Source organism: Arthrobacter sp. CAN_A1 (assembly GCF_015751665.1).
Lineage (GTDB): Bacteria > Actinomycetota > Actinomycetes > Actinomycetales > Micrococcaceae > Arthrobacter_D.
Window position 1 is genome coordinate 1 of record NZ_JADOUR010000017.1, and the last position, 55940, is coordinate 55940.

Consider the following 55940-nt stretch of genomic DNA (forward strand, 5'->3'; position numbering starts at 1 on the left):
TGGGCAGATCCGATGGCCATGACCGGGCAGTTTTCATGGCCACCAGCGGGCAGTAATGCTGGCCACCCGTGGGCACCTTTAACTGGCCCTTGACAGGATGAGGAAGACGGGTTAGAAGTCATTTTCGAGGTCGCCGCCTAGAAATTAGAAGTTCGCACAAACGATTCGTGAACCTTTTAGCGGCAACGGGTAATACATAGTGTGAGCACCGATAAAGACATCATCCTGCGGTCCCGTGGATACCCTGCGGTCTTCAGCGATCTCTACACGCGACATGCGACCGCTATCTATCGGTACGCCCAGCGTCGTGCCGGTGACTCGGTCGCGGACGACGTTCTGTCTGAAACCTTCCTGGTGGCATTCAAGCAGCGAGATTCCTTCAACACCGCGTGGGACGACGCCCGGCCCTGGCTATTCGGAATCGCGACGAACCTCCTCAAGAAACACCATCGGACCGAAGCGCGCGTTACCAAGGCATATATCCGGTCCGTGGAACGACCCGACAGCCAGAAACCGATGGAAGACGTTGACGCGGCGATCGATGCACAAGTTTCTAGTCGCCTCATTGTTGCTGCCCTCGCCGCGATGCCGGCCAAAGACCGGGACACCATCCTTCTGTTCGCGTGGGCGGAACTGTCGTACGAGGGCATAGCAACAGCAATGGACGTTCCTATAGGCACCGTCCGCTCACGCCTTCATCGAGCACGCACTTCGCTTCGCTCGACACTCGGATCTTCACCCCATTTTGTAGAGGAAGGTAGCCATGAACGAGCTACAGCTGCTCAAAGAAACGCGTAAAATCGACAGCCCTGTTCCTGCCGCATCACTGGATCGTGGACTGGCTCAGCTCATGTCGACCATTGAAAAAGACACACGGCGCCCATCGAAGACCAAACGGTGGAGCCGGCCGAGGCGATCTTTGATCGCTGTCGCTGCGGCAGCTGCCCTGGTTGTCGGACCAATGGCAGTTGGCATCATCTTGCCTGACTCGCCTCAAGGTGCCACCGCTGAAGCCGCGGAAATTCTGGACGAAGCAGCCCTGGCCACAATCGAAACGGCAGACCCAATCGTGGGGGCCGGCCAATATTTGATGATCGACACCAACGCCGTGTACGGATCCTCAATAGTCCACGACGGCACCCAGCACACATGGCTGGCCACCCAGGACTCGCAGCTTTACATACCCACAGACCGATCAGAGGAATGGGTATGGGTCAGAGAGCCTGAAGTCCCCGTCACCTTCTTCAGCGACGAATCGCGTGAAGCCGCAGAGGAGATTTCCAAATCGACTGAACCCTTCGGGCAAACAGTGCGGGCTCCGGGGGGTGGGTTTTACGGAAGCCCCCAGCAATTCCTCGGTAAACCGTTGGATGACGCTATACAAGATTCTCCTCGCGACCCGCAAGAACTCCTGGACCTCATCTATGCCACAACCGAGGGGGAAGGCTGGTCGCCAGAACAACAGGCTTTGACGACAATCGCTGATTTCCTTCGAACTGGAGCGGTACCGGCGAACCTTCGGTCTGCCCTCTACGGGGCGGCAGCCCTTATTGATGGTGTGGAAGTAGTCGATGAAAGTGCAACGATCGACGGTCGAAGCGGCACAGCGATCGGTATCGAAACACCAGATCACGCCTGGCGACAGGACATCATCATCGACGTGGAAACAGGCTTGATGATCGGTGAGCGAGTCACTTCACTGAAAACGACTCCGCAATACCCTGCGGGCACCGTCATCTCTTGGACCACAAGCGAAACCTCCGTCGTAGATTTCGCGCCATAGGCCATCACCAACTCGACCACACAAGCTTAAAAGTTGATTCCAGATGCTGCTTCACACCGTTGGTCGAACAAGGACCACCCACGCTTCAATAAAAGAAACGAAGCGGCGAAGGGTTCAGCTATGGCCTCAAGAGAACCTGTTGCTGTGCCGGCTGTGAGGGGTTCACCCTTCTGAGGAGGTCCAAGCGTTGCCCTAAGTGTCAGAGCCCAGGTCAGCGCATGAGCATCCCCGCTCATCTGCCTCCACAACAACATGACACTGTTCTGCTTCCCCGGATCATCCCGGAATACGTAACCGGCCGCAAAAGGAATGACGTCATCGGAAATGTTGAGGCCACGAGGTTGGCCGCCTACCTCTATCGCCGTTGCTCTCCGACCATCAAGCCAGCCCAGCTGCTCATGAATCTTTTTGCAGTCCTCTTCGGATAGATCAGGCATGTTCAAGCATTCAAGGTGAAACTGTCGAAGCCTCTTGTACGCCTCAACAATCACTGTCAGCCCGCGCTCTCGGCGGACAGTAGGGTCATCAGGGCCCAATACATAGACCGCCTGGGCTGACGCCAGTAGCGCCCCTCGAAGCGTAGTGAAATGCGCGGATGGATACAGCTCGCCAGCCTTTACGGCTGTCCACGCTAAGCGCAGGTGTTCCCCGGCGGATACAAGAGACAGTCGCGCCTCATCACTAATCGGGTGGACAAATACCTTGTTATCCTCGTGCAACTCGCTGCCTCGCTGCGGACGCTCAATCTGCTGCGCGCGGAGCCGCCAATCGTCAAGCTGAGGAGCGTAGGACTCCAGATGCTTGAGATACGCATCGTGTCTATTTCTCGCCCGCGACTCGTTATCCACCACGGACCTCAACAATCAGCTGCGGGCCGTTGTTGCGTACTGATCCAACTTCTTTGCCGACAACTCGGGGCACCAGGTGAGGTTCAGGCATGGCATTCACTAGCTCGCGGACCTGGTTCTTGTCCGTCGTAGCTGAATCCAGCCAATCGACCTGGAGGTCTTTGGGAATGATGAGCGGTGATCGTTCGTGGATATGCCCTAGCGCGTCGGTGGCCGACGTCGTGATGACAGTCGCGGTGACCAGCCACTTTTCCGGGTGGTCCTCGGCCAGCTCAGGATTGGGCCAGAACTCATAAAGGCCGGCTACGGCCAACAGCTCATCCTCATTCTCGGGGTGTAGGTAGGTCGGGGTTTTCGTGCCGTCCTGGTTCTTCTGCCACTCGTAGTACCCGTTCATCGGGATCAGCGCCCGGCGCTTCGCCGCGGCGGTACGAAATGACGGCTTCTCCGTGATCGTCTCTGACCTGGCGTTGATCATCCTGGCCCCGGCTTTGGGGTCTTTGGACCATACCGGGACTAACCCCCAACGGGCCGTCTCTAGGCGGCGCTCTAGCACCCCGTCAGCGTCCGGGCGTTCGGTGATGAACCGAATGTCCTGCATGGGTGCGACGTTCCACGACGGCTGAATATCTGGGCTCTGATCGGTGATGACCTCAAAGGTGTCCACCAGGGCCTGTTTGTTTCCCGCAATCACGAAGCGTCCGCACATACGGCTCATTCTGCCGCACCGCTGAGGGTTCCCATAAATCGAACATGTGTTCTAATTTTGACCCTGACGGCATGACGGATCACAGGGTGAAGGGCGGCGCGCACATGACAACACAAACGACGGAGACTAGGCCACGGACGGTCAACGAACCGGTAGACGTGAGGTTCAGTAGCAGCGGCGCTCCCCTGGCGATGCGGTGGCGTGGCCGGATCTGGCAGGCAGTCAGGGAACCGGTGAGCTGGTCCAGCACCCGGAGCTGGTGGGAGCCAGGAAACACCCCCGTAAACGGGCAGGGCAGTCTCATCACCAAGCGTGTGTGGCGGTTCCAAGCTCAAACCGGGCCGGTCTCCCCCACCCTGGAGGTCGATATCAGCTCGGATCCACATACTGACGGGTGGCAGCTACGGCGGATCGCTGGGGCTGAGTGAATGTCGGTGCTGGGCTCTAACGTGATGGTGCCGGTGCCCTAGAGCGGGGGGGCTTCTAAGACACCGGCCCGGTGAGCCGAGGACTCAATCAAACTCGGCTCACTTCACAGTCTATTTTTCGTTTCTGAGAGTTAGCAGAGTGGCGGCAAACGCCGTGGGCCAGAACAAGCGGTACAGAAACTACTATGACCGGTTATTGGATGGGTGGATTGAGGAACTGGTGATGCGGGAGGAACCGGTGATGCTCACGGAGGCGGAACTGGATTTACCGTCGAATCCTGTTCATGAGTTCCCTGCTCCGCGGCGGGTGCATATCTGGATTCGTTACCCGTCGAGCGCGTACCGGGTGAAGGGACACGCAACGGCGTGGACAAAGGCAGCGGTCAAGGTCTCGTTCTTCGAGCCGGGCATCAAGACCCAGCGCCAGGGCTGGGTATGGGTCGGCGCGGTAACTCCCGCTGCGCCGGATGAGTTGTAGTCGCTGCGGTTAGTGGCCGGTGTTGGCGGGTAGGTCACCACGGCGGATTGCCTCGTTTGTTCGCTGGTAGGCGTCGTTGATGTAGTCCTCGAGTGTGGTCCGCTCGATACGCCATTGCCCTCGGCCACCAATTTGGATTGCCGGCAGATCCCCTACTCTGATCAGTGCCCGGATCTGGCTTGTGCTGGTGTTTAGTTCCTCGGCCACGTCGGGGATGGTCATAAAGCGGGCGGGTTCGGCTGTGTTCACTGGTTCATCCTCCGTAGGTGTTGAACCCAGGCGGGGTCACTAAATGTTGGTGGGGCCGGTTCCTGCACCACACAGTTACCGGCCCCGCTTGTTTCTTCTGGTTTTCCCTGCGAAAGGAAATCTGGTTTTAGCCTAGCGGTTTCTCTTCGTGAGGCATCTGCCTCGCCGTTTTACTTTTTGCTCGCTGTCTCGTCGGCTTGGGGTGTGATGCGCTGGAGGAGTGCGTCGTGGCTTTGTTGCAGCGTGTCGGCCCGGGCGCGGGCGGCTGCCAAGTCAGTAGCGAGCGTGCCAGCGTCGGAGCGGGAACGCTCGGCGGCGGTTTCTGCTTGGCGGGCACGTTCCTCCGCGTCCTGCGCCCGGCTCACGGCGGCTACGAGTTCCGCGTTCAACGCCGCAGCATCAGCCGTGTTTTTGTTGGTGATGCGATCGAGGTCTGCGACGAGCTCGGCCAGTTCAGTGTCTTTGTCTTGGCCCTCTTTCACCCAGCGGGCTTCGAGGGCTGCATGCTGCTCGGCGGCCAACGCCACGGCATCAGCCCACACCGATCCGGCCAACCGTGCCGCTTGGTCAAGCAGCGGTTGCGGTGTTGCGACGATCCGTGAGCCGGCGACAGCGCTCTCTTCCCGCCACGCCTTCAAATACCTGGTGGCGTCGGCGTTGGAGACGCCTGCGGCTTCCCGGACACTGGACACCGTGGGGTTACGCTCGGCACTGATTTTCTCGGCGGCGGCGAACACCCTGTCCCGGGCCGACCCCGTCGGGCTAATTTGCTCACTCATCACAGCGGACCACTCTCGAAGTAGTAGGAATAGTAGTAATCCTACTACTATTCCTCCATGTTTGCTACTTCCGCGGTTTGGGTGTGCCATAAGGGATCCGGATTCACCGGGCCGGTTCGGTGCGGCACAGCGGATCCCCCTCTTGGCGGGGGATAACTTAGCCCTCAAGGCGGCCCATAGGGCCCACTGGTTGAGAGGTTAGTTGTTGGGCTGGTGTTTAGCGTCGGTCCAGGTGAGATCTGGACGTGAAACGTTCAGCTGCAGGGGCATGTTCTCTGCCAGGGCTCGCTCTGCGGTGGTCTCTGGTGCGTAGGTCAGGGTGTGTGCTGGCTGGATAAGATCGGTGCCGGGCATGGCGGGTTCCCTGTTCTCTCGCGGTCGGTGCTGGTTTCACTGTATCGACCTGCCCTGTAGTGACTTGGTCTGCGTTGGCTTGTTCTGGGGCGGGGTGGCCTGTTGGCACGGCTGCGTACTTGGTGGGAGCTGGTGGCGTGTAGGTGCGGCGACCGGAGGAGCGAAGCGGGGGAGGTCGCCGCCGCGCATCCTGGCCGGTGAGCGTGGAAGTGCGTAGAGCAGGGCCGGGAACCTGCCGCGGTGGACTGGTCCCCGGCCCTGCTGTCGGTGTTAGTGCTGGTAGGCCGTTTTTGCGCTCTTGGTGCATTCAGCGATAACGCCGGTGCCGGTGAATTTCAGCAGCAGCGCCGCGAGTCGGCTCTCGGGGTCGGCTTCCTTCGCTTTGGTCAGGTACAGGTGCGCGATTGATCCCTTGCCCTTGTACCAATTGATCCAGCCGAGCAGGGTAAATAGTGGTGCTCGGGCTTCGTTCGGGGTGAACGGGAGCAGGTCGGTGGCGAGCTGTTGCACGGCATCGACTCGGCTCCAATCGGGTCGGCCAACGAAACGGCCGATCAGGGTCAAGGTCATTTCGTGGGGGTCGTTGCTGGTGTTGATGGTGTCGGCCATGATCCGATCACGGACGTTCGGGGCGTGGAGTGCGGCGACGAGCTGCACCGCGGTTTCCTCGGTCGGGGTGGTTCCGGTGGTGTCCTGCCAGAGGGCCCGGTTTTCGGTCATCACGGGAGTTGTCCAGTCGGTGGGGTCGATCTCTGCCCAGCCGGTCACGGTTTCCGCGATCTGGTTGAGAACGGTTTCCGCGTGTCCGCCGGTGAATACTGGGTCCGCCACGCTATCGCGCTGCGCGTTGGAGCCGTCAAAGATCAGTCGGGCGTTCAGGGCGCTGTCGGCGATTTCGGCCAGCGGGTGCGTGGTGCAGCAGTCCTCATCGTCGCAAAAGTAGGTCATCCAGTGCTCATCGGTGACAATCCAGCTATCGCGGATATTCATGCCAGCGGCGTGCAGCGCCGTATCGAGGGCTTCGGCGTGCGCGGTGAAGGGCTTTACACCGTCAATGGTGGGCTGGTTGGTGTAGAGGATGAACAGGGAGCCGTCGGCGTCTTGATCGTTGGCGAGGTAGCCAACGACTGACGCGGCGAACTCTTCCGGGTTGCCTTCTTGGTGCGCGTCGATGCGCAGCGTCACGCCGAGCCGCTTGCCGTGCATGGTCATCAGCACGAAGGATTCACGCGGGGCAAATCCGAGGCCGTGCGGGACGTAGGCCAGAATGTCAGCCGGGGACGTGACGGCAATGGGCGAGTTGTTCATGGTGGTGCTCCTTTTCGCAGTGGCGGGGGTTCGGTGGTGGGGCTTCTAAAAGTGGTGGTCCAGCAGTTGGCCTCTCCCCCGTTGTTTTTGCCTGCTGGCAAAGCTTGCGTAGCTGTGCCTGTCGGAACCTGGTCAACCCGTAGGGCAAGAGATCGGGCCAAGAGGGGAAGGAAATAAGCGACCTTGGGAGCGCCGGACACCTTGGCTCGATCGCGCAGCGGCGTAGCCGTTGAGCTGGTGGAGCAGGCACGTATGATCCGAAGGACAGCAGCAAAAAAGAGAAAGATCCCGCCGGTGGCGACGTAGGAGCCGGCGGCAGCACAGCCCGCAGCGCAGCGAAGGACCGCTTGTTCCTGGTGCGAGCTAGCGAGTACCTGGGGCTCATGTTCGCCTGGGCCGGCTCCGTCCGGGCCGGGCAGCACCCCCGCGCCCGTGCTGTTGATAGGCAGGGTGGGGGCGGGGCACTGTGGCCGGGTGGTTAGCTCGCTGCCTCGGCTGGTGTTTCCGCTGCGGTGGTTGCTTCTTCTTTGGTGCGGTGGTCCCTGATCTGGGCGTAGTCGGCCTTTTGGGTCCAGCTGTACTCGGTGATGAGTGAAACGGTTTTCTGGTTGGCTCGGGCTACTTCGTGCCAGCTCCCACCAATGCGGACGTAATCGCCTTTGTTGATCTGCTCGCGGGTGTAGTTGGTGGCCTGGCCTTCGGCTATCTGGGTTTCCCTGATGCCCTGCCAGTAGGTGAGCTGGTCCAGCTCATCGGCCAACATGCCTTGAAGGTGCGCCCGGTAATCCCCCGTGGCCGGTGCCGTCGTCTCGACGTATCCCCCGGCGAACGTGTGGGAACTGCCGTTGATTTTCCGCTCGGTGGCGCGGATTGCTGTTTCTAGGGTTTTGATCCGTGATGCCACGGCGGCGGGGCTGTAGCGGCGGTCAGTGGTTCGGGCTGCTGTCGCTGCGCGTTCGGCGGTTGCCTTGGCTTCCTCGGTGGCTTGGACTGATTTGCCCATGGCCCGGTCTGCGGTGGCAATGGCGCGGCGGTGCCGGTTCTCTGAGTGGTGGCCTATCTTGATGGGTTCCCCACCTTCGGGCAGTCGGCGCAGCGCTGCCCGCGCTGAGTCGTAGGCCGCTGTTTCGGCGTCTTGTTTTCGCTCGGCCTTCGCGGCCAGGGCGTCGGCGCGGTCTTGCTGGCGTTCAATCTTTCCCACTTCTACTTCGGCGGTGCTGCGGCTGGTGCGGTCAATGTCGGTTTCGACGCTGAAACCTGCCTCGGTGAGTGCCGCCGTGGTGCGGTTGATGACGTGCATTTTGGGCTGACGGTCCCGGGACATGGGCACGAACCACGCGGCGATGCTGCGGCCCCAGCGCCAACCGTTGACCTTCAAGAGGGGCGCGGTTCCATCACCTTTAGCCGTTCCCTCGATCAGGGTTCCGGCCTCGTGGGTGTGGGTGATGATCAGCGTTGCCGTGCTGGTCTCAACGTTCATGGTGGTGCTCCTTTTCGCAGTAGTGGGGTCGGTGGTGGGGCTTCTATGTGGTGGTCCAGCAGTTGGCCCTTCCCCCGTTGTTTTTGCCTGCTGGCGAAGCTTGCGGAGCTGTGCCTGTCGGAACCTGGTCAACCCGTAGGGCAAGAGATTGGGGCAAGGTGGGAGGAAATAAGGGACGTAGGAGCGCCGGACACCTTGGGTCGATCGCGCAGCGGCGTAGCCGTTGAGCTGGTGGAGCAGGTACGTATGATCCGAAGGACAGCAGCAAAAAGAGAAAGAGATCCTGCCGGTGGCGACGTAGGAGCCGGCGGCAGGACAGCCCGCAGCGCAGCGAAGGACCGCTTGTTTACCGGGTGGTTAGTGCCAGGGTCACGATGACAGGATGGGGCGCATGCGACCTATGAGCCAGTACCTGATCGTCCTCGTGAGCGTCCTGAGTACCTTTGCCGCCAATATCGTCCTGGACGTTTTCACCGAACTTCCCATGCTGGGGCGTTGGACCGTCGCGATCCTGTTCGGTCTACTCGTTACTACTGTCATCATCAAATGGTCAGAGCGCCGACGAAGGCAGAAAGACGCTGCCCCGGAGCGCACCTAATTGATAGCTGTCCCCGAACGCTAATGAGGTCCGTTTCTGCGGTGCGAGCTAGCGAGCACCGCTGCTTTGTTCGCCTGGGCCGGCTCCGTCCGGCCCGGGCAGCGCCCCCGCCGGTTTCCGGCGGGGGCACTACTCCCCCGGTTTAGGCTTCGTCGGCGGTGAGTTCTTCCTCGTCGGCTTGCACCTGTGCGAACGTCTCCCCCAGCTCCTGTACTCCACTGGTTTCTGCCTTCACGGATTCCTGTGTTTCTGTGTTTCCGTGGTTGGTGATGATGGTTTCAACGTCGCTGAGAGTGTAGCCCCATGTGGTGAGCTGGGTCAGGTAGTGCTTGGCGGTGCTGGTGGGGTTGCGCCATGACTGGCGGGTGAGGCTCTTTTCGAATCCTGCGAGGATGACGGCGAGGGTGTTGGTTTCGTGGCGTCCGGTGGGCTTGGCGGTGATCTTCGCCAGCTCGCCGTAACCGTCTTTGCCTCCGAGCAGTTCGGCGGCGAATCCGGTGTGCTTGTTGAGTCCGTCAGCGACGGTGTAGGAATGGTTTCCCATTGACTGGGCGATAAACCGTAGGGCGTTCTTCGGGGCCGTCTTGGACTTGAGCAGGGTTTTGAGGAAGTCCACGCGGACCGTTTCGGCGGCGTCCCATGCTTTATTGTTTTCGATCACGCGGCGGCGTTCTGCTTTTTCGTCCTCGGTCATTGGCCCTGTCCGGGTGGCGCCGGGTTTGGTGAATCCTGCTGCTTTCCAGTCGGTATTGACCAAAGTGATCCGTACCTCCCCGTTGTAGGTGAATCCGATGTGCGCGGCGTCGGCGTCGTCGTCGGTGAGTGGTTCACCCTCGATGGTGCGCAGGTCGCGGATATTCGCCATGGGGCCTTTGTAGTCGTAGTAGTTCAGATCCTCGTCAACGATCTTCAAGCCCTGGGTGGTGGCGGTGGCTGCTGCTTCGGCCAGGAGGGCGGCGCGGGTGCGGTCGTCGCGGAGCCGTTGGGCGGTGTGGTCAAAGCTCTGCGGGTTCTGTGCGGCGGTGGTTTCGAGTTTGGTGATTGCTTCTGCGTCGCCGCTGAATTCTTCGATAACTGCGGCCATGTCCAGTGTCATGCCTTGGGCGAGTGCTGCGCTGGCGGTGTCGTCGGCCCGGACTTTCAGTGCCGCGTCCACGGTGGTCTTTTTCGCGCCGGTCTTTTTCGCGATCTGGGTAGCTGAGACTCCGAGTAGGGAAAGCTGGTGGAACGCTTCGGCGCGGTCGTTGTCGGTGAGTCCTTGGCGCTGGTCGTTTTCCACGACCTGCTTAGCTAATCTGTCGGCTTCTGTGAGGCTTTCCACCACGTACACGGGCATCAGGTCCAGCTTCGCTTCCACGGCGGCGAGGGTGCGCCTCTGCCCGTACAGGACGTGCACTCCCCCACTTTCGGTGCGGTGTGCGACGACTGGCTGGATCACTCCGTGTTCTTTGATGGAGGCCAGGAATGCTTTGTCGAGCTGCACGTCGGCGCGGACGTTGGCGTCGATGGTCAAGGTGGTGGGGTCGATCATTTCGAGAACAGACATAGTAGTGGTGCTCCTAGTTCGCAGGGTGGGTGGGGAACCGGTGGTGACCAGCAGTGTGGGTTCCTCTCCCCCGTTGTTTGTGCCTGCTGGCGGAGCTTGCGTAGCTGTGCCTGACGGAGCAGTGCTCAACGCCGTAGGGGCAAGGGTGGATCAATTCTGGGAGGAAATAAGCGACGTAGGAGCGCCGGACAGGATTGGTGTGCCCGTAGCCGGCGGAGCCGGTTGACGCTGTGGAGCAGGTACGTATTATCCGAAGGACAGCAGCAAAAAGATGGTTGTTTAGGTCTTTACAGTCCGAACGTAGAGAGGTCGGCCTGGTTGACCTGGTGAAACGTGTGAGGCTCCAAACCGTTGCGGTCCGGAGCTTCACAGATATACAGAAGAACAGATTTACGGATACACAGATAACTGTGTATCCGTGTTTCTGTGCTATTCGGGCAGGGTGTCGATGAAATCGCGGAGGATCTGGTTCATAGCTGATCCTTCGTCCATGGCGCGGAGTTTGAGCTTGCGGTGCTGGGCCACGGTCAAGTCCAGGGTGAGGCGTTTGGGGTATTCCTCGCCTGGCGTCTTGAAGTGGCTCGACACTGATCCGGTGGTGCGGCCAGCGGTTTTCCCGGTGGTCGCTGGGGGAGTCACCTTTGGTTTCATTTTGTCGGCAAGGGACGGTTTTTCAGCGGCCATTGTGGACCTCCAATAGGTCGGCGGCTACGGTTTCGTAGCCGTGGAATGTGGTGGGGATGGTGCCGTAGGAGGTTTTGATTTCCTCGCGCAGCGGGATATGAGTGTCAAGGACGGCTACGCCGGCTTGTTCGAAGGTTTCTATTGCAGCCGCCAGGTTGCGGGTGTTGGATCTGGTGCGGACGAGTAGCACCGCGACGGGTTTGCCGGCTTTGGTGGCCGCTTCGATGGAGGGCCAGACGCGTTGAATGTCGATCGCTGAGGCATCAGTGGGTACCAGGACAAGGTCAGCTGCGGCCATGGCCGCGTCGATGATCCGGGGATCGCCTGGGGGCGTGTCGATAATGACGAACTCATAGCCGTTGGCGGCCCGGTCCATGGTTCGCTGGTTCACCACTTTCACGTCGAAGGGCAGCTCTAGTCCGTCGTCCTCAATGGATGCTGTCCAGTCGGATGCTGAGCCTTGCGGGTCGGCGTCGAGTAGGGCGGTCTTTCCTTGTTGTGCGTAGACCGCTGCGAGGTAGAGGGAGCTGGTGGTTTTCGCCACTCCGCCTTTGAGGTTTGTCAGCGCAAGTATCATGCTTCAATCCTATACTGAAACACAGAAACACGTATAGGCAGAAAAGCGTATACACGGAAATACTGGAAAACAGAAACACGGATCAACGTGGTGCTCATTTTCGGAGCGCCCTGATCTCCGCGAGAGCGACAATCTTGGCGCGGGAGTCCTGACGTCCAACCAGCTTGGCCCGCTGGGCTTGTTCCTCCAGCGTCCGGCGACGGGCGATAGCTTGTCGGGCTGCCGCTTCTCGGGCTGCTGCGGCCTTCCGCTGGTCGGGGGAGCGCAGTAGCTCTCCCTGAGCGGTGCGCCAGCCGTCCAGGCGGTTTCTGATCCATCCACGCAACCGTGCACATGCTTGACGGGTGTACTCCTGCGATACGTCAGGTGCCCCGCTGTCGGGCCAGCGAGTGCCGTCAGGCTTGCGATCGAAAGCATTCTCAATGTCGGCAATGGTCCAGCCAGCTAGAAAAGCTTCCCGCAGACTCGATGCCAGGTCTTTGTGGCTCATTCGCCGGAAAACAGGGGAGCGGTGCCAAATTTCTGTTGCCGCCGCCAGACGCTGTATTTGGCGGGTTGTCGTTGCGTGAGTGTTCCACCGGATTTCCGGACGATACGGCCTGAGTGGACCGGATGCGCCGCTTGCGGCGCCAAGGTCTGACTGTCGCGGCGAAGCCGCGTCCTTCTGTGCTTTTTTGCGCGCTCGTGTAGGAGTTAACTCTTTCTTAAGAAGGAGGGACCGCCCAAGGGCGGGAGGACTGACATTTATATCCACAACATCAACTGCCAGGTCGGGGACTACGCCGAGATCGTGGGGGACGCAGAGCACGTACACGGCCGCGTCACCGTGGCGTTCACCATTCTCGTCCGGTGGGCTGAACTCGGCGCTTCTGCCGCCGGCCACGCGGCCTAGCAGTCCCCAGTTGATCAAATGGTCGATGTAGCGGGCGACGGAGCGCTCTACGCGGCCTGTGCCTTCCTGCAGGGCTTCCCAGCCTGGGCGGGTGGTCATGGTGGTGTAGTCGATGTGCGCGATCAGGACAGCTAGTGCGTTGATGTGGTTACGTTGTCCGTCAGCTCGCGTCCCTAGTTCGGAGAGGATCAGGCGTAGCCGGGCCATGACCTGGTCGCCGTGCGCGGCACGGGCGCTACCGGCGGGGATAGCGCGGTTGATGACGCTGGGAGCTGTCTCAAACTCGCGGGGAATCCGCCTGTGCAGGCTCCGGGGGATCGGTCCAAGGATGCCACCGTCAAGGGGCTGTTCTGTGCGTTTGTGGCCGTCGGGAACGACGGTAAGCTCCGCGCCATTGGCGCGGAATCGGCCACGAATTTTGCGGCGCGGCGTAACTGAATCTGTTTCAGTATCAGTTATTGCGTGTAGAGTGGGCAGCATAAATGGACCCCTTCGAGGGTGTGTTTATGGAGGCCTTTCACCTGTGAGCTTGGCGGCAGTGGGTGAAGAGCCTGGACACTTATAGAAGGCCCGCTATAGCGGGCCTTCTTTTTTTAACTAGCTTTGTAGAGGGGCAGAGTCTCCTGGCCGGTTAGTTGTTCGAGGTCTATGGTTGCCAGTTTCTCCGCCATGACTTCGGCGATAAAAGAACTGGCCGAGATCCCCTGTGCATCGGCAACGGCAAACAATTTTTCTGCTTGAGCCGTGGGGATTCGGGTTGTCAGAACGTGGCGGTCCCCCTTAGATGGGCGTCCACCAGATGCGCGTTTCTGAATTGCCATACGTCGAACTCTAGGTTTCTGAAACGCTTTAGTGATGGACGCGGCGGGCGTGTCGCGGATTATTTGGTGTACCAAGTTCACAATCCCTCGGCTACGGCAGCTGCTGCCGCCAGCCAGGCGCGCTGCGTGGCTGGCTTCAGGGCGGTGTGTCGGATGCGTCCGGCCTTCAGTGCCTGGTCATAAGGAACGGTGACGACGCGGCGGACCAGTGGTGCGAAGCCGTCAGCGATCCTACGGGCTTCGTCGCCGTCCTCGGCTTTCCATTGGGAAATGATGACTACGGCGTTTTCGGCCAGCTGGGCTGAGTGTTCATCTCGTGCGGCTAGGGTTTGCAGGGTGAGTTTCGCGGCCTCTGCGCGGTCTTCCATGGTCGTTGTGGGGATCACGAGCTGATTGGTGTGGCCGATCATGGCCCGCCAGTTCGCGGCCCTTGCGGTGTTCCCGCTGTCCATCACGATCATGCGGTAGTACTTGGCGGCCACGGTGTGAACGGCATCCACTTCGTCGGCGGAGATCTCGTGATCTCCTTCGTCGTTCTCGTCCGAGCGCAGGACGTCGTACTTGTCCTCGGTCTGGTGGTGCACATAGTGGGCCAGTAGAGCGTTGTGGGCGGTGGGGGAGAGCAGTTGGTCTTTATCGCGCAGCAGATCCAGCACGCTTGACGTGTGGGGGCCTTGCTCGGTGCGCCACCCGAGAGTGCCTTGGTTCTCATTGTTGTCCCACGCGAGAACACCGCCGCCGCCGTAGCGGGCGAACACTGCTGCCAGGGCTGCCACGGTCGGGGTCTTGTTCGCCCCGCCTTTACGGTTCACGACGGCGATAGTGCGCGGTCCCGGCCAGTGCTGGGAGACAGCGTGAATGTCGGCGCGTTCGGCCATCTCCGATTCGGAAGGGCTCATACGCAGACCCATCCTGCTCATGGCACCGCGGAATCCCCGGGCAGCTGGCTGAACCACCGGATCACTGACCAGGAACGACGTGTCTTTCAGGCTCCGCCGGGTGGGCGGCTCAGGGGTCGGAGCCGATGCCTGTGGCTCCGACGCTACTTGTGCGGGCGTTGAGCGCGGTACTGAGGTTATCGGCGGTACAGAGGCAGTGGGGGAGTCCTGGGCTGGTGCAGCGGGCGCAGCTGCTGCTGGTTCCGTTGGTTCGGGGAGAGCTGAATCGATGGGCAGTGGCCTTTCGGTGGTGTCCTCGCTAGCCGTGTCATCTACATGGATCACTGGCGGTGTGGTGGTGGTGACCGGCGTTTGCGCCCGTCGCCTGCGGCCCTTGGTTTCAGAAGCGATTTCCTCAATGTTCCCTTCGGGGTGGACCACGAGTTCACCGTCTCCCTCGGGGCCTTCGGTGTAGACGCGCACTGGGCGGCTGAGGACTTCGGCTAGATCGGTGACGATTTTCATGGCTTCGCGGCGCAGCGTGGTTTCGTCGGGGGCGTCGATGGGCCGAGAGTTCCCGGAGATCACGACTTCTCCGGTGCCGTTGGCCCGGACAATGGCCCGTACATGGGGGAAGGTCGAGACTTCGACCTGGCTGGTAGTCATGGTGCTGGTTTCCTTACGTCAGAGGCGGATCGGTAAGAGCTTGTTTCGTTCGATAAAGCAGGTAGGGCAGTGAAAACTAGTTGGGCTATTTGGTGCCCTCGGGCGGGTAAAGCCGGTTGACTTTCCACGGCTCATCCTGACTTTGGCGTAGGAGCTGCACCCCGTAGTCGCCTATGTCGGTAGGCAAAGTGGCAATCACGCCGAACCCGTTGGTTTCGTCAATGTCGAGGGTCGCGGGTCCGGTTACTTCGGACACGGGTACGTTCGCCGGGTCCACCGTTGAATAAGAGGTCGTGGCCTCGGGGGTCAGCCACCGGGCGAAGTCGTTGGCCCACTGGGTTTCCTCCACATCGGGGCGGGCAAAGTCCGCTAAAGCGTCCTCAGCAACCTGCTTGGCCGCTTCCTCAGCCTCAGGGGTCCACTCGGGATTCTCGGGTACCTCGTCAGCGTTGGGGGCCTGGGGGCCGTCTCCTACGCTCTGTGAGGGCGTGTAGGTACTCGTCGGTGTCGGTTCCGCTTCTGAGTACCGCGCTGGCTCGCCATCCTGGTTGCCGCTGAAACACGCAGTGCAGAGCAGAACCGCTGCAGTTGTCAGACCTAGACTGCTCGCACGGAAATACATCTTTCTGTGTTTCCGTGTGGTTGGGATTGGGGTGGTCATGTGGTGTTCTCCTTAGTCGTCGCCGGGGAAGTAGAGGTAGGCGCTCACTTCGTCGGGCTGAATGTTGCGGGTGCTGTATTGATGATCGTCAGGTGGTGCCATGCCGTTGTATTCCTCGATCGCTACGGTGCCGTCGTCGTTGATTCCGGCGACGATAGCGACGTGACCGACTGAACCGGCCCCGCCGACGTTGGCCGCGTAGTAGGCCACGGCTCCGACTTCTGGTTCCTGACCGCTGTCCCAGCCTTGCCGGTTCCACGCGTTTAGCCACTGCTCGGCGTTGCCAAGGGTGAGGTCTGAGTTGTGGAACTTCCATGGATCGCCGGTAACGCCGGCCATGGCGTTAAGACGCCACAGAGCGAAGTCTGTGCACTCCCGGTTATACATACCCAGCGGGGACACTGCTCCTGGTGGGCACGTACCGCCGATAGCGCAGAACGGGGAGCTAGGCCACGGCAGATCGTCGCCAACGCCTGCGAGCTGCGGGCCACCGATGAGGCAGGTATCAAGTCCCTCAATGTCAGCGACGGCAGCAACGACGTCGATAGCATCGACCCAGTATTGGGTGTAGTGGAACGGGTCAGCGTTGCGCTGCACCCGGTGGGCGGCTTCGCTAGGTGAGAGTGATTCCCAGCCGTCAATGTCCTGGAGGGCGTTGAAAAAGTTAGTCGAGCTGATCAACGGGTCCATGCGGTCCTCATAGGACCCCCATGTTCCGTTATCGCGCTGCTGGAACAAGCCCCGGCTGTCGGGGCCGGGTCCGTCGCCCCGGTCGAGTACCTGGAGACTGGACTCACCCATAGCCGTCATCACGCCGATGGCTTGGCCTTTCACGCTCAGATCCATTGCTTCCCCTGCGCTCACAATCAAGGCAGCATTGACCAACTGTTCGCCGGAGTATCCAGCGACGGCTTCTGTCGGAATATTTTCAGGGTCTATCTCTGAACTGTTCGCAGGGGTGCATTCACCCGCGGAAGCCTCTTCGGTGTCACCGAAGAGCACCACGAAAAAAATCAGACTGAAAAACAACGTCAGCACTAAAACTGCCGCCGTATACAACAGGCCTTTAGACTGCATACATACCTATCGCCACCATGAATGATTCACAAGATTCCAGTTTTAACTATAACGTGAATTCCGTGAATCACTAGATGGTGGGCGGCTAGGGTGAAACTGTCAGATCTCCGTCCGGAAGGCCCGTGGCATGCCCCTCACCGCGCATGAGTTTCAGCGGTGGTCTGATGCCCGGATACCGGGGCAGAACGTGCGGGAAATCTCCCAGGCCACGGGCATCAAGTGGACCACCTTGCATCAACAGATAGTGCGAGGGAAAGTCTCAGAGACAACGGTTGTGGCAATAGCCCGGGCCTACGAGCTGTCGCCGCTGGATACCCTCTCGGAGTTCGAGCGGTATGCCGATCTCGCGGCGGGCACTAAACCGCCGACGGAGGCTGAGCTGATCAGCCAGATTCATTACTTAGATGTCTTGCGTGAGGTTCTCGCTCGAGCTGACGAGTTGTTGCCGTTTATGCCTGGCGATCTTCGGCCCTTCCCTTACCCGGACTCGACGCGGGCATGGATAGATGCCGTCGATTCGGGGGATCTACGCACTGCCATAGCCGCGCGGTTAGGTATCACTACGTCGACTTTTTCCTCGAAATTGAAGAGGACCTTGCCAGCCGACGTTGCGGTCGAAGTGGCCCGGCACGCGGGCGTTTCTCTAGCCAGTGGGCTAGTGGTCACGGGGCTGCTTACTGAAGCTGAGGGCTGGTGGCCACAAGATGCCCGCCTTTATGCATTGCAAGCGTTGAGCGATAGCGATCTCATGGCCGTTGCTGCACAAAAACTCTCCGTACAAAACCGCAAATACTGGGGCAAAGCCCATGACCGGGAACAAGCAAAGGAGTATTGGGAGAACCTGGGATGACTGCACTGATGCCCGTAGCCCTCCTCGTTCTGTGCCTTGTACTGGCTGCGCTTCGCGTTCCGGCTGCGCTGAAGGGTCAGAACCGGGCAACTCTTGCGACGTTCCTCTTGATCAGCGTTGTCCTTGCTCTAGCAATCCCGGCGATTTACCTTCCCGTCGATGATGCACTCGGTGGGATCAACGCTGCCAACTTGATATCAAGGCTGACTTTGAACGTGGTCTTTGTCTTGGTGGGGTTGCGCGTCGCTGATGCCCTCGCCTGCCGGCCCGTCCGGGAAATCATCACCGGGGCTTGGGGGCGCCGAGTTTTCATCGGAACCTCACTGGCCATCATTGCGACGTTCTGGGTGGCCGACGTCCCCGTTTCCTCGATGGGACTCAACGCTTATGCTGATCAGCCCTGGGTGGAGCTATATCGACTAGCCAGCCGCATTTACCCGGCCTTCATCGCAGTCCTTCTCGTACCCTGGACCTACAAAGCGGCCATGAATCGGACGGCTCTTCCTGTCTTGCGCGTCGCTTCGGCGCTCTTCGCTATCGGGTTCGCGCTCGTGTCGATCGTCCCGGCGCTCTTGCTGGCTGATATTTGGGTCAACGTGCAACTAGCCGTTGACGTCACCGTCTACACGGCGCTGGCCCTGGTAGCCGTCGCGCCGACCATCACGTGGGTGTCCAAACGGCACTACGCCAAAAAGGAAAAGACGCTCATCACCGCGGCTCGCTAAAACTTTGGGACCGCTGGGTTTACCGTCCTGGCAGGAGAGCGAACCCCACGCCGATCAGGAGTCCCACGGCTCCGCCGGCGAGTACCTGCGCCACCGTGTGTGCGCCTAAACGGATCCGGGACCAGCCGACGGCTACGGGCACGACCGCGGCGAGGAGACCCCACGGGCCAAAATAGGCGGCCATGGCGGCGGCGAAAAACACGGCAACCGCCGTGTGAGCCGAGAGCTTCCACACCAAGTTCACGATCAACACCGCGACGATCCCCACCAAGACGCTGATGATCATGGTCATCAACCCGGCAGGGGCGCCCATCCCAGCGAGAACCCATAAACCGACCAGTACCGAGACGATGGCTCCTCCGAGTACGGGAGCCCGCTGGGACCGCCGGCTGATGTGGTGATCCGTCAGGTTTCCTCGGCGGGTCAACACCACCACCACCGCGAACGGCAACACCGCAATAAAGAAGACGGCCACCAGGGCAAAAAGTAGCCCAGCCTGGAATCCATCGGGGACGAAGCTGCTCACCAAAATCAGGGCGGCGACCAACACGGCAGGGGCGAAAACCTCAGTCAGCACCCGGGCCAGCTGGCTACGGAAGGACCGGTCTCGTGACGTCGTCTGTGGTGATGTCATCCCTGCGTCCTGCCCTGCCCGGCTTCTGGTGTCACCCATGAGATAAACCCGTAGCTATGCTCACGCTATTCACGAAAGCTTGATAACGTGATGTTTGTGAGTAATCCGTGGATCGCTTCCGTACATCCGACGTCAAGTAAACCAGACGCCGCACCAACTCCTGCAGTCACGATCCCTCCACTGACGGGGGCCGGTGCACCTCAGAAGGGCATCCCTGAACCTGACGCAGCCGACCGGCTTCCTCGGCGGTATGTGTCCGGTTCTGCCTCGTTATGGATCGTAGGTGTGCATGGGGGAGCGGGAGAAAGCACGGTAACGCGCTTGATCGACGGGTCCCGCTCCACACAACATACCTGGCCAGCATCCGAGAATCCGGGGATACCTCCCTGTGTTCTGCTGGTCTGCCGATCCAACATGAACGGGCTGGAAGCAGCGCAGCGGGCACTCATTGAGTGGACTTCACCGCAACCTCCAGAAGTAGAGCTCCTCGGGCTGGCCGTGTTGGCAGACGCTCCAGGAAAACTCCCGCGAGAACTCCGCGACTTTGAAACCATCATCGGCGGGGGAGCACCACGCCTATGGCATCTGCCGTGGGTAGACGCCTGGCGGACAGGCGACGTGGCACCAGAACACCTGCCCCGAGAAGCCCGCAAGTTCATCACCGAAATCAATTCACTCCTGCCCTGAACCTGGGCAGCAGCGTCGCCTCTCATTGAAAGGTCTCACCATGCTTCACACAGCAGCTCTCAACCTTCAACTCAACGCCGTAAACGTACTTACCCAGATTCCCAACCCTGGCGGCGGATCGGCCCCTCCCGGCTCCGAAGGGCTACTCACTATCCTCAGTTGGGCCGCATGGATCGCCCTCGCCCTGGGTGTTCTCGGCGTCATCATCGCCGGTATCACCATGATGATCCAGGTCCGTCGCGGTGAAGGCGGCGAAGGACTCTCCAAGCTCGGCTGGACCCTCGCCGGCTGCGTCGTCGTCGCCGGGGCTTCCGGACTCGTTACCGCGTTCGTCTAACCCTGGTCAGGAGATCACCCATGAGTGACGTATCACCCGACGAAAACCACCAGACCCCTCTCACCCGGCCCGGCTTCATCGTCTCGGCAGCACTAATCCTGGTACTGATCGCCGCCGTGATCGTTATTGCGTTCATCCCTCGCGGGGGAGACGAACCGGACGCCAGATCGAACGAACCAACAACGAGCGAAACGACCTCAGCACCAGCAGCGACAGCAGCCGGGGTTGAGGAAAGCGTGTGTGGGCTACCAGCCAGCGACGACACAGCCCTTGGCGCAGCACCCGAAAGTAATTGGGAACTAGTAGGGACTATGGCTGTGCCGGAAGCTCCCGAGACCGCCGGGCCGGGCGTCGTTGACGACAGGGGATTCCGAACCTGCTTCGCACACTCGCCCACTGGAGCTTTGTACGCCGCTGCAAATCTTCTCGGACAGGGTTCAATCGGAGACGAAGAAACGCAGCGGAAACTTCTAGAACAGCTGACTATTGAAAGTGCCGGTCAGCAGACCGCATTGGAGAACATATCTGAGGCAGGTTCCGCCCCCTCAGTGCAAATTTCCGGTTTTCAACTGCTTTCCTACTCTGACTCTGCGGCGACCGTAGACATAGCTTTCACTTTGGAAGGTGGGGCAGTAGGACACGTGAGCCTCCCGCTCCGTTGGGCCGATGGAGACTGGAAGATTGAAGTTGCGGACGACGGGCAGTTCCTCAATGATCCCGTGCAACTAAACGATCTCTCGGACTACATTCCTTGGAGCGGAGTCTGAGATGGAAGAAGAGGACTGTGGCTTTTTGGGACTGGGATGCACAGCCGGTGATTGGATCAGTGGCGCGGTAGGCGGTGCGATTGAAGATCTGGCGGCTGCAATCTCTGAGGCGCTGAGCGAGATTGTTCTGAACCTCGCTACTTTTTGGGTAGATATGCCCACCAGCAACCTCACGATGGCAGGTGGTGAAGCATCACCTACTGTCGCCTTCCTACAGGGTGGTCTTTGGTACTGGACAGCTGCGCTAGCCGTCCTCGGTGTGATCGTCGGCGGTTCTCGCATGGTGTGGGAACAGCGTGGCTCACATGTCCGTGAGCTGGTCCGTTCACTGTTGACCCTGACCCTTGTTTCGGGGATGGGGCTGGCAACAATCGCGTTCCTCATCGTCGCCTCTGACGGGTTCTCAAAGTGGATCATTGACCAAGCGACTGACGGCGAGGGTTTCGCCAATGCCATTGAGGCCATGTTGATTACTGGGCAAGCGGACACCGCCGTTTTCATGGTCATCATTTTGGGTCTGATCGGGATTTGCACGTCGATAGTTCAAATCGTGCTGATGGTTGTCCGTAGTGGCATGTTGGTGGTGCTGGCCGGGATTCTCCCGACTACAGCGGCTTTCACCAACACCGAAATGGGTAAGCAGTGGTTCCAGAAAACCATTGGCTGGACGCTTGCTTTCATCCTCTACAAACCCGCTGCGGCCATCGTTTACGCGGTAGCTTTCCGCCTCGTCGGTGGCGGGGAAATGTCCGGTTTTACCGGGATCTTGAACTCCATTACCGGCCTGGCTCTAATGGTGGTCGCGTTGTTTGCTCTGCCAGCTTTGATGCGGTTCGTGACCCCGTTAGTGGGAGCCGTCGCTAGTGGTGGGGGCGGTGGCGGTATGGCTGCGGGAGCCGGTGCAGCGGCTATGGCCGCTATGCCTTCCGGCGCTAAATCATTGGGTTCAGCCGGGCGTGGGGGTGGCAGTGCTTCTCCCACACCAGCTAGCAGCAGCTCAGGTGGTGGGCAAGGTTCCGGGGGCGGTGGAGGCGGCAGTAAATCTTCCCCTTCGGGTAGCTCGACCTCAGGTAGCAGTTCCGGTGGAGCTGCGCCTACTCCTGGGGGAAGCAGCGGCGGTAAAGCCGGTAGAGCAGCCGGTGGCGCTCCAGCCCTGGCGGCAGCAGCATCCAGCGGGGCGAACAAAGCAGCAGGCGGCAGTGGCGGTGGTGGTGGTACACCGACGCCTAGCAGTGGCAGCGGCCCTACGGGAGGCGGCGCAGCAGCAGCTAGCGGTGGTGGTGCCTCCGGTGCGGCAGCAGGCGCGAGAGCTGGTGCTGCGGCGGGTCCAGCGGGTGCAGCTGCGGGTGCAGCGGTAGCCGCAGCGTCCAAGGGAGCACAGGCAGTAAAGCAAGTTTCGGACGAAGCAGCAGGGGATGGTCCAAGTGGCAGCAACAGTAAGTGATTACAAGCAACCTACCTATGGAAACTGGCGGGTTCCACGCTCAGCCGGGCTAGGAAACTTCGGCGCTATCGGAACCGGCCTGATCCTTGTCGGCCTGGTGTTCGGCATCATCTCCTTCGCAATCTGGAACCTCTTTGTTGGCCTAGGCGTGATGGGCGTCTTTGGTATCGGCCTGGTTTTGCTCACGATCAAGGACAAGCACGGCATGACCGTGGTTGACCGCGTTGGTGGCCGGGCAGCGTTCAAACGCTCCCGCCGGAAAGGTACGAACCTGTACCGTTCCGGGCCTCTCGGCGTCACTGCCTGGGGCATGTACCAACTGCCCGGTATTGCCTCGAAATCCCGGCTGTATGAATTTCAGGACTCCTACAACCGCAAATTCGCCATGCTTCACATGCCCACCACCGGCCACTTCACGGTGATTTTTTCCACCGAACCAGACGGCGCTTCTCTGGTCGATCCCGAACAGGTCGATGCCTGGGTCTCGAACTGGGGCGGCTGGATCTCCGCGTTAGGTGATGAGGCCGGAATTGAGGCCGCTTCCGTGACGGTGGAGACGGCCCCGGATTCGGGGTACCGGCTCCGCAATGAAGTCGAAATGAACATTGACGAGAACGCGCCAGAGATTGCTAAGGAAATGCTGCGCGAGGTCATCCGGACGTATCCGGAAGGCTCCGCAACGGTCCGGGCGTGGATCACCCTCACGTTCAATGCCACGATGCGCTCCGGTTCCCGGAAACGCGAACCTGCCGAGGTCGCCAAGGATCTCGCCTCCCGGCTTCCTGGCTTGTCTCAGCGGTTGCAGGCCACCGGGGCGGGTATCGCCCGACCCATGGCTGCACAAGAGCTGTGTGAGGTTGTCCGGGTTGCCTATGATCCACCGGCTGCACTGGTGATCGATGAGGCGCACGCTGCCGGGCATCCGGTGGAACTTTCTTGGGGCGAGGTTGGCCCGTCCGGCGCTCAGACGAACTGGGAGAACTACCGTCATGAGGGCGCCTATTCGGCGTCCTGGACGATGAGTGGCGCTCCGCGTGGCTCGGTCCATGCCAACGTGCTCTCCAAACTGCTGGCCCCGCATGGTGATGTGGACCGCAAGCGGGTAACCCTGCTGTACCGGCCTATGGATTCGGCTCGTGCCGCGCAGTTGGTGGAACGGGATCAGAACAATGCCAACGTGCGTATTACCTCCGGTAATCGTCCATCAGCTCGTGCCCTCGTCGATGCCCGCTCTGCGGCTCAAACAGCGTCAGAAGAAGCCCAGGGGGCGGGGCTGGTGAACTTCGGCCTGGTGGTCACGGCCACGGTCAACGGTCTGGAGCGCCTACCTGACGCGGTTGCTGCCATTGAACAGACTTCGGGTGCTGCGCGGCTACTTTTGCGCCGTGCCTATGGGAGCCAAGATACGGCGTTTGCGGCGTCGCTGCCGATTGGTTTGGTGCTGCCTAAGCACGTCCTGTTGCCTTCTGAGATTCGGGAGGCGCTCTAAATGGCGCGTATGAAGGTCCAGAAGAACCGGCACCACGCGGAGCCGGTGGAGGCGAAAAAGAAGAAGGAAAAGAAGCCCACGTTGATCCGGGAGAAGATACCCGGTGCCCGCGGCTGGCGTGGCCGTGGCGGCGGCGCAGCGGCACTGGTTCCCTCTGTGCGGGAGTACCGGGGGACCACCGTGCAGGTTTGCGGGCTGTGGCCGTTTTCCTCCGGTACGTCCTCACCCATGATCGGTGTCCCGATTGGGCGCCATGAGGAAACTCAGGCCACGGTCTGCTGTGATCCGATTAGCTGGTTTCAGCGGGCACAACTGATCTCCAACCCCTCAGCGTTCATCCTCGGCAAGCCGGGGCTAGGTAAATCCACGTTGGTCCGCCGGATGATGCTCGGCCTCGCCGGGCAGGGCACTAATCCGTTGGTTCTGGGGGATTTGAAGGGTGAACACGTTGACTTGGTGAGAGCTGCCGGCGGGCAGGTCATCTCCCTCGGCCGAGGCCGCGGATATTTGAACATTCTTGATCCTGGGCAGGCTATTGAAGTCGCGCAGCTCCTCGAGGCCAAAGGCCACGAGGATGCTGCTGTGCGGGTCCGCGCTGACGCTCACGGTCGGCGCCTTAACATGGTCGTCGCACTCATTACGATCAGCCGGAACCAGCCTCCGACCGATCAAGAACAAACCATTCTCGACCGTGGGCTGCGGTGGCTCGATGGGCACTTTGACGGAGTTCCCGTGCTCGGGGATCTACTCAACGTCATCCAAGCTGGGCCGGATGAGCTGCGCCAGGTCGCCCTCGACCGTGGCGACTGGCCGCTCTATCAGGCTGAGACTCGGGCGCTGGAGGCAACCCTGCTGGGCCTCACGGGCGGTGGAAAGCTCGGAGAAATCTTCTCCCGACACACCACTAACCCGATGCAGCGTGACAGGGCTGTGGTGTTCGATGTGTCCTCCATTGACGAAACAGAAACGGATCTCCAGGCCGCTGTGCTGTTGGCGTGCTGGTCCTACGGCTTCGGCACGGTCAACGTCGCTAACGCTCTGGCCGACGCCGGCCTGGAGCCGCGCCGTCACTATTTCGTAGTCCTCGATGAGCTGTGGCGGGCGCTGCGGGCCGGTAAAGGCATGGTGGACCGGGTAGACGCGCTCACCCGCCTGAACCGTTCTGTCGGTGTGGGACAGGTAATGATTTCACACACCATGAGTGACCTGCTGGCCCTGCCAGCTGAAGAGGACCGGATGAAAGCGCAAGGGTTTGTGGAGCGCTCGGGCATGGTCATCTGTGGTGGCCTTCCGGCCTCGGAAATGGCGTTGCTGACCAAAGCGATCCCGCTCTCACGGCAGGAACAGCAAAAACTCGTGTCCTGGCAAGATCCGCCCGCGTGGGATTCACGCGGTGTGGACGTTGAACCGCCCGGGCGGGGAAAGTTCCTCATCAAAGTAGGTGGACGCCCCGGCATCCCGGTCCACATCGGCCTCACCAGTGTTGAAGCCAAACTCAACGACACAAATAAACTCTGGCACGACGCACCTGAGGGTGAATCCCTCATGGCCGAAACACCAGTCGCCCCACCAACGGCAGGAGAACCGGCATGAGCGCACCAAACCGTAAAGGCACTTCCGGGAGCTATACCGAGGGCATCCTTTTGTTCTCGGCTATGGGCCTAATCGCTGCTGTGCTCGGTGGTGCGTGGGTGTCCGCTCACTGGGGCTCAACGCTGGCCGGTATCGCTGCGCCTCCATCTCATCCGATTGAGCTGGTGGCGGGACTTTTCAAGGGTGAGATCCCTTGGCCGGTACAGGCAACATTTATTGCCGCCGGTATCGGTGCCGCCCTGGTCGTGCTGGCAGTGCTTATTGTTCTGCTGGCGACTCGTTCCGGGAAGAACCGGACTCGGGTCGATAAAGCCGCCGTCCATATGGGTCGGGGCAAGGATCTGAACCACTTGTCTACCAAGGGCGCGAAAGCCACCGCTGAGCGCCTGGGCGTCGTGGATTCGGTCGGTGTGCCGCTGGGCCGGACGGTGGCCGGGAAACGGCCTATGTGGGCGTCCTGGGAGGACATGCTGATTCTCATTGCTGGTCCTCGGACGATGAAAACCACGTCCTATGCTGTACCGGCCATTTTGGAGGCCCCTGGGGCGGTCATAGCGACGTCGAACAAGCGCGACCTTGTGGACGTGACCCGCTCGATCCGTAGTGAAGTTGGCGAAGTGTGGGTATTCGATCCTCAGGGGGTTGCTGAGGAACAACCCACCTGGTGGTGGAATCCGCTGAGCTACGTCAAGGATGAAGCGACCGCCGCGAAACTGGCAACCCATTTCTCTGCTGGGTCCAGGGAGCCGGGAGCTAAACCAGATGCGTATTTCGATACTGCTGGCCGAAACCTGCTCAAGGCGTACCTGCTGGCCGCGGCGCTGGATGAAAAGCCGATCACACAAGTTTACACCTGGCTGACCAAACAAGCCGATGACCGGCCCGCTCAGATTCTGCGCGAGCATGACTACGAAATGCTCTCCGACACGGTGGTGGCCCGGCTGCGGGAGCCGGAAAAGCAGCGGGCCGGTGTGTTCGGTACCGCCCTGGAAATGGTTTCTTCCCTCACTGATCGCAACGTTGGGAAGTGGATCACGCCAGGGCCTGGCCCTCGCCGTCCTGAGTTTGAACCGGATATGTTCGTACGTGGCAGTGGCACCCTCTATAGCCTTTCCCGTGAAGGGGAAGGCACAGCAGGGCCGCTGGTTACCGCTCTGACGGTGGCCGTGGTGGAAGCAGCAGAACAATATGCCACCTCCCAGCCGGGAGGGCGGCTACAACGTCCTCTGCTCGGTGTCCTCGATGAAGCGGCGAACGTGTGCCGGTGGAAGAACCTGCCCGATCAGTACAGCCACTACGGTTCCCGTGGAATCATCCTCATGACCATTTTGCAGTCCTGGTCACAGGGTGTGGAGGTCTGGAACGTGGAAGGGATGCGCAAACTCTGGTCAGCGTCGAACGTGAAGATCTACGGCGGTGGTGTCTCCGAAGTCCAGTACCTCGATGAGCTGTCCCGGCTGATCGGCCAGTACAGCTACATCAACGTTTCGCGCAGCTCGGGGAAGTCCGGGCGCTCCAGCTCGCGGCAGGAGAACAAGGACGAAATACTCTCCGTCTCTGACCTCACCTCGTTGCCGCGTTTCCGGGCGGTGCTGTTGGCCTCCGGTGCCCCGACCACAATGATTGAAACAATCCCCTGGATGAACGGGCCTCACGCTGAGAAAGTCAATAAATCGTTGGGGTCTCACAGCCAAGTGGAGCGTGACCCTCTGGCGCCACCTGTGTTGTCTGAACGGGATAAAGACGCATGAGCGAGTTCAGCAGTGAGTTCGATAATGGTTTCAGTGCTGGATCTGAGGCGACCGAGGAACAGCCCGCTACCGCCGATGAACCGGCGGAACTGGTCTACTCAAATCCACTGGAGTTCTTCGTTAGTATCCTCAGCCCTTCTTATGTCCGTGAAGTCAACGGCGGCTCGGAGTTCGTCTGGTGCCCTCAGTGGTACAAACACGTCGAAGCACTCTCCCGGGTTGAAACGGTATGGCGATCTTGGGAGCATCTCCGGCTTGAAGGAGCGCTAGGACTCAGCACATGGTGGTTAAACCACGCGGACCCTCATATGAGGGTCCTCATGGCGCCTAACGGGCCTTTCAAGAAATGTATCTACGATGGCCACGCACCACGGGACCGAGCTGAGCTCCTCAGGCTGCCACACACGGACCCCGAAGAAGCTCTCTTTCGCTAATTAGCATCCAAGAAGCTTTGCCAACATGGCACACACACTGTTTCCCTTGGCGGCTCGAAAGGGCTGGGATTAATGTAGCGGACCACTCTGTCAAGCCAGAGGAGTATTCCCATCAGGTCTTATATCCCCATGCCTCGAAGTACAACGCTAGCGATCGCTAAAGCGAAGCAAAAACCGAGGATGATGAAAAATATCCGTCTCCACTTTGCGGAATCGTATCCGCTTTGCGTCCGATCAGGGTTCTTGAGCCGATAAATGAGACCTACTGCGAGAAACACGCCGAGCAACGCGAACGTTGACCATCCCAGAGCTGTCGAGCTATCCAACGTCATCACTGTTCTTCGTGATGTTTTTTACCAGCTTTGAGGCCGCTGGGGGTACTAGCCCCGCCAGCGGCGCCGAGTACGCACCCGGCGACAGCATTTCCCGCACTTCCGCCGCTTACAACCTCCGTAGCAAGACCGAAGCAAATCCAATTCTGGCGCTTACGATTCGCCCTGCGGATGTCAATTTCGCTCCTTCTACTACCACCGTCGCAAGAGCGGAAATCTGCCAAGAGCAGTTCCTTACGAGGTTGCCGTACCCGAATCATTCGGCTCGTTGGTCCCGCCTCGTCAGAATGCAATGACGACAACCATCAGTAGTCCGATAACTACGAGTAGTACGCAGGCGCCCAATTGCAACGGGCGTCGTTTAGACGGTGCGTCGTTCGGCGGGGTGGTCGTGCGGATTAGCAGTATGAAAGCGACCACAACTAGTACGCCTGCAATCGCAGTTAGGAACCAGTCAATCGTTGTCATCATTTCGCTTTCGCCGCCTTCACAGCTGCGCCGCCTGCCGCACCAATAGCATAGCTTGCCACACCTGTTGCGCACCCCCATCCGGCATCGTCGAAGCCCACGGATTCCCCATCTACGCCGGCACTTATAACTCCGCCGACAATGCCGGCTCCGCAAGCCACTCCTGCACCAATGAGAGCCGTCCCAACCGTTGCCTTGGAGAGTCCAACTATGGCACCGCCCACACCGGTGATTCCTGCCTCTATCACGCCGCCGAGAAAATCACCGAAGGATAGTCCCGATGGGTCCATGTAGTTGATTGGATTGTTTCCCGCATAAGTGTAGTGGGGGTCTTGCCCAGATGGGTCCATCTGGGTGAAGCGTCCGATGGTGGGGTCGTAGTAGCGGGCACCGAATTTGGTGTACCCGGTTTCAGTGTCTTTGTATCCGCCAGCGTACTGCCAGGGGTTAGCTGCGGCTTGGGTCCCGGTGCTGGTGGTGTTACCCCAGGAGTCGTAGCTGTAGGTCGCAGCTTTGGCCTGTGCACCGTCGGTGAGGAGGATGACTGAGCCGAGGGCATCCATCGTGTAGTAAAAGGATGCCCCGGCGCTGGTGCGCATACTGATCAGCGTGCCTTGAGGATCACGAATAAAGGCGGTAGTAGCTCCTGCCGTGGTTTCGGTCGTCACGCCAAGGGATCCGTTGAGGAAGCTCGTGTTTCCTGCAGCAATTCGTTCGTCGTTGCGCAGACCGGAGTAGGAGAATCCGGTAGTGACACCGGATCCGTTGACTGAACTGCTGGTGAATTGGTCGAACACGTTGTAGGTCTGGTTGACGTTGCTGTTTCGGGTGGCGTTGCCGTTGGCATCATAGGAGAAGCTTCGCGGCGACGCCGGGATGACACTGCAAGTGCCGTTGTTTACTGACGTCCAGCAGAGCTGGTCTGCTGCGTTGTGGGTTGAGTACCTTGTTGCGGCATTGGTTTTGGTGGCTAGGGTTCGGTTGCCGTTCTTGTCATACACCCAGCCCTCAGTCACACCTGCGAGCGTTGCTGACGTCAGCCTGTTCATGAAGTCGTACCCATAGGTCGTGACTGCACCGGATTCGGTGGTCATGCTCTTACGCAATGATCCGTCTTTACCGGTTTCCCCTGTTGTGTATGCGTAGGAGCGCTTCGCGAGCACGCTGCCGCTGGTGTTCGTCGCAGTAATTGCACCCTTCCGCCCAGCGAAGTCGAAGGCTGTGACGTTTTTGACGCCGTTGGGGTATTTCGTTTCGGTTCGGCGGTTATTTTTGTCGTAGACGAACCCTGTGCATTTTGTGGAGTTCGGGAAGGCCGGCGTGGCCGGGCAGGATCCGCCAGGTTCGGCGAGGGAAATCAGCCGGTTCGCGGGATCGTATTTGTACCCGATAGTTCCGGTGGGGTCCTGGAAGGTCAAGATATTCGATGCACCGTCGTAGGTGAGAGTCGTGGTGACCCCACCAACGGTTTTGGTGGTCGCCCGGTTCTGCGCGTCGTAACCGTAGGTGCTTGTACCTGAGCCGTCAACGCGTTGAGTGAGGTTGCCGTTCGCATCATAGGTGTAAGTAACACAAGTCGCTGCCACACAGGTGGAACCCTGCCGGACCTGCTTGATCCGGTCGTTGTTGTCGTAGGTGTAAGTGAGAACCTGATTCTTGCCGTCCTTGACCGTGAGTACCCGGCCGGCCGCATCAAAAGTGTTGGCGACGGTACCCAAGGGTGCGGGCCGGGTGATGGTAGTTGGGTTGCCTTGCGCGTCGTAGGCGTAGGAGGTGGTGTTCCCCAGTCCATCCACGCTGCGGCACAGCGATCCTTGCTTCGCCCCACAATTCGTATTCTCGGTATCGCCTTGGTAGTAACTCAGAGTGAGGACGTTCTCCGACTCGTCAGCCTTATTTATCGCCTCCGTGCTCTTCGGGGCGTTTGTGTTTACGTCGTATTCGATCTTTGTCTCGTGCCCTTCGCTATCAGTCGTTTCAATCGGTTGCCAGTTCGAGAACGGGTCTCCCGCGACTGAGGGGTAGGTGAAGGACATGTCCCCGCCGGTGCCGGTGTCCGACCCGGCAGGCGAGGTGATACTCATCAGGCTGTTGTTGACGTTGTACGCGCCGGTGGTGCTGTTGCCCAGGCCGTCGGTGGATTCGGTCTGGTTGTCGTGGCCATCGAAGGCCCCGTCCGCGTTGTTGCCATTCGGGTCCAGTACTTTGGTGACCTGCTTTGCGGCGTTGTACGTGTAGGTGGCGGTGCGGCTATTCGGATCCCGCAGGGTCGAGCTGGTAGCTGAGGGGTATCCGTGGGTCCAGATGCTTTGCGCCGTGGTGCCCGCTCCGTAGGTGATGTTGCTGGTCCGCCCGGAGGCGTCGTAGACCATCGTGGTTTTCGTACCTCGACCGTCAGTGAAGGTGGCGAGCTTTCCGGACGTGTTGTAGGCGAAGGTGGTGACGGCGCCGGTCACATCGGTGATCTTCGAGAGTCGGCCCTGGCCACCCGCGTATTCGAGGATCGCGGAGCGATTGATAGACGTATCGGTGATCTTCGACGGCTGGTTCAGGTTCCGTGCGTCGTTGTATTCGTAGGTGACGGCTCGGCCCTGGGTGTCCGTACTGGAGGCCAGCAGCCCGTTGGTGTAGGTATAGGTGATTGTATTCGGGTTGTTCTTGTTCGCGTCGATGGATCGGGCCAACGAGTAATTGGATCCATCGTCGGTGTAAATGTTGGTGACACCGGTGTCGTTGAATCGGATCCGGTATTCGTTCACGTTTGGCTTGCTCAAGGTGGCGTTGATTCCCGGGGGCATGGTCCATTTGCCTGTCCCTGCGGGTTTGAACACGTACCATCCGCCATCCGGGGCGGTGTAGGTCACTTCGTCGTTGCCGGCGTTCACCCGGATCGAGGCTTCCACCCTCCCCAGGTTCAGGGTCGGGCGTGCATCGTTGATGGTATTCAGTCGCCAGGAGACGTTCATGCCCTGTCCGACGCCGGCCACGTTGAGTAGCTTGCCGGTAAATACGGCGTTGCCGTTGGTGGGGTTCCACGATACTTTGGCGGTATCTGATAGTCCGCGACCGACCATGGATGCTGCGCCGCGTTCGCCTGATCTTGTTCCGTTGGCGCCGATTGCTGGGGGTAGCAGGTTCGCGTTAGTAAACCAACCTTGGGTGTCGATCACGAAGTGCGCTGGTGCTGTACCGAGGTTTCGGACAATGATCTTTCCGTCCGCTGTGCCTGGTCGGATAATCGCGACATTCGAGATGATGTCCGTGCCCTTGTGATAGTTCACTTGCGACTGGGGCAGCTCGGCTTCATCGGAGGGGTAGGCGCGGAACCACCCGGTGGTCGACGCGCCGGTGTTGATCGCGGTGATGTTCATGGCCACGCCGGCCAGGTCCGCTCCGGCAACAGGAAGTCCATCTACTCCAGCGACCTGGACCGCGACAGAACCACCAGCAGGGACGGGCTGCGTGGTCCTGGTGTCATGGAGACGAGTCGACAGTGAGTGATACGAGCTTTCGGAGGGCTGCCCGTCAAAATAGCCTTGAACGTCGATGACAACGTGGACGGGTGAGTAGGTGTAATCCAAGCGGAAGGACACTTCGCCGGCGGCGTTCATATCCAAGGTGGTGCCGACGCCAGTGGTGACGCCGCCGCGGAAGTGCAACGGTGTGCCTGGGTCGGTGGAACCTGCCGGGTACGGGTACAGGGTCGGTGTCGGGTTATCCGGGTCTGTGCTGATCACGACCACGTTCGCGAAGACCGCTCCAGCGGTGTCCGGGATTCCGGTGATGTTCTTCAAATTGACGGTGTGGACTTCCTTGTTGGCCCACGCGCCCTCAGTTCCGCCAGTGCCATCCCGGGTGTCGACTGCTCGCTTGCTCAAGATTGGGACATATCCGCCCGGGGCCGGTTCACCACCGTCGGTGAAGTATCCCTGCACCTCGATCACGTACTGCTGCGCGGCAGAGGTCCGCAACGCGATCCGTCCGTCCGTGCCGATCGGCACGATAGCGGTGTTCGACATGATCTCGTCGGCCCCGGTGTACAGGTTCGTGGTCTGATCTGTCGGGCGGTCAGTGTTGGACGCCATCTGCGTCCAGCTGTCCTTCGGCGCGTAGATCGACGTCAGTGTCACCACCACGGCACTCGCACCATCTGCGGGGATCCCGGCACGGCCGAGGACCTGGATCGGGGTCCACGTGTTTGCTGCGACCGGCCCGGTGACTCCACCTGAGCCGTCACGGGTGTCAATCAACCTTCCCTGTGTGGGAACGAATACACCGGATTCCGTCGCCGCAGCGGTGGTCACCGCGGGTACATTCGCTGGCACGATGGCCGGCTGGATGATCGTTGGCTGTGCACCCATATTTGGGGCAGCATTCGCCGGCACAGTGAGGCCGTACGCGGAAATCGTCACCGCAAGCACACCCACCAAAGAGGCTTTACCAGCTGATTTGAGAGCTGAAGAAACATTAGTAATTGAGCGCGACAAAGCCCGACGAATACTACCCATGAATGAGACTGCGCTTCCTAGTAAAGGCGATACAGGAAGCGGCTTACCCCAATGCCCCCGACATCATCTGACGTGATGAAATGAACATAACCACACTTACGACCATCCGACAACACTGCTACCCAAACGCCACGCGCATCGCATCCAGACCAGTAGCAGATGAAAAATATGGAGGGCAAAAGCACCCTGCACTCTTGACAAATCGTGGGGCGCAAGCGATAAGAAACGTCAAATCGAATTGGCTGTTTCAACGCAAACAAAGTGGTCAATCAAAGTGAATTGATCTGTTAGATTTTTGAGACCAAAACTAAATGCCATTCTCCGTGGGGGAGACAATGGCCCACACGGGGGACATGCAATGAACAAAACCACCAAAACCTACGGGCTGCTCTTCGCGGCTACATTGGCTCTCGCCGGATGCGGCGCTGAATCCTCGGGCACCTCAGCCGATGAAGACACCTCAGCACCCCCCGCGTCCGCCTCGCCAGCAGAGACACCATCCGTGACCCCCTCAGAAGAGCCATCTCCTTCTGAATCGGCAGCGGCTGAAGGTGGAACTTACACCAATGAGGACCTGACGGCGTTGGTTTCCTCACTTACTGACGCCCAGGGACAGCCCCTCACTGTGGTCCCCGCAGAGCAGCTGGACCAGGCGCTGATCCAGGCGCGAACTCTGGCGGAATCCGCCACGATCACTCCGGAAGAATGCAGCGCTCTGGCATCGGAGAACCTTCAGGCGCCAGAGGGAAGCACCTACGCCGCTGGCGCGAGCCAGGCAGCCGAGGAAATGACGCAGACCACCATCACCATTTTCTCGGTGGAAGACCCCTCCGTGATGTCTGATCAGCTCACCCAGTCACAAGATGCCATCACGGAGTGCACAGAGTATGACATCGAGTTCGAGGGTGAAACCATCAGTTCCACGATCGAGGCCCTGGAAGTTGAGACCAACGCTGAGACTTCCTTCGGCGCCATAACGACCCAAACCATTGGCACCGGTGAGAGCCAGATGATCATGGCCGTCTCCGGAGTTCAGGGCAATCTCGCAGTTTCAGCGGTCAAGCTCGGTACCGAAATCCCGGCCGAGGCACAAGAAGAACTCGTACAGCTCGTCAACGACGCGTTGGCCGCGGCCGAGTAGCCCGCCCCCGATCTGACCAAGAAGGGGAGGACCCGCCATTGGCGGGTCCTCCCTTTCGTTTGTGCTCTTGTGCTGATTAGCGTTCCAGCCCGCTGCGTTCAATGGTCCGACCCGGGGCCGGGCTTTTCATGGTGGAGGTCTTGCCAACAGTTGGGTTGGAGTTCACGGCTGCACTGGGCGGTGTTCCTTGGTGCCTGTCGGCGATGAGTCGGGCGTTGACGGCCTCACGGTCGGGATAATTTTCTAGGCTTTTGGCGAGCTGCTGGCGGCGCTCTGGTGAGTCATAGGCTGGCTCAGAGTTGTTCGCCCGCGCTTGGTCCTCCCGGTTCGCTCCTGCTACTGCTGTCCCTGCGAGCATTTCGTCTCCGCGAGCTGCGGAAGCGTTGGAGCGTTCTGCCTCGGCCTGCTGGCGTGCTGCCTGGGCTTGGGTGACGGCTGAGGAAATGTCTTGCTCACTCGCTCCGGGGTTGTCTACGTCTATGCCGTAGCGGTCCTTCACCTGGTCCCTGATCGTTCCGGCGTGCTCGGCGGCAACCGGGTCATAGTCTTTCCAGGCTTCTGCTGTTTCGTGGGCGCGTTCGATCATGTCGGGGGTGGCTTTGTCCCACCATTCATCCCGGCTTACTGGGTCGAGTTGGGCGCGGGCCGCTGCTTGGGAGGCATTGAATCTCTCCTGGAGATCTCTGGCCCGTGCTTCTTCTGCTTGTTGGATGCTGCGCTGTTGTTCCTCGCGCATCCTCGCTAGCTGCTCTCCGATTCGTGCCGCTGCCATCAAGCCGGCACGGAACCCACCTGATACTGCATCATCAATTCCGTCCGATTCGCTCATGAGCTATCCCCTATCTCTCGATCCCTCGTTGGTTGTCCTGTTCTGCTCCATGTGCCGGTACTGTGTGCTCGGCTGGCTGCTGTCCGCGTGTCAGCTTCGACGGGACGGGCGCGCCTTCGCGGGTGCGTTCGACAAACAGGCGTGCCCTCAGAGCTTCCTCATCCAATCCCGGGTGCTGCTCGCGTAGCTTCTCCATCGTCATGCGTTCGGGCTGCGCGGCCTTAGATGCCTGTCCGGGGGCGCTGGCTTCGACGGCCTTCGTCGCGGCGATCACTGACGTCGATAGGGCTCTGACCCGGTTCAGATCCGCGGTGGCTTTGTGCATATCGTGGATAGCTTTCGCGGTAGCCGCGAGCTGTCGGAACATCAGCGCATACGCGGCGCGGGGACTCTTGGAAGTCCCGGCCAGCAAGATCATGGTCGCTCCCCTGGCGGAGACTGCCCCGGCCTTCGGGGTCGCCGGCGGGTAGCGCCGTAGCTGGGCTGACTTCGCCAACTCCCGCGACGCATCGGCTAGTGGTCCTGGGGTCTTTTCGATCCGCTTCGACCATGCGCCGAACGCTGCTGAGGTTTCCCGCGCTGCCCTCGCCCACGTTTCGTGGTCGGTGTACGGGGTGGACGCTAGTTTCTCGCGTAGCGCTCCAACTTCGTTGGCGTGCTTCTCCCACAGTTCAGCGCTCGGGGTTTCCGTCTCCCGGCCCGGTGCGATGACTCGCTTATTGCGTGCGGCGGCAGTCCATTCGTTGACGGCCTCGGTCGCGTTCTCCGGGGTGCTCTCCCATCCTTCGCGTAGCTTCGGCAAGCTCAGATCTCGGCCCATCGAGTTACCGCCGTACCAAACGGCGCGCTCCCCTTTGGTTGGCCGTTCGGCTACTGAGTAGCCGGTCACTACGTCGGAACGGCCTGCCGCGAAACGTGGCCGAACCAATAGACCTTCTTGCCGTGCGCGGCGGACAAACTCTGCCTCACTGACGGATGCTGTAGCGCAGCTCCGAACGGTGCGGGCAGTGCTGTGCCGCTCTACTTCTGGTTTGCCCTGGCGTCGTGCCTTCTCCTGCTCAGCAGGGGTGAAACCTCGCTCGGCACGGATGGAACCTAGCTCGTTGAGTCCGTACTTCTTCTCCAGCTCACGCGAAACCTGCTGGGACTTGTACTTGGATTTCCAGTCGTTCCACTTCGTTCCGTCGTCGCGGACCATTGAGGCGACAATGTGAACGTGGTCGTTGCCGTTCTTGCTGACCCCGTGACGTACTGCCGCCCACCGTGCTGGGGCTTTGCCGCTTCCCTCTGTGAACCCCATCGACTTCATGTAGTCGTTGGTGATGTCACCCCATTGCTGATCGGTGAGCTTGCCTTCCTCGGCGCTCAAACTTAGCGAGCAATGAAAGACGTGCCCGCCGTCAATCTCAGTGCCGTAGAACTGCTTCGCCCGGTCGAGGCTGTTAGCAATATCGAGGGCTGAATCGCGGTTGAGTTCGTTATCGTCGTACCAAGCCATGAGTGCGGCGTCCCCGGCCACAAGGTGCGGTTCTTCGTGCTCGTTGGCCCGGCCCGGTCCTGCTAGGTAAACCATGAGTCCGCTCATGCGATCACCCTGGGTGATGTTCGGTATCACGGCTACCGCCCGGCCATAGCAGCTAGGAGACGGTCTACCCGGTGAATGACGCTCTTGGCATGGGTGATGGACTCTGCTGCATCTGCCGGGACCTCGCTGGTGCTGTTGGCGTGCCGTGCAACCTGGTTGATGTTGTTCGCCACCGTCCCGACAAGGCGGGCAAGGTTGGAAAGCTCCATGAACTGATTACGTCGCTCGGACGGGGTTTCCCCTCCCTCACTCAACGCTGACTCCACCAACAACCGTGCAACGGTAACGCGGTGCTTCTCCGCGATCTGCACTAACCGGGCTTCTTCCTCCGGGGTGACTTTGATGACGTGGCGGTGCATCCTTCCGCCCTCGACATTGGCGCGGCGGCGGCGCGACTTCCAACTAGCAACTCCGTTGCTTTCACTCATCCGTCTAACCGCCTCTCAATGCCAGCGCAGCGAACCCGGCTCATCCGGGGACCACACTCCCAGTGTGCCGCACTCGACGCAGCAAGTCGAGGCGGATACCAACTTAGGACACCTAAGTTACCAGCTTGCTCCGTTTGACCTTCTTTCTGCTTTGACCGGAGGTGGTTTTCGGTTGGGGTTTCAAAGGCCCTTTGGGGACGCTTCGCGTCTGCATTTGATTGACCGGCTGCGCCGTTCCGTTTCGGCTGGTGAGTGTACTGTCTGCCCTTCTCTTGGCAAGTCTCCGCCGGGCGCTTTCGCGGCATATCCTCACTCGCAAGCTCCCTCCGGTATTCCACGGTCCCCCGGCTCCAACTTGCAAATTCACTTCGCAGCCAAGTGATGACGACGTTGCCGAAAGGAACGGTGGCAAACAGAGAGCAAAGGAGACCCAAATCATGGCTCTCATCTCACCCACAAAAGGTGACACAGAGGTACGGCGTACCAGCCGGCGAACGCGCACCTACATCACGTTCCTGTGGATGAAGCGCCATCTTTGCGCCCGGCATAGCATGCGATCATGATCGTCATAGATAATGTTGAACCATGGGAAATATCAGCCTTGAACAAACACAACAACAAGCACGCGCGCTCCTCAACTCACGCATCGAATCCGTGACGGCCCTCGTCAAAGCCAGGCAACGCGTAACCGATCTCAAAGAACAGCTGGTTGAAGCTGAACGCGAAGACAAGCGCGCTTACATCCGCGCTACCAAAGACGGCTGGGCGGCCGACGAACTAAAGAAACTCGGACTCGAAAATAACGCGACGGCAAAGCGCCGTGTTGCCAAAAAGGGAGCACCTAATGCTGACTCCTCCAAGGCCGCGGAGCCTCATGATGTGCTTTAGAACCTCGGACCGATCTCGACTCTTAGGTATTAACCTGGGGCAAACAGTTGACTGACATGTTCGGCTGGGCAGGATTGCTCATCAGCGTCATTGCGGCGGTCATCGCGTACGTTACATATACTCGTCGCCATCGGCAGAAAAGCCTCTCCTACATAGTCCTCCGGCAAGATCGCTTGGGACCGCGCTCAAACTACTTCCCACTAGAAGTCTTCTACGCTGGGAAACCAGTAGCCGACCCAGTTATTTCAGTCACTCGAATCTTGAACTCGGGAGAGGAACCTCTGTCCGCTGATGACTTCGAGATTCCCATCAGCATCGATGTAGGATCCACATCCTCCGTCCGCGCAGCAGTAGTTGTCAGCCGACGACCTCCGGACTTAGCTCCACAACTACAAATTAGACCCGACGGGCGAGTGCATATTGATGCGCTACTCCTCAACAGTGGTGACATGTTCGAGGTCCAACTATTAACGAGTGGAGTGCCGGAGCAGATCAACCTCCGCGGACGAGTTAGAGGGCTAACGACAATGGATAGGGTGCGTCAGTTGCCGTACCCACCAGGCAGCGGGAGCGAAGGTGAGATGCTGCCGTTCGACAAACTGATGTGGTTCATCTTTACCCCGATAGCGATTGTCGGCGTTGTAAGCCTCATTACCGCTGCCTTTTCCACTGCATTTGGTGCGAGCCCGATTCTGACTAGCGCGACCGCGGTCGTCGCGGCAGTCGTGAGCGTTGCTGCTTACCTCCTACATCTGAGGCGCCTAGTGCGCAAGCGGCGCATCTGGCGACCATAGCTCAGGCGTTGAGTTCTGGGTCGCCTTGCAACCCTTCGGTGTGAATGTTAGCCAGGAATGGCGGTTAATCGCAGCTTCAGTTGGCGGTTCAGTGGTCCTATTGAGCGATCATCTTCCGGGACGTTTGCGACGAAGTTTAGGTGGCGGCAGTTAGTTCCCAGGCGTCCGAGAGCTGCAATGAGAGTGTGCTGTCAGGCTGGAGGACTGGGGTTTCAATTGTGCAGAGGTTTGCATCCTCATATGTGCCAATAGTGATGACCTCTTCGATACGTTCCTCGGAGGCGAAGACGATGCGTGTGATCACATCGGACCTCGTGTCCAGCGGGTGCTCGATTCCTAGCTTCTGTTCCACTAGATCTGCTGGCTGATAAGGGCAAACGATGAGGGCCGACGTCCAATCCTTGGCCTCCATATCAGCCATCACGACCTCAGCTCGTTCGCCCTGGTTATCTAAGCTGCCGCGTGAAAGCGGATTGGCGCTCTGGCCACTGCAACCATTCAGCGTGAACACAGTTGCAATCGACAGCAGCGCGCCAAAGCCGACTTTCCAACAGGATTGTGAGTCGCTGGCTGGTTGTGAACGACGATCGTTTCGAAAGATACCCATGATCACAGCCTGCCAGACGTCACCGATCAAAGGCCCGAGCGTCGCACTTGAGGATGGTCTAGCGGCGGCATCAAATAGCATATTTCTATGCGGCTTCCTGAAAAGTACGTTTCCTATCACTGGGCTCGTGAAACTCCACGGCTAATTCGAGTTGCTGTGGCGGTGCTGGACTACAAATGGGCAGCTAGGCCAAGTCAGTCTCCCCGCACCTTCGAAATGAAACCGCCAACGATAAGCAGAGGTGGGTTGCAGCTCCTCAGATTTGGGGAGAAACATGGTTGGTATCGCCCTATGGAAATTGGTCACCTCCCGCCCGATTAACCGCCTAACCGAGGGGTAACGATTCGACCGGTAGCCGCCCGTAAGCCGGTCCCCCACCGCGACACCGAGCCCTGCAAAAATATGCAGATGACTGCATATCGAGCTAAGAGAGCGACAAGGCGTTCGCCATCAGGAGGATTTGACGTAGCTGCCCCAGCCGGTCGCGAGGATCCCTCGCGCCTGGTCTAAGTCCAATCCCGCGTCTATCGCCGTCCTAGCAAATGCTTGTGCGGCCGCAAGAACCGGAGGAGTCGTAACGAAACCGGCGTTGACCCTGGTGCCAGCAGCGCGTCCGGTCCGAATCATTCCAACGTGCTCGAGCTCCTTATAGGCCTTAGCTACGGTACCGATTGCAACGCGAAGGTCGACCGCCAGCTGCCGGACCGTCGGCAGTCGGCTGTCTTTAGTCAGCTGGCCAGTCCTAATAAGCGCTTCCAGTTGAGAGCGGATTTGCTCCGTAGGAGAGATCGAAGAAGTCGGATCTACACTAATCATCAGATTGGAACCTGCCCTACAGGTCGCTTGATGCTACGGCTGGCAGTCGCTGCATCTGACACCGAGGTTATAGCGCGAAACAGAAGGACTAGACCTGTCACTGCAATAGCCACGGACACGGCCATTAGGACGATTGCCAGCGTGTGACCCGGCTCGACAGCAACGGTGCTCGGAACAGCACTAAGGTCCGCGGTCGGAACAGGGTCCCGGTTAGCGTTGAGCAGCGCAATCCCAGTTACGAAACCTAAACCCGCAATCTGAAAGCCCAAGGCCGCGCTTGAGAACGCCATTACGAATCTTGTCTGCAGGGTTCTGGAGGCATCATCTAACGTGAACAGCTCAGGGGACATTGGCCGCGGTGCCAAAGCGATGCGACGCAGCGTCCAATAAACAGCAACAATGAATAACACAGTGCACACCACGACGGGAACGCCGTAAAACCAACCTGGGAATGGCCCAGTAGCATTCATGTTGTACTGAATATCGACAACTTGGCCGTCCTCTACACCCCACCCCGATAACCCTCGGTAGGCGTAGATCCGATGTAGTCCATTTTCATCCGTAGATGAATAGCTTCCTGTGAGAACAAGCCCCAAGATCAAGAGCACCGCAGAAACCAGTGGAAGAACGAACACCCATTGTCTACCGAAACTCATCGAGTTTCGGGGCTCAAGATCCGCTACTCTAAACTGCCTCTCGTCCTCCAACCACTGAACACGTGGCCATAGATTGAGAACCAAAAGCGCCACCAATGCGCCTATGCCACCGGCGAGAGCGTAGGGCAAACCATGCAGAGAAGTCGGCGAACCGCCTAGGGAAAAAGCTGTGACCGATGCAGCCATGCCAGCCAACAGCGCGACCAGCAAAGCCTGCCACTCCCGCCGAAGATAAGCGATCGCAGCGTCCCTCTCACCGCTCGAAAGCTGATCGACATGCCGCTGTAGATTAGTTCGACTATGTGGCGACTTCCGAAGGATCGCCCTCAACGTGGTGATGATCAAAGCCACAAACGTGATGGCTAGCAATATCCATATAGCGCCCATCATTCCCCACTCTCAACCCGCAAAGCCCGTCTTGTATCTTCAACGCAATACAAACACGCACTAATGTCTTGTGTCAACATCGAGACACAAGAATTGGTCGCCTCGAAACTGACCCCAACGCACGTCGGACCGTGGAGCGTAAGCCGGTCCCCCACCGCTCCACGATTTGTCCGCTCCCCCAACGACAAAAAGCCCATATGTGTGACTGTTAGCCAGGGATGGCGGTTAATCGCAGCTTCAGTTGGCGGTCCTGTCGTCCTATTTGGCGATCCCCCACCGCTCCACTCACTTCGAGACCGACAGCCACCAAAAATCCTATATGAAACCTGGCATCGCTGATTCGCGTATACCCCGCCCGAGAAAAAGCCCGGTGAAGGTAGCCCAACCGCTACAGTGAACACCATGACCGGACACATCATCGGATACGCACGCGTATCCACCAACGAACAAGACCTCACCGCCCAACGCAACGGCCTCACGTCTCTGAATGTGCCCGAAGACCGGATCTACGTCGACCACGGACTCACCGGCACCAACCGCGAACGACCAGGACTCCGCGAAGCCCTCGCCGCCTGCCGAGCCGGCGACACCCTCGTCGTCACCAAACTCGACAGGCTCGCCCGATCGCTGCCGGATGCCCGGGACATCATCGAAGACCTCACTAAAAGGAAGGTCAAGCTCAGCATCGGCGGGAACGTCCACGACCCCACCGACCCCATCGGCCGGCTCCTCTTCAACGTCCTGGCCATGGTCGCCGAATTCGAGTCCGACCTCATTCGGGCCCGCACCCGCGAAGGCATGCAAGTCGCCAAAGCCAAAGGCCGGCTCCGCGGCAAACAACCCAAACTCTCCAAGTCCCAAGAAGCGCACCTCGTCTCCCTATATAAGGGAGGACAACACACCACCACCGAAATCGCTGAGCTCTTCAAGGTCGCCCGCAGCACGGTCTACCGCATCCTCCAACGAACGGCGTAATTTGGTTGACTTCATCTTCGGCTTTCCAAATTTCTGTCGCTGCTGATTGTGGGAGCTTGGTGTCGGCGACCTGTTAGAGGGCGGCCGGAGCTTTTTTGTACCAGCTGGTAATAATGCCAACCAGCTGGACAATGTTCTGGGTCCGCATTATGGGTGCGGCGGCGTTTGGCTCGAAGCAGCTGCCGGCGTTGCTGGTGCGCCAGATGCTCGTCTCGGTGATCGGCGCAGCCATGTGCGGATCCAGACGTTTGAAAAACTCTGCGATATCGTCGAGTTCCACAGGGTTCTCTCCAGTTCGTAGCTCTCGGAAAACACCCCCGAGGACGCGCAGCATACCAACTGAGCCAAGCAGGGAGGTCCGCCGCAGCTCCTGTGCCCTCGTCAGTTCACCAGGTTTGTGCTCTGTGTCGGCGTCGTCTTCGATAACAGCGGAGAGACCATTGAAAGCATTGGAAATGACGTCGAGGAAGTCTTTCACCTGCTCAATTACTTCTCCGTCGGTTAGCGTCTGTTCTGCTCTTTTGCTGATTCGTCCCCCTGCCCCTGCAATGACAGCCCGGGTAATGTCAGCGACGTGCTTAGCACCCATTAGATTGGGGTTTTTCAAAGTCATACGATCCTGTTCGGCATCAATGCGGCCCCTCAGCAGAGGATGGTCGATGATGTCGGACAGGGTGCGGTTTGCAACCTTGTAGCTATCAAAGCGGGCGCGGACAGCGCTGCTGATGCCCTTTGCGTTGTCGGCGACGTCGACGAACATTTGCTGGGCTTTGATCGGGTCCGCTTCTACGTAAATATCTAGGCCGACATACTCATTCTTCAGCCGGTTCATCTGCCCAATGAGTCTTTCCCGCTCAGTTTTGAGTTTGGCTTCTTTGTCCGGGCTAACCTTGCGAGCCATCTCACGATCGATCGCAGAAATGGCGTCTGTAATGCGTTGCTTCTCGATGGAGACGCCGAGCACGCGGTGCTGTCCGTCAATGGTGCGCATTGAGGAGATGCCGCCGATTGCCCAAGGGACGGTGAGATAGCCTACGGCGCCGTGTGCATCAACCTTCTCAAAAAGACAACCTCCGCTGTCACGGGCAAGCAGGGCGGGCGCAACCCAGTCCTGCTTGCTGTCCAGGTATTCACCAAAGTGTTTGGCATGGAGTCGGTCTACTTTTCGATTGTCCTTATCGATGTTGTTCGGATCGGGTACAGGAAGAATCGTTGAAAGGTCCGTAAGGGGAACGCGCGTGGTGTAGACAGTGCGCCCGCCTTGGATCGTCTTGATCGCGAGGTAGGTACTGGTGTCTTGGGGTTTGGATAGCCGAGTTGGATCGATGGTGATGCTCATGTTGAGACCTCTGTAGGGAAATGTTGCACTGATGGAACCTGATAAATAACTACAGTACATAATTATTTCTACCATAGCAAATTAAGATGTTAAAACTTGAGTCAAGATTTTAGGATGGATGTTCCGCTGTCGCGGCACTCTCGGGGTGACGCGACGGAGCTTTGAGCGGTCGGTCCATGAAGTAACAGTGTCCGACGACTTTTATGGGGGGCTCGCAGTGAAAATGCTTCAATCAGGAGATGAATCAGACGCAGCCGAGAAGCTACTTCGTGAAGCAGCTGATGCTGGTTGTTAGCGGCCATGAGAAACTGCCCCGTAGGCGCCACGGAACTGCCCACTGATGGTCGAGGAAACTACACGTTGGTGGCCGTGCAGCTTCGAACAACCCGTTAGGTTCGCACTGAGACTTAACTTGCAAGAGCCCTTACTCGCCTGTAATACTGAACTTCTAGCTCCCCACCGTCCTCCGGGACTGGTGGGGCTTTTTACTTAAGGATGCATATGTCCCTTCTCCGCGCCGCCGTGGTTATTGATTATCAGAATCTTCATTTGACCGGCCGCGGACTGTTCGACAGCAGCCTTGCCCCCCATGAGTCTTTAGTGCATCCTCTGCACTACGCAAACCAACTTATTCATGCCCGGAATGTCAAGCAACGCGAAGGTCAAGGCCATGCGTCGCTGAGCAAAGTACTCGTTTACCGCGGGCTGCCGAGCGCAGTTCACGATCCGGCCCCCTATGCACGGAACCTCGCGCAGAAGACGGAGTGGGAACGCGACCCACGAGTAAGCGTGACTCTTCGTCCGCTGAAGTATGACTACCAGCGGACTGCAGATGGCCGGAAGGCTACTGACGCCAGTGGAAAAGAGCTTGTCACTGGAAAGTCGGAGAAGGGGGTAGACGTTCTCTGCGCCTTGGCAGTGGTTCGGGAAGCTCGTGATACTGCGGTTGATGTGGTCATCCTTGCTTCGCAAGATACCGACCTTGAGCCAGCCCTTGACGAGGCCTGCGCCTTGGGATCCGCGAAGATCGAAACCGCTTCTTGGTATGCTCCCGGCCAATGGACCAGCAAGGAGATTCGTCCGACGTCACCACGGCGGATCTGGAATACCAGGCTGAACGCAAATTCCTTCTCCGCGGCGCGAGATCAAAAAATTTACACCTAGTGTCCCCCCAACCGAGGGGTACCGACAATAAGCGCGCATACGGCTTCCTCTGTCGCGACCGGGCAGTTCACCTTCCGGGCTGATGTTCTCATTCGGGCAGGGTCACCCAGAAAAACATCGCTGCAGAAGAACTAAATCTTGACTCTAATCTTGGTGCCATCAGAGATGTGCTGGGCATACTGCGTTAACTGAGGGTCAGTGATGTCCCCACTAATGCGCTGCCAGTTATGTCTGAGGACAGGCTTAATAGCTGAAACCGGCTTCCCTAAGTGAGTTCGCGCCAATGAATCAAGCATGCGCTGGTACTCAGATGCAATATCCTTGATCTGGCCTTGACCGGCGCGATTTAGGTCGCGTTCAAAGTTGCCATTGAATTTGATGCCTGCCATGTGAAGCTCCTTTTTCGCCGTGACTGCCTCAAATTGAACCAACGAGGCCTCCATCATTGATCTCAGTCTAGGAGTTACCCCTGACACTCCGGCGGGGCCGGGACCGCCGGAGTGTTGGCAGACCTTCTCACCTGCTTCGAAACGCCGATAACGTTCTAATACGTCGACCACAGGATAAGGGGCCTGCCCGGAGGCTTCCTATCTTGTTGCGTATGGGCGTGCCCTAACGCCACATTGCGGCAGCAGTGCGGAGAAAGTTCATTCTCAATAGCTCGCTCTCGACTACGTTGAACGAGCTTGATAACTTGGCTTCCCTCATTCCTCCGAGCCCTTGTGCCCTTTTGCGCCATCGAACTGTGACGCCGTAGGCGTGAAGAGTGAGGTCAGATCATTGAGCCACAACGTTGCCGTTGTGGCCATCACGCACCCGCCTCGCGGTCGAGGAGCAAAACTTAGCTCGCAGCGTCGGTGATGGCGACGGCACAGCCACATCAGTGGGCTGTCACGTTCCATGGATCGTGTTCAGTGGATCGTCCGCGACGACCAGCACGAACTCTTCATCCTCGGAATCTCAAGTAACGAGCGGTCGAAGCTCGCCGATATCGAGATAGAGGTCAACCGAACCGCCTCCCTGAATCATGAGCCGCTCGCTTCGTGAGGGCCGAGGAACTTGTCGCCATTGAGGTGGATCATGTGAGTCGGATCCGAAGCGCACCATGCTTCGGTCTCCCAGGCGAGGCCTCCCAAGAACCTCCGCATGACAGCTCGGTCCGGGAAGCAAGATACGTAGACAAGGCCAGCGGTCGAGCCGGCAAATAGCCTGCTCAGCTCGCCGTACCGCTTTGCATCCACAGGACCATGACTGGACGCGGCCTCCATAAGGAACAACCAGTTCTTCTCCGGCTGGTAAACGACAAGGTCAGGCAGCTTGCCATGAGTGTTGACCACGACGCCCAGCTCCGCGAGCTTGGTCTCATCGAAGTGCATGAGCTTACTGTCGGCATCGCCGATGTAGAGCACTTCTCCGCCAGGGATGAAATATTCGCAGAAGTCGTCGATCATCCGCTTAATCAGGACGTTTTGCCCGCCCGCTCCGAGCGTCAGCTGGACACCGCCAGGCAGCGTCACGGGGATACGGGTGAGATTACGCTCAGCGCGGTAGATAACCAGCAAGCCCGGCGCATCCTCAAGGTAGCGAGTGACGAGATCATCAAACTCGGGTGTACCGAACGCACGGAGCACGGTCAGCGCCGCGTCCGTCAGCTTGTAATTGTTGAGAGACGAGTTCGTAGCCCGTGAAGGGTCATCTTCGTTCAGGATGACCAAGCCCGCATCGCGGAACTGGTGTAGCGTCTGTCGACGGTACGTCTCGCGCGTGTTCTCCGCAATCGGGAAATCGAGTTCCTCGCGAATCCAATCCAGAATCGCGCGTACGCCGAGCCGCGAGTTTGTGGCATCGGCCCACAAGCTTCCCTCGGTCAAGCGCGCCAGCGCGAGAAGCGTTCGGCCGCTTCGATCATTTGACCGTGCCGCGTCGAAGCCGAGCGCCGCCAGGATGTGCTTCGCTTCGTCAAGTCGGGTCATGCTGCGATCTCCGCTGCGGTCAGCACGTTCTCAACCGCTGTGTCGATCATGTGTTGAGATGTCGTATCGACGGGCGCCAGCTCTCGCAGCTGCTGAAGCGACGGGAAGCGCATCTGACGCAAGTCTGTGGCGTTGACCTGTGTGTGTCCGGAGAAGACTCGGAAGTAGTCGTCGAGCCGCGAAGAGTTTAGGTAGACGGCAAGGCCGCGAGCGATGGAGAGTTCCAGTCCCGCCCCGCTCTGGTGCACATAGTTCAGCTTGTTATCGAAGGCGACTGCATCATCGGACTGCCAAACGCCTGCGGACACTCGGCGGCGTTCTTCTTTTGCGGAGAAGCGCTTGATCAAGACATATGCACCAGCAGGCACGAGAAGCTTCGAGGCAACCTCGGGAGCGGTGTGGAACCACTCGGGCTTCTTCGCCCCAATCGGGTGGCGCGTCTGACCGTTACGAATGTGACTGGCGTTGACCATCGGCGATGCGCCTTCGATCTGCTCGTGGTGCAGCATGTCACGAGAGCGGAAATCGACGACGCGGCCGGTTGAGACTGTAAGGCCGAGATCGGCAAGCGTGTGGTGCGCGTGGCGCGTCATCCAAGTGACCGCTTCTGCGTCTTTCTCCGTCGCGGGGACATGGATGAAGTCCGCTGTGACGACGTCGTCATACGCGACAGAGCGGAGGCTGGCATCGTCGCGATGATCGTGCGACGTGTAAACCTTCACGGTCTCGGGACGCTGACCTCGAGTCACCGAAACAACGATCGCTTCTTGGAGTACACCAGTGTCACCGAATACCTTCGATCGGCTTTCGAACGTGTGGATTCCGTCGATACCGACGGTCTCGACGAACTCGCGTCGGAAGCGAGAGTAGTAGGTGCCGTTCATCCACGAGCGCGGAGTAATCGCGACTTGCTGACCGTCCTTGGCGAGCAATCGGGCTCCGAGAGCAAGGAAGGCCGCATAAATGTTCGGCACATCGATGCCAGCCGAACGGAGCAGATTCTGCTGCGCGCTACCGGTCGGGAGCTTCGCATAGGGAGGGTTCTGGATCACCAGGTCGAAGCGCTCGTCGGACGAGAGCGCCCACGTCAGGAAATCCTCCCCGACGAGGGTGGTCTGCACATTGCCGAGCGCCTCGATATCCGAAAGCGTTTCGCGAAGGGCCGAACGGAGCGCCTCGTCCACCTCGACTGCAATTACATCGATCGCAGCATCTGGATTCATTGCTCGGATGCGGTCGACGAGGGCAGCGGTGAGCATCCCACTCCCGGCACCTGGGTCGAGCACGCGGATCGTCCTGACCTCCGGCATACGAGGCAGCCCAGCAATAATGAGCGCAGCCTGATACGGCGTGAAGTACTGTCCGAGCGCCGCCTGCTCGGATGGATCCATGGCCGCGAGTGCGGACTTGCGTCGCGCTTCGGCGCGATCAATCAGGCTCATGTTCAAAGCGTACCGATGGCTTCCGACAACCGAGCTGGCCACGCCGCACACGTCGAGAGAAGGGCGCGGTTTGTTCGCTTTGGCGGGAGCGGTGGCTGCTCCGAGCGGCGCATTGAATTGCGGGTACATCTTGACCAACTATCTCATGATCGATCAGGCTTTTCGTGAATACCTGAAACGCCGCAGCATACCCGGATCACGGTCTCTGCTCACCGCGACGAAAGTTGTCATCGGTGGTCGTGCGAAGATTTGAACAACGAGAGGGGACGGTCTTATGGGCAATCCGGCATGGGGGAACGGCTATCACAAGGGGTTCGGCGACGGCGCGAAGCAGGGCGGTATCGTAGGCAGCCTCATCACGCTCGGCGCCACCGCGCTGGTCGGCGGTGGTGTTTGGGTAGTCGGGAAGCTTCGCGACCGCAGCATGGCGAAGCAGGTCCTCGACGCGGCAGCTACCGAAGCCCCCGCCGACGGCGACCAAGAACAGCCCGCAGACAGCGCCGATTAAGCCGATTAAGCCGATTGCGCACGAAGACGCCTGGTATGCCGAACGCCGCGCACGCTGGCAGCCGAAGCGTGTTCGTCTACTGCTCGTCGCGGAGAGCGCGCCAGACGATGGCGGGGATTTTTCCAACCGTCGCTTCTTCTACGACGAAACGCTGACGCCGCAAGACGGACTCTTCCGCGAGGTGGTTCGCGCGCTTTACGAGGATCCGTCACTCGCCACCGGCCCAAACGCAAAGACACCCTGGCTCGCAAAGCTCAAGGCCGATGGTGTGTTCCTGATTGACCTCGCAGCCGAGCCGGTGAACTATCAAGAGGCAAGGGAGCGAACAGCCGCGCTTCGGCGTAACGTTGAGCAGACGATCGCACTGGCATCCTCGCTAGCACCGGAGGGCATAGTGCTCGTCAAGCGAAACGTCTTCGAGGTTCTGAACCAGCCGATGCGGTTCACCGGCCTCCCGGTGATCCATGAGGACTTCATTCCGTTTCCCGGTAGCGGACAGCAGCGCCGATTCCGGGAGCGGTTCGCGAAGGCGATCAACTCGATTGACGGGTTCTCGACCAAATAAGTAGGGCGGCACCGGCCGGAAAGCGCCAAAGTATCGATGCCGCCACGGGTGACCGCTGCGGAACGAGGGTCGCTCCTCCGTAGAAACAGACACAGTGCGTCGCCAAATGCGAGTTGCGCGTGGGGCCGTCAATAAGCGCTCAGACCGCGACTTAGACAGCCCTCCTACAGTTTGGGGGTTCAGCCTCGTAAGGTCTGCGTTCTATGTATACGTACACCCGCAAAGCTCGCAGACTTGGCCTCACACCACCCGTTGAGCTGGAAGAGATTGACCGCTTCCTTGATTTAGACCTTGTACAGCGGTTCGAAGTCCTTCGTCAGCTTCGGACTAATGCTGCCCACCTGGGTGGGGGAAGCCTGGGTGTGTTCATCGCCGTGTACATCAGTGTGGTGCTGGTCGCTATACCGCTGTTGGCCGCTTCCATCATCGAAGACTTCCCGGTGGCAGGAAGCATGGGGCTTGGCCTGTTCGTATTGGTAGCGGGAATTGTGGTTACACGGTCCTTCATCCTGCACCAACGAGACCTTGCCCGCAGTTCTACCCGCCTCGCTTTCTTTGAGGAAGCACTGTTGAGTTCATCCGTGAGGGCGGCAGATACAAGTACAGGCATGAAGAGCTAGGGACGTTCGATAAACGAATTACCGGATTGGAAGCAACGGCCTCAACGCCGATAACGTTCTAATACGTCAGCTGGGCCCAGCGAGATGTTCAGTAGCCGGCATCTACAACTGCAGGATGGTCTTGGGCTAGGTGCTGGTTTTGACTGTGTCCGAGTCGCGAGGTTCTTCTGTTTTAGTTTCGAGTCTTTGCCCCCAAAGAGTGCCGAAAAGGACTAGGAGCACTCCGCCTATTCCAATTGGCCCGAGTACATCACCAGCGAAGGTTATGCCGATCACGGCTGCCCAGACAGGTTCCGTTCCAAGTAGGAGGCTCACCCGAGTGGGTGAAGTTTTCCGTACCGCCCACATTTGGATAAAGAACGGAAAGACGGTGCACGCGATAACGAGGTAAAGCATTTGGAGGATCGCGGCGCTATCCATGGATCTGATGTATGGTCCAACCGCATCGCCGGTAAACGTAGCAAGGGCGAGAAAAACAATCCCACACGTGCTCATTTGAACCAAGGTGAGTGAAAGAGAGTCAACGTCCTTGCCAGAGGAAAGCCTGTGCATACTGACCACGTGAATGGCACGCACTACGGCTGCAACCAAGATAAGTCCGTCCCCGAGTCCGAAAGCCGTGGGGACGCCCTCGGTCGCGAGGAAGTAGACGCCAGCAACGGCGAGGAGAGCCGCAGCGTAGAACAGCCGATGCAGCCTCCTCTTCCCGACGATGGTTTCGAGTACTGGCGTTATCACGATGGTAAGACTGATGATGAGCCCGGCGTTCGTGGCGCTGGTTTCCGCGATTCCGAAAGTTTCAAAGAAGAACACAGTGGAAAGGATCAAGCCAAGGATCACGCCGACAGACAGGTCGCGCCGCCCAATTCTCTTTCGCGCTATGAGAACGATCGCTCCGAGAATTAGCGCGGTCATAGGCATTCGAACTGCGAGAACTGCAAGTACTGATCCGCCCTCAACAAGTTCCTTTGCCACCCAATAGGTGGAGCCCCATGCGATCGCGACAAGCATCAGAAGCAAATCCACGGTTAGGCTTCGACCCTGCTTGCTGCGAGCAGGCGACTGCATGGTTTCAGACAACGGCTGGCTCACGACGCGGAGTGTCAAGCGGTGATGCAGCGTATGCGAGTTTCTCGGTGATGACAGATTCCTCTTCCCAGGTGTCCCTGTCCCGCAGGTATAAGGGCTCGGCAGCAATGATTCTTACCGTATCTGCTGATTGTTGGCTCAGTTTCCACGTCACGGTCCCGTTGACCCGCATTGAAGCGTGATCAATGAATGCCTGGGCCGCCTCTCGTAGGCGCCCGAACCACCGCCCCTCTACGGCTTCGGTGACCCAGGTCTGTTCAATGTCGATCTTCTGACGGATCAGACGCTGATCCAAGCAGGCCGTTTCTAAGTGCCGCAAAGTTCGCAGGATGATCCATGCCGCGGGCATTTCTCGGACTTCGAGCACCTTTTCACCTTGATCGAGATGCTCTAGCCCGCTGTAGCGGCCATAACCGAATTTTCCGACGCGTTCGTTGAGGTCTTCGATGATCGTCAGCAGGGGCAGTCGTTCGCCGTTGATGCGAACGGGAAGTCCGTCTTCAAAACTAATGGAAAGCTCTTCACCACGCGGAGCCTCGTCTTGTTCCTTCGTCCACAGATAGAGGTCTTGTTCCATTGCATGGTTTTCCGGATCGTCAAGGAACCCGGATTCATACTCCCTACACCACAGGTTTGAATCACCGCTGACCACTCGCTCAGACATTTTGCTGAGTCCGGCAGCGGCCAGGTGATGGATTTTCGTGGCCCGGTTGATCGGATCGAGATCGTAGGGACTCCCATAGCTGCCAGTGAAACCACTGTCCTTTAGGGCGCCGTTGAGACGCCTCAGCGAATTCTGCGATCGGTTGGCGGTGTGCAGGACAAGGGAGGCGCCCTTCTCTGCAGCGATTTCAAGCGCTATCCGAGCTATGAGCGGCCTTGACAGGGATGAGCTGATGGGGTGGGTGTTGAGGTACACAGCGTGTGCCCTGATAGCAGGCGCAACGTGATGATCCACAAACTGCTGCCGAGCATCAATCGAGTGGAACGATGCTCCCAAAGCCTCGGCAATCGCCGATTTGCCTGTATGGGATTCAATATCACCAACGTCTATTGAGACAGCGTGGACGTTGCGTGCACCAAGTTGCTGCAGACGATATAACAAGTAGGTGCTGTCCAACCCACCACTAAACAACGTGACAATGGGCAGGGAAGGATCAATGCTGGCGTTCTCGAGCTGCGCGAACGAACGGATTAGTTGAGTCACCGAACAGCGCTAGTCGGAGATTACCGAGAACATAGCAATCAGGACATCCCGATGCCCCTGATCACTGTTGTCCGCCAGGGTCAGACCTGTGACGTCATGCAAAAGCTTGTGATCATCGACAAAGAGATACTCCCCGGGCTGGCTCAACTGAACTTCGTCGACCTTGCTTCTGTTGGATGCGAGATACACGCTGCTTTCGCCGCCCTCGGCACCAACCCGATCAACAAAGAAGGTAAGCACGTAATCCACACCGTCACGGTGTATTCCTTCAGGCGCGGGCTGCCCAACTTCGCCAACAGAAGTCAGGATACGGTTCTGAAAGCATTGCGCCCGCCAGGATTCTCCTGGACGAACCGATTCTAGATAAACCCCACATTTTTCGAAGATTCCCGCAAGAACGGGGCTGGCAACCGCTTCGTCCGAGAATGGTTTGTACGACCGGCTGATACCACCGTTGAGGTGGTTGACGCTTTTGTCCTGCGAATATGGAACATGCGGCAGGAGTTCGAATTCGCCGGAAGCAGCAGTCATTGAAAACTCTGAATACCGGCGGAGGCGGTAGTTGCCGCCGTCCGCCATATAGGTATCCGGGCGCAGATCGGACCAGGTACCGGCGAACTCTTCCCACCCTTGGATACTCCGCTGAGGGTCACCTTCCGAACTAGAAAAGAAGTCGTGAAGAAACCCGTCGGACTCAAGTTTTTCGACCGCAGTGGCAGTGTGAGCAGCGCTCATGATATCCCCATATCAACATGGCCTACCCGAGGCTCCATTTGCCGGTAGCCGAGCCGCGCCTTCGCAGCTCTGTAGACAATCAGGACACTACCCGCGGAGATTCACCCACCAAAAAGTACAAAGAACTTCTCTCGGAGCCCCTCTACAAAATCCCAATACCACTCAAACGTCCAAGATGGAATAGAGCACCGGGAAATAGGAATATTTTCTGATAATTACTTGAAGTTTCTCATTTATTAGGGGATAGTTCGCACCTTGCACAATCTAATCCAGATCGCATCCCCGCCCGCTATTAAAACGTGACTGCAGTCACATCCGGCTAAGTTTGAGTCGAAGCAACAAAGAGTAATCTGATTCCAATCATAGGAGTTTTCTTAATATAGTGCCCCTGCTCGGCGGAAGTGATCGCCTTAACGCTGACAACATCCTGCTATGTCAACGAATGGCACCCAAGGCCGCCGATTCGCGGCAAAGTGGCTGTTCTCGGGAGAATGAGTCCATGACATCTGCCGACGTTGTTCTTCCCGATGGCTATGGCCAGACACTCAATATGCTCAAGGGCCACGTCCGTGATGCCAGGATCCAAGCGCAGCGCACCGTCAACACTGAGCTAATTCAGCTGTATTGGTCGATTGGCCGGGAAATCTTGATCAGACAGGATCAGCAGGGTTGGGGAACCAGAGTCATCAGTCGCCTCGCCGGGGACCTCCAAAAGGAATTCCCCGATATGAAAGGTTTCTCTCCGCGGAACCTGCAGTACATGACGACGTTTGCCCGAGAATGGGGTGCAGGTTCAATTGCGCCACAACCTGTGGCGCAATTGCCGTGGGGCCACATCCGAACGATCATCGACAAGTCCCTATCCCCGGAATCGCGGGCTTGGTACGCCGCGGCAGCAGTGGAGTACGGCTGGTCACGGAACGTGCTGCTGAACATGATCATGAACAAATCCATGGAACGCACCGGGGCCGCACCGTCGAACTTCACCCGGAGCCTCACCTCACCCGATTCCGAACTGGCGCAGCAAGTCGCTAAAGACCCGTATGCCTTCGAGTTCCTTGGGCTATCCGGCGAAGTCGCCGAACGCGACCTCGAGGCGGCACTAACAGAGCGGATCGTCGACACGCTGCGCGAACTTGGTCCCGGTTTCGCGTTCGTTGGCCGGCAAGTGCATTTCGACGTCGGCGGAGACGACTTCTACATCGACCTCCTGTTCTTCCACGTCGAGCAACTCAGATACTTTGTGATCGAACTCAAGACCGGGAAGTTCCAGCCCGAGTACGCCGGGAAACTGAACTTCTACGTCGCCCTGGTCGATGACCAGCTCAAACTCCCCGCACACCGCGAGACCGTCGGGATCCTGATCTGCGGCAGCAAAAACGAACACACCGTCCGATACGCCCTCGGCCGGGCGGATTCGCCCATGGCTGTGTCCACCTACACCTACGAATCCCTCCCCGCAGCAGAAAAGGAAGCCCTTCCCCGCGCTGAGGAACTCTCCGCTGCCTTTGACCAGGTTGAGCCTCCAACCGATCCCACCTAGCAACCCGTCATTAAGTAGCCCGGGTCCCTGTCATCTGGGCAGTTCCTTGGAACTTTGGGATGTGCTTCGATGAACCATGGCTCCCCAGGTCGCCCCACCAGCAGCTGTCACCGAAGACTTGGCACGTCTACGGGTGGCACTGGATTCGACCGTGCCAACTAAGGATTCCTCTAATCTTCTGATTGCGACGTGGAATCTGCGCGCGTTCGGTGACCTGACCGAGAAGTGGGCATCCGGGCCGGCGGATTCCCCTAAACGGGACTTCCACGCCTTGGCTTGTATAGCCGGCATAGGCTCGCGTTTCGACGTCCTTGCCCTCCAGGAAGTCCGCAGGAACACGACCGCGCTGCACCATTTGATGGGCCTTCTCGGCCCTGGGTGGCGGTTCATCACTTCCGACGTCACCGAGGGCCCGGCAGGTAACGGTGAACGCCTCACCTATCTTTTCGACACCAACCGCGTTCAACCCTCCGGCCTCGTCGGAGAAATCGTCCTTCCCCCAGGAACGGACGGACCAGTGGCACAGTTTGTCCGCACCCCCTATGCCGCCGGTTTCACCCGCGAAACCGCAGGGTTCGTCCTCACCACCGTGCACGTCCTCTGGGGCAACAAGACCACCGACCGACTGCCCGAGATCACAGCGTTCGCCCAATGGATGCGCGGTTGGGCGAACCGCCCCGATGACTTCAACGAAAACCTCCTCGTCCTGGGAGACTTCAACCTCGACCGCCTCGGTGACCCCCTCTATGAGGCATTCGTCTCCACCGGGCTGTGGCCACCAACAGAACTCAATGACGTACCGCGCACCATCTTCGATGATGACAACAGCACCAACTTCTATGATCAAATTGCCTGGTTCTCAGAGCCAGACGGCACCACCTTGCTCCAAACCCTCACCTACACCGGGAAGGCAGGGCACGTCGACTTCCTCCCCCACGTCCTCACCGGGCACACCAAGAACGAGGTGTCCTGGCGGATCTCCGACCACTACCCCCTCTGGACCGAATTCCGACTTACTGACTGCGCCGTACACGCAGGCCTGCCTGGGACACCCACCTCGATGAGGTCAAGGACTTCTACCAGCTGCACCAGCAGCGGCCACGCATCCTCTCCAAAGATCCTGTTGAGCAGCGCCTCGCCGTGTGGGTCGCAGGCCAACGCAAACAAATCCGGAACGGAGCCATAGACCCCGCCCGACGGAAACTGCTCGACGCAGCACTCGGAGACTGGATTGGTCCCCCACGGCCAACAGCCGAAACCAACCTGTGGAACCAACGGTTGACCGAAGTGGCGACCATAATCGCCGATGAGGGACGCCCACCCCGGTTTCATAGAGGTACCGACCGGCACGAAAACACCTTAGCTACCTGGTTAGTCACTCAACGTGGACTCCACCGTCGCGGCGCCTTGGACCCAAACCGGTGTGCACGGCTGAATGAGCAGCTCCCTGGATGGGCTACCAGCTGGCGATAGTCGCACAAACGTAGGTAGGCCACTACCCCGGACGAGCACGAATAACGAGACAAACACCGTCAGCGTGTAGTGTCCGGCACAGGAACTGCGGCAATCATCGTTATCGGGCGAGGCCGAATTTACTCCACTTCGCTTCTTGCTTATCCGTGTACCTCATTGTTTTCGACATTCGGAACCGAGATGCCGTCTCCCCCGCGTGTGAGGCTGCAACGGTGCAGGGCTACTGACGCTTCGGGGTTAGGGCGCGTCTCCTAATTCTTTGAGCCAAATAGTGATGGCTCGGAGTACGACTCCTCCGCGGTAGGTGAGGGCGAGTTTGTCGTACCGGGTGGCCAGACCGC

The 55940-nt window shown here is 59.1% G+C and carries 56 protein-coding genes; 26 read left to right on the forward strand and 30 right to left on the reverse strand.

Annotated elements, in window-relative coordinates:
* The first annotated feature begins 201 nt into the window (after positions 1-201).
* Complete coding sequence (locus tag IWX62_RS14990) at positions 202-798, forward strand: sigma-70 family RNA polymerase sigma factor (RefSeq protein ID WP_333483460.1); 597 nt, start codon at positions 202-204, stop codon at positions 796-798.
* Positions 764-1783, forward strand: coding sequence for a CU044_5270 family protein (locus tag IWX62_RS14995; RefSeq protein WP_196842221.1), 1020 nt, complete (start codon positions 764-766; stop codon positions 1781-1783). The genes IWX62_RS14990 and IWX62_RS14995 overlap by 35 nt, the downstream gene beginning before the upstream one ends.
* A gap of 26 nt (positions 1784-1809) precedes the next feature.
* On the opposite strand, the gene IWX62_RS16365 is transcribed toward IWX62_RS14995, so the two are convergent.
* Complete coding sequence (locus IWX62_RS16365) at positions 1810-2274, reverse strand: hypothetical protein (RefSeq protein WP_333483461.1); 465 nt, start codon at positions 2272-2274, stop codon at positions 1810-1812.
* Between the two features lie 349 nt (positions 2275-2623).
* Positions 2624-3340, reverse strand: a complete 717-nt coding sequence (locus IWX62_RS15005) for an SOS response-associated peptidase (protein WP_196842223.1) — start codon at positions 3338-3340, stop codon at positions 2624-2626.
* Positions 3341-3444: 104 nt separating this feature from the next.
* Here IWX62_RS15005 and IWX62_RS16370 point away from each other — a divergent pair, with 104 nt between their 5' ends.
* A complete protein-coding gene (locus IWX62_RS16370; RefSeq protein WP_333483462.1) occupies positions 3445-3768 on the forward strand; it encodes a DUF6504 family protein in 324 nt (107 codons plus the stop codon).
* 139 nt (positions 3769-3907) lie between these two features.
* Positions 3908-4246, forward strand: coding sequence for a hypothetical protein (locus IWX62_RS15010; RefSeq protein ID WP_196842224.1), 339 nt, complete (start codon positions 3908-3910; stop codon positions 4244-4246).
* Positions 4247-4255: 9 nt separating this feature from the next.
* Here the strand turns inward: IWX62_RS15010 and IWX62_RS15015 are convergent, their stop codons facing one another.
* The 5 genes from IWX62_RS15015 to IWX62_RS15035 form a co-directional block, all read right to left on the reverse strand.
* A complete protein-coding gene (locus tag IWX62_RS15015; protein WP_196842268.1) occupies positions 4256-4468 on the reverse strand; it encodes a helix-turn-helix domain-containing protein in 213 nt (70 codons plus the stop codon).
* A gap of 197 nt (positions 4469-4665) precedes the next feature.
* A complete protein-coding gene (locus tag IWX62_RS15020; RefSeq protein WP_196842225.1) occupies positions 4666-5274 on the reverse strand; it encodes a DNA-binding protein in 609 nt (202 codons plus the stop codon).
* Between the two features lie 198 nt (positions 5275-5472).
* Positions 5473-5628, reverse strand: coding sequence for a hypothetical protein (locus tag IWX62_RS15025; protein WP_196842226.1), 156 nt, complete (start codon positions 5626-5628; stop codon positions 5473-5475).
* A gap of 270 nt (positions 5629-5898) precedes the next feature.
* The gene (locus IWX62_RS15030; protein ID WP_196842227.1) at positions 5899-6936 is read right to left on the reverse strand and encodes a DUF4192 domain-containing protein; all 1038 of its coding nucleotides are present in this window, start codon (positions 6934-6936) and stop codon (positions 5899-5901) included.
* Between the two features lie 478 nt (positions 6937-7414).
* Positions 7415-8416, reverse strand: coding sequence for a DUF3560 domain-containing protein (locus IWX62_RS15035; protein WP_196842228.1), 1002 nt, complete (start codon positions 8414-8416; stop codon positions 7415-7417).
* A 391-nt stretch (positions 8417-8807) separates the two neighbouring features.
* Here IWX62_RS15035 and IWX62_RS15040 point away from each other — a divergent pair, with 391 nt between their 5' ends.
* Positions 8808-9014 carry a hypothetical protein gene (locus tag IWX62_RS15040; RefSeq protein ID WP_196842229.1) on the forward strand — a complete coding sequence of 69 codons (207 nt, stop codon included), beginning with the start codon at positions 8808-8810 and terminating at the stop codon, positions 9012-9014.
* A gap of 142 nt (positions 9015-9156) precedes the next feature.
* On the opposite strand, the gene IWX62_RS15045 is transcribed toward IWX62_RS15040, so the two are convergent.
* The 8 genes from IWX62_RS15045 to IWX62_RS15080 all read right to left on the reverse strand — a co-directional run bounded on the left by IWX62_RS15045 (position 9157) and on the right by IWX62_RS15080 (position 16573).
* Complete coding sequence (locus tag IWX62_RS15045) at positions 9157-10560, reverse strand: ParB/RepB/Spo0J family partition protein (RefSeq protein WP_196842230.1); 1404 nt, start codon at positions 10558-10560, stop codon at positions 9157-9159.
* Positions 10561-10989: 429 nt separating this feature from the next.
* Positions 10990-11244 carry a hypothetical protein gene (locus IWX62_RS15050; protein WP_196842231.1) on the reverse strand — a complete coding sequence of 85 codons (255 nt, stop codon included), beginning with the start codon at positions 11242-11244 and terminating at the stop codon, positions 10990-10992.
* A complete protein-coding gene (locus IWX62_RS15055) occupies positions 11234-11821 on the reverse strand; it encodes an AAA family ATPase (protein ID WP_196842232.1) in 588 nt (195 codons plus the stop codon). The genes IWX62_RS15050 and IWX62_RS15055 overlap by 11 nt, the downstream gene beginning before the upstream one ends.
* Positions 11822-11915: 94 nt before the next feature.
* Positions 11916-13193 (reverse strand): hypothetical protein, encoded by a 1278-nt coding sequence (locus IWX62_RS15060; protein ID WP_196842233.1) that lies wholly within the window; start codon positions 13191-13193, stop codon positions 11916-11918.
* A gap of 113 nt (positions 13194-13306) precedes the next feature.
* Entirely contained in the window at positions 13307-13534 is a 228-nt protein-coding gene (locus IWX62_RS15065; protein WP_171586599.1) for a hypothetical protein, read from the reverse strand.
* Positions 13535-13611: 77 nt separating this feature from the next.
* Complete coding sequence (locus IWX62_RS15070) at positions 13612-15078, reverse strand: chromosome partitioning protein ParA (RefSeq protein ID WP_196842234.1); 1467 nt, start codon at positions 15076-15078, stop codon at positions 13612-13614.
* An 85-nt stretch (positions 15079-15163) separates the two neighbouring features.
* Positions 15164-15739 (reverse strand): hypothetical protein, encoded by a 576-nt coding sequence (locus IWX62_RS15075; protein ID WP_333483463.1) that lies wholly within the window; start codon positions 15737-15739, stop codon positions 15164-15166.
* A gap of 12 nt (positions 15740-15751) precedes the next feature.
* On the reverse strand, positions 15752-16573 hold the full coding sequence (locus IWX62_RS15080; protein WP_333483464.1) for a CHAP domain-containing protein: 822 nt from the start codon (positions 16571-16573) through the stop codon (positions 15752-15754).
* Positions 16574-16943: 370 nt separating this feature from the next.
* On the opposite strand from IWX62_RS15080, the gene IWX62_RS15085 reads away from it, so the two are divergent.
* Positions 16944-17666 (forward strand): hypothetical protein, encoded by a 723-nt coding sequence (locus tag IWX62_RS15085; protein ID WP_196842236.1) that lies wholly within the window; start codon positions 16944-16946, stop codon positions 17664-17666.
* A complete protein-coding gene (locus IWX62_RS15090) occupies positions 17663-18391 on the forward strand; it encodes a hypothetical protein (protein WP_196842237.1) in 729 nt (242 codons plus the stop codon). Before IWX62_RS15085 ends, IWX62_RS15090 begins: the two co-directional genes overlap by 4 nt.
* Positions 18392-18410: 19 nt before the next feature.
* On the opposite strand, the gene IWX62_RS15095 is transcribed toward IWX62_RS15090, so the two are convergent.
* Positions 18411-19025 (reverse strand): phosphatase PAP2 family protein, encoded by a 615-nt coding sequence (locus tag IWX62_RS15095; protein ID WP_196842238.1) that lies wholly within the window; start codon positions 19023-19025, stop codon positions 18411-18413.
* A 90-nt stretch (positions 19026-19115) separates the two neighbouring features.
* Here IWX62_RS15095 and IWX62_RS15100 point away from each other — a divergent pair, with 90 nt between their 5' ends.
* The 8 genes from IWX62_RS15100 to IWX62_RS16470 all read left to right on the forward strand — a co-directional run bounded on the left by IWX62_RS15100 (position 19116) and on the right by IWX62_RS16470 (position 27527).
* A complete protein-coding gene (locus IWX62_RS15100; protein ID WP_196842270.1) occupies positions 19116-19712 on the forward strand; it encodes a DUF6668 family protein in 597 nt (198 codons plus the stop codon).
* Between the two features lie 40 nt (positions 19713-19752).
* Positions 19753-20049 carry a hypothetical protein gene (locus IWX62_RS15105; RefSeq protein WP_196842239.1) on the forward strand — a complete coding sequence of 99 codons (297 nt, stop codon included), beginning with the start codon at positions 19753-19755 and terminating at the stop codon, positions 20047-20049.
* A 20-nt stretch (positions 20050-20069) separates the two neighbouring features.
* Positions 20070-20816 (forward strand): hypothetical protein, encoded by a 747-nt coding sequence (locus IWX62_RS15110; RefSeq protein ID WP_196842240.1) that lies wholly within the window; start codon positions 20070-20072, stop codon positions 20814-20816.
* A gap of 1 nt (position 20817) precedes the next feature.
* Entirely contained in the window at positions 20818-22260 is a 1443-nt protein-coding gene (locus IWX62_RS15115) for a hypothetical protein (protein WP_196842241.1), read from the forward strand.
* Positions 22232-23749: an SCO6880 family protein gene (locus IWX62_RS15120; protein ID WP_442859269.1), complete on the forward strand. Its 1518-nt coding sequence runs from the start codon at positions 22232-22234 to the stop codon at positions 23747-23749. The genes IWX62_RS15115 and IWX62_RS15120 overlap by 29 nt, the downstream gene beginning before the upstream one ends.
* Positions 23750-25342 carry an ATP/GTP-binding protein gene (locus IWX62_RS15125; protein WP_333483465.1) on the forward strand — a complete coding sequence of 531 codons (1593 nt, stop codon included), beginning with the start codon at positions 23750-23752 and terminating at the stop codon, positions 25340-25342.
* Positions 25343-25809: 467 nt separating this feature from the next.
* A complete protein-coding gene (locus tag IWX62_RS15130) occupies positions 25810-27093 on the forward strand; it encodes a type IV secretory system conjugative DNA transfer family protein (RefSeq protein ID WP_333483466.1) in 1284 nt (427 codons plus the stop codon).
* Positions 27090-27527, forward strand: a complete 438-nt coding sequence (locus IWX62_RS16470) for a DUF4913 domain-containing protein (protein ID WP_196842244.1) — start codon at positions 27090-27092, stop codon at positions 27525-27527. Before IWX62_RS15130 ends, IWX62_RS16470 begins: the two co-directional genes overlap by 4 nt.
* Positions 27528-28326: 799 nt before the next feature.
* On the opposite strand, the gene IWX62_RS15140 is transcribed toward IWX62_RS16470, so the two are convergent.
* A complete protein-coding gene (locus IWX62_RS15140; protein ID WP_196842245.1) occupies positions 28327-32688 on the reverse strand; it encodes an RHS repeat-associated core domain-containing protein in 4362 nt (1453 codons plus the stop codon).
* Between the two features lie 505 nt (positions 32689-33193).
* On the opposite strand from IWX62_RS15140, the gene IWX62_RS15145 reads away from it, so the two are divergent.
* Entirely contained in the window at positions 33194-33976 is a 783-nt protein-coding gene (locus IWX62_RS15145) for a hypothetical protein (RefSeq protein WP_196842246.1), read from the forward strand.
* A 76-nt stretch (positions 33977-34052) separates the two neighbouring features.
* Here IWX62_RS15145 and IWX62_RS15150 read toward each other — a convergent pair whose 3' ends face one another.
* The 3 genes from IWX62_RS15150 to mobC are packed head-to-tail and all read right to left on the reverse strand — an operon-like array spanning position 34053 to position 36818.
* Complete coding sequence (locus IWX62_RS15150; RefSeq protein WP_196842247.1) at positions 34053-34805, reverse strand: hypothetical protein; 753 nt, start codon at positions 34803-34805, stop codon at positions 34053-34055.
* 10 nt (positions 34806-34815) lie between these two features.
* The gene (locus IWX62_RS15155) at positions 34816-36390 is read right to left on the reverse strand and encodes a relaxase/mobilization nuclease domain-containing protein (RefSeq protein WP_196842248.1); all 1575 of its coding nucleotides are present in this window, start codon (positions 36388-36390) and stop codon (positions 34816-34818) included.
* A gap of 32 nt (positions 36391-36422) precedes the next feature.
* Positions 36423-36818, reverse strand: coding sequence for a plasmid mobilization relaxosome protein MobC (gene mobC, locus IWX62_RS15160; protein ID WP_196842249.1), 396 nt, complete (start codon positions 36816-36818; stop codon positions 36423-36425).
* A gap of 585 nt (positions 36819-37403) precedes the next feature.
* Here mobC and IWX62_RS15165 point away from each other — a divergent pair.
* A complete protein-coding gene (locus IWX62_RS15165) occupies positions 37404-37706 on the forward strand; it encodes a hypothetical protein (protein WP_196842250.1) in 303 nt (100 codons plus the stop codon).
* A gap of 930 nt (positions 37707-38636) precedes the next feature.
* Here IWX62_RS15165 and IWX62_RS15170 read toward each other — a convergent pair.
* From IWX62_RS15170 to IWX62_RS15180, 3 genes are all read right to left on the reverse strand, one after another.
* Positions 38637-39107 (reverse strand): hypothetical protein, encoded by a 471-nt coding sequence (locus IWX62_RS15170; RefSeq protein WP_196842251.1) that lies wholly within the window; start codon positions 39105-39107, stop codon positions 38637-38639.
* Between the two features lie 450 nt (positions 39108-39557).
* A complete protein-coding gene (locus IWX62_RS15175; protein WP_196842252.1) occupies positions 39558-39923 on the reverse strand; it encodes a GntR family transcriptional regulator in 366 nt (121 codons plus the stop codon).
* A complete protein-coding gene (locus tag IWX62_RS15180) occupies positions 39923-40930 on the reverse strand; it encodes a hypothetical protein (RefSeq protein ID WP_196842253.1) in 1008 nt (335 codons plus the stop codon). Before IWX62_RS15180 ends, IWX62_RS15175 begins: the two co-directional genes overlap by 1 nt.
* A 438-nt stretch (positions 40931-41368) precedes the next feature.
* Between IWX62_RS15180 and IWX62_RS15185 the strand changes: the two genes are divergently transcribed.
* Positions 41369-41941, forward strand: coding sequence for a recombinase family protein (locus tag IWX62_RS15185; protein WP_196842254.1), 573 nt, complete (start codon positions 41369-41371; stop codon positions 41939-41941).
* 73 nt (positions 41942-42014) lie between these two features.
* On the opposite strand, the gene IWX62_RS15190 is transcribed toward IWX62_RS15185, so the two are convergent.
* The gene (locus tag IWX62_RS15190; RefSeq protein WP_196842255.1) at positions 42015-43280 is read right to left on the reverse strand and encodes a DNA sulfur modification protein DndB; all 1266 of its coding nucleotides are present in this window, start codon (positions 43278-43280) and stop codon (positions 42015-42017) included.
* A gap of 501 nt (positions 43281-43781) precedes the next feature.
* On the opposite strand from IWX62_RS15190, the gene IWX62_RS15195 reads away from it, so the two are divergent.
* The gene (locus IWX62_RS15195; protein ID WP_196842256.1) at positions 43782-44444 is read left to right on the forward strand and encodes an NYN domain-containing protein; all 663 of its coding nucleotides are present in this window, start codon (positions 43782-43784) and stop codon (positions 44442-44444) included.
* Positions 44445-44575: 131 nt separating this feature from the next.
* Here the strand turns inward: IWX62_RS15195 and IWX62_RS15200 are convergent, their stop codons facing one another.
* Positions 44576-44890, reverse strand: coding sequence for a hypothetical protein (locus IWX62_RS15200; protein WP_333483467.1), 315 nt, complete (start codon positions 44888-44890; stop codon positions 44576-44578).
* 454 nt (positions 44891-45344) lie between these two features.
* Between IWX62_RS15200 and IWX62_RS15205 the strand changes: the two genes are divergently transcribed.
* Positions 45345-45491, forward strand: a complete 147-nt coding sequence (locus tag IWX62_RS15205; protein WP_196842257.1) for a hypothetical protein — start codon at positions 45345-45347, stop codon at positions 45489-45491.
* On the opposite strand, the gene IWX62_RS15210 is transcribed toward IWX62_RS15205, so the two are convergent.
* Both IWX62_RS15210 and IWX62_RS15215 read right to left on the reverse strand, forming a co-directional pair.
* The gene (locus tag IWX62_RS15210; protein WP_196842258.1) at positions 45470-46417 is read right to left on the reverse strand and encodes a BsuBI/PstI family type II restriction endonuclease; all 948 of its coding nucleotides are present in this window, start codon (positions 46415-46417) and stop codon (positions 45470-45472) included. The genes IWX62_RS15205 and IWX62_RS15210 overlap by 22 nt on opposite strands.
* Entirely contained in the window at positions 46414-47859 is a 1446-nt protein-coding gene (locus IWX62_RS15215; protein ID WP_196842259.1) for an Eco57I restriction-modification methylase domain-containing protein, read from the reverse strand. The genes IWX62_RS15210 and IWX62_RS15215 overlap by 4 nt, the downstream gene beginning before the upstream one ends.
* 274 nt (positions 47860-48133) lie before the next feature.
* Between IWX62_RS15215 and IWX62_RS15220 the strand changes: the two genes are divergently transcribed.
* The 3 genes from IWX62_RS15220 (at position 48134) to IWX62_RS15230 (ending at position 49552) form a co-directional block, all read left to right on the forward strand.
* Positions 48134-48367 (forward strand): hypothetical protein, encoded by a 234-nt coding sequence (locus IWX62_RS15220; RefSeq protein WP_196842260.1) that lies wholly within the window; start codon positions 48134-48136, stop codon positions 48365-48367.
* Positions 48368-48548: 181 nt separating this feature from the next.
* Positions 48549-48932 (forward strand): hypothetical protein, encoded by a 384-nt coding sequence (locus IWX62_RS15225; protein ID WP_196842261.1) that lies wholly within the window; start codon positions 48549-48551, stop codon positions 48930-48932.
* Between the two features lie 203 nt (positions 48933-49135).
* Positions 49136-49552, forward strand: coding sequence for a hypothetical protein (locus tag IWX62_RS15230; RefSeq protein ID WP_196842262.1), 417 nt, complete (start codon positions 49136-49138; stop codon positions 49550-49552).
* 126 nt (positions 49553-49678) lie between these two features.
* Here the strand turns inward: IWX62_RS15230 and IWX62_RS15235 are convergent, their stop codons facing one another.
* Genes IWX62_RS15235 through IWX62_RS15245 form a run of 3 tightly spaced genes read right to left on the reverse strand, consistent with a single transcriptional unit; the run spans position 49679 to position 52583 of the window.
* Positions 49679-50644, reverse strand: coding sequence for a DMT family transporter (locus IWX62_RS15235; protein WP_196842263.1), 966 nt, complete (start codon positions 50642-50644; stop codon positions 49679-49681).
* Positions 50625-51848: an argininosuccinate synthase-related protein gene (locus IWX62_RS15240; RefSeq protein WP_196842264.1), complete on the reverse strand. Its 1224-nt coding sequence runs from the start codon at positions 51846-51848 to the stop codon at positions 50625-50627. Before IWX62_RS15240 ends, IWX62_RS15235 begins: the two co-directional genes overlap by 20 nt.
* Positions 51849-51857: 9 nt before the next feature.
* Positions 51858-52583, reverse strand: a complete 726-nt coding sequence (locus IWX62_RS15245; RefSeq protein ID WP_196842265.1) for a 2OG-Fe dioxygenase family protein — start codon at positions 52581-52583, stop codon at positions 51858-51860.
* A gap of 499 nt (positions 52584-53082) precedes the next feature.
* Between IWX62_RS15245 and IWX62_RS15250 the strand changes: the two genes are divergently transcribed.
* The 3 genes from IWX62_RS15250 (at position 53083) to IWX62_RS16475 (ending at position 55599) form a co-directional block, all read left to right on the forward strand.
* Positions 53083-54126 (forward strand): PDDEXK nuclease domain-containing protein, encoded by a 1044-nt coding sequence (locus IWX62_RS15250; protein WP_196842266.1) that lies wholly within the window; start codon positions 53083-53085, stop codon positions 54124-54126.
* Positions 54127-54277: 151 nt separating this feature from the next.
* A complete protein-coding gene (locus IWX62_RS15255) occupies positions 54278-55312 on the forward strand; it encodes an endonuclease/exonuclease/phosphatase family protein (RefSeq protein ID WP_333483468.1) in 1035 nt (344 codons plus the stop codon).
* A complete protein-coding gene (locus IWX62_RS16475; protein WP_442859270.1) occupies positions 55210-55599 on the forward strand; it encodes a hypothetical protein in 390 nt (129 codons plus the stop codon). The genes IWX62_RS15255 and IWX62_RS16475 overlap by 103 nt, the downstream gene beginning before the upstream one ends.
* Positions 55600-55940 lie beyond the last annotated feature (341 nt).

Coding starts and splice junctions, on each gene's coding strand:
- IWX62_RS15065 (WP_171586599.1), bottom strand. CDS start 13,534: ATGGCAATTCAGAAACGCGCATCTGGTGGACGCCCATCTAAGGGGGAC.
- IWX62_RS15035 (WP_196842228.1), bottom strand. CDS start 8,416: ATGAACGTTGAGACCAGCACGGCAACGCTGATCATCACCCACACCCAC.
- IWX62_RS15215 (WP_196842259.1), bottom strand. CDS start 47,859: ATGAGCCTGATTGATCGCGCCGAAGCGCGACGCAAGTCCGCACTCGCG.
- IWX62_RS15185 (WP_196842254.1), top strand. CDS start 41,369: ATGACCGGACACATCATCGGATACGCACGCGTATCCACCAACGAACAA.
- IWX62_RS15015 (WP_196842268.1), bottom strand. CDS start 4,468: ATGACCATCCCCGACGTGGCCGAGGAACTAAACACCAGCACAAGCCAG.
- IWX62_RS15025 (WP_196842226.1), bottom strand. CDS start 5,628: ATGCCCGGCACCGATCTTATCCAGCCAGCACACACCCTGACCTACGCA.
- IWX62_RS15150 (WP_196842247.1), bottom strand. CDS start 34,805: ATGAGCGAATCGGACGGAATTGATGATGCAGTATCAGGTGGGTTCCGT.
- IWX62_RS14995 (WP_196842221.1), top strand. CDS start 764: ATGAACGAGCTACAGCTGCTCAAAGAAACGCGTAAAATCGACAGCCCT.
- IWX62_RS15070 (WP_196842234.1), bottom strand. CDS start 15,078: ATGACTACCAGCCAGGTCGAAGTCTCGACCTTCCCCCATGTACGGGCC.
- IWX62_RS15050 (WP_196842231.1), bottom strand. CDS start 11,244: ATGGCCGCTGAAAAACCGTCCCTTGCCGACAAAATGAAACCAAAGGTG.
- IWX62_RS15055 (WP_196842232.1), bottom strand. CDS start 11,821: ATGATACTTGCGCTGACAAACCTCAAAGGCGGAGTGGCGAAAACCACC.
- IWX62_RS15140 (WP_196842245.1), bottom strand. CDS start 32,688: ATGGGTGCACAGCCAACGATCATCCAGCCGGCCATCGTGCCAGCGAAT.
- IWX62_RS15170 (WP_196842251.1), bottom strand. CDS start 39,107: ATGGGTATCTTTCGAAACGATCGTCGTTCACAACCAGCCAGCGACTCA.
- IWX62_RS15030 (WP_196842227.1), bottom strand. CDS start 6,936: ATGAACAACTCGCCCATTGCCGTCACGTCCCCGGCTGACATTCTGGCC.
- IWX62_RS15120 (WP_442859269.1), top strand. CDS start 22,232: ATGGTCCAAGTGGCAGCAACAGTAAGTGATTACAAGCAACCTACCTAT.
- IWX62_RS15115 (WP_196842241.1), top strand. CDS start 20,818: ATGGAAGAAGAGGACTGTGGCTTTTTGGGACTGGGATGCACAGCCGGT.
- IWX62_RS15195 (WP_196842256.1), top strand. CDS start 43,782: ATGTCCCTTCTCCGCGCCGCCGTGGTTATTGATTATCAGAATCTTCAT.
- IWX62_RS15105 (WP_196842239.1), top strand. CDS start 19,753: ATGCTTCACACAGCAGCTCTCAACCTTCAACTCAACGCCGTAAACGTA.
- IWX62_RS15090 (WP_196842237.1), top strand. CDS start 17,663: ATGACTGCACTGATGCCCGTAGCCCTCCTCGTTCTGTGCCTTGTACTG.
- IWX62_RS15075 (WP_333483463.1), bottom strand. CDS start 15,739: ATGACCACCCCAATCCCAACCACACGGAAACACAGAAAGATGTATTTC.
- IWX62_RS15095 (WP_196842238.1), bottom strand. CDS start 19,025: ATGACATCACCACAGACGACGTCACGAGACCGGTCCTTCCGTAGCCAG.
- IWX62_RS15045 (WP_196842230.1), bottom strand. CDS start 10,560: ATGTCTGTTCTCGAAATGATCGACCCCACCACCTTGACCATCGACGCC.
- IWX62_RS15165 (WP_196842250.1), top strand. CDS start 37,404: ATGGGAAATATCAGCCTTGAACAAACACAACAACAAGCACGCGCGCTC.
- IWX62_RS15230 (WP_196842262.1), top strand. CDS start 49,136: ATGTATACGTACACCCGCAAAGCTCGCAGACTTGGCCTCACACCACCC.
- IWX62_RS16470 (WP_196842244.1), top strand. CDS start 27,090: ATGAGCGAGTTCAGCAGTGAGTTCGATAATGGTTTCAGTGCTGGATCT.
- IWX62_RS15205 (WP_196842257.1), top strand. CDS start 45,345: ATGGATCGTGTTCAGTGGATCGTCCGCGACGACCAGCACGAACTCTTC.
- IWX62_RS15155 (WP_196842248.1), bottom strand. CDS start 36,390: ATGAGCGGACTCATGGTTTACCTAGCAGGACCGGGCCGGGCCAACGAG.
- IWX62_RS15210 (WP_196842258.1), bottom strand. CDS start 46,417: ATGACCCGACTTGACGAAGCGAAGCACATCCTGGCGGCGCTCGGCTTC.
- IWX62_RS15190 (WP_196842255.1), bottom strand. CDS start 43,280: ATGAGCATCACCATCGATCCAACTCGGCTATCCAAACCCCAAGACACC.
- IWX62_RS15110 (WP_196842240.1), top strand. CDS start 20,070: ATGAGTGACGTATCACCCGACGAAAACCACCAGACCCCTCTCACCCGG.
- IWX62_RS15250 (WP_196842266.1), top strand. CDS start 53,083: ATGACATCTGCCGACGTTGTTCTTCCCGATGGCTATGGCCAGACACTC.
- IWX62_RS15200 (WP_333483467.1), bottom strand. CDS start 44,890: ATGATGGAGGCCTCGTTGGTTCAATTTGAGGCAGTCACGGCGAAAAAG.
- IWX62_RS15085 (WP_196842236.1), top strand. CDS start 16,944: ATGCCCCTCACCGCGCATGAGTTTCAGCGGTGGTCTGATGCCCGGATA.
- IWX62_RS15220 (WP_196842260.1), top strand. CDS start 48,134: ATGGGCAATCCGGCATGGGGGAACGGCTATCACAAGGGGTTCGGCGAC.
- IWX62_RS15145 (WP_196842246.1), top strand. CDS start 33,194: ATGAACAAAACCACCAAAACCTACGGGCTGCTCTTCGCGGCTACATTG.
- IWX62_RS15245 (WP_196842265.1), bottom strand. CDS start 52,583: ATGAGCGCTGCTCACACTGCCACTGCGGTCGAAAAACTTGAGTCCGAC.
- IWX62_RS15040 (WP_196842229.1), top strand. CDS start 8,808: ATGCGACCTATGAGCCAGTACCTGATCGTCCTCGTGAGCGTCCTGAGT.
- IWX62_RS15020 (WP_196842225.1), bottom strand. CDS start 5,274: ATGAGTGAGCAAATTAGCCCGACGGGGTCGGCCCGGGACAGGGTGTTC.
- IWX62_RS16370 (WP_333483462.1), top strand. CDS start 3,445: ATGACAACACAAACGACGGAGACTAGGCCACGGACGGTCAACGAACCG.
- mobC (WP_196842249.1), bottom strand. CDS start 36,818: ATGAGTGAAAGCAACGGAGTTGCTAGTTGGAAGTCGCGCCGCCGCCGC.
- IWX62_RS15130 (WP_333483466.1), top strand. CDS start 25,810: ATGCTGATTCTCATTGCTGGTCCTCGGACGATGAAAACCACGTCCTAT.
- IWX62_RS15060 (WP_196842233.1), bottom strand. CDS start 13,193: ATGCTGCCCACTCTACACGCAATAACTGATACTGAAACAGATTCAGTT.
- IWX62_RS15005 (WP_196842223.1), bottom strand. CDS start 3,340: ATGTGCGGACGCTTCGTGATTGCGGGAAACAAACAGGCCCTGGTGGAC.
- IWX62_RS15100 (WP_196842270.1), top strand. CDS start 19,116: ATGTTTGTGAGTAATCCGTGGATCGCTTCCGTACATCCGACGTCAAGT.
- IWX62_RS15125 (WP_333483465.1), top strand. CDS start 23,750: ATGGCGCGTATGAAGGTCCAGAAGAACCGGCACCACGCGGAGCCGGTG.
- IWX62_RS15175 (WP_196842252.1), bottom strand. CDS start 39,923: ATGATTAGTGTAGATCCGACTTCTTCGATCTCTCCTACGGAGCAAATC.